The sequence below is a fragment of the Brevundimonas sp. genome, assembly GCF_046299535.1.
In the GTDB taxonomy this organism is placed as follows: domain Bacteria; phylum Pseudomonadota; class Alphaproteobacteria; order Caulobacterales; family Caulobacteraceae; genus Brevundimonas.
Map to the genome: position 1 here is coordinate 108,385 of NZ_JBKBIB010000008.1, position 54,494 is coordinate 162,878.

General features: G+C 68.1%; 58 protein-coding genes and 1 tRNA gene (2 of these 59 only partly in view). 40 read left to right on the forward strand and 19 right to left on the reverse strand.

Features of this window, described 5'->3' with window-relative positions; translation table 11 throughout:
• From ACK4FB_RS08240 to ACK4FB_RS08250, 3 genes are all read left to right on the forward strand, one after another.
• Positions 1-462: the 3' end of a hypothetical protein gene (locus ACK4FB_RS08240; protein WP_409750394.1), read on the forward strand. The gene continues 726 nt to the left of window position 1, outside the view; the window shows 462 of its 1,188 coding nt (coding positions 727-1,188); its start codon lies beyond the left edge, outside the window; it ends in the stop codon at positions 460-462.
• The gene (locus ACK4FB_RS08245; protein WP_409750397.1) at positions 449-628 is read left to right on the forward strand and encodes a hypothetical protein; all 180 of its coding nucleotides are present in this window, start codon (positions 449-451) and stop codon (positions 626-628) included. Before ACK4FB_RS08240 ends, ACK4FB_RS08245 begins: the two co-directional genes overlap by 14 nt.
• 348 nt (positions 629-976) lie before the next feature.
• Entirely contained in the window at positions 977-1,318 is a 342-nt protein-coding gene (locus tag ACK4FB_RS08250) for an Hpt domain-containing protein (RefSeq protein ID WP_409750400.1), read from the forward strand.
• A gap of 263 nt (positions 1,319-1,581) precedes the next feature.
• On the opposite strand, the gene ACK4FB_RS08255 is transcribed toward ACK4FB_RS08250, so the two are convergent.
• Positions 1,582-2,424 (reverse strand): hypothetical protein, encoded by an 843-nt coding sequence (locus ACK4FB_RS08255; protein ID WP_409750403.1) that lies wholly within the window; start codon positions 2,422-2,424, stop codon positions 1,582-1,584.
• 208 nt (positions 2,425-2,632) lie between these two features.
• On the opposite strand from ACK4FB_RS08255, the gene ACK4FB_RS08260 reads away from it, so the two are divergent.
• On the forward strand, positions 2,633-3,331 hold the full coding sequence (locus tag ACK4FB_RS08260) for a carboxypeptidase-like regulatory domain-containing protein (RefSeq protein WP_409750406.1): 699 nt from the start codon (positions 2,633-2,635) through the stop codon (positions 3,329-3,331).
• A gap of 550 nt (positions 3,332-3,881) precedes the next feature.
• On the opposite strand, the gene ACK4FB_RS08265 is transcribed toward ACK4FB_RS08260, so the two are convergent.
• Positions 3,882-5,285 carry a short-chain fatty acyl-CoA regulator family protein gene (locus ACK4FB_RS08265; RefSeq protein ID WP_409750409.1) on the reverse strand — a complete coding sequence of 468 codons (1,404 nt, stop codon included), beginning with the start codon at positions 5,283-5,285 and terminating at the stop codon, positions 3,882-3,884.
• Positions 5,286-5,442: 157 nt separating this feature from the next.
• Between ACK4FB_RS08265 and aceA the strand changes: the two genes are divergently transcribed.
• The 5 genes from aceA (at position 5,443) to ACK4FB_RS08290 (ending at position 10,097) form a co-directional block, all read left to right on the forward strand.
• Positions 5,443-6,726: an isocitrate lyase gene (aceA, locus tag ACK4FB_RS08270; protein WP_409750412.1), complete on the forward strand. Its 1,284-nt coding sequence runs from the start codon at positions 5,443-5,445 to the stop codon at positions 6,724-6,726.
• Between the two features lie 11 nt (positions 6,727-6,737).
• Positions 6,738-6,947: a hypothetical protein gene (locus ACK4FB_RS08275; RefSeq protein ID WP_021696737.1), complete on the forward strand. Its 210-nt coding sequence runs from the start codon at positions 6,738-6,740 to the stop codon at positions 6,945-6,947.
• A gap of 163 nt (positions 6,948-7,110) precedes the next feature.
• A complete protein-coding gene (aceB, locus tag ACK4FB_RS08280; protein WP_409750415.1) occupies positions 7,111-8,694 on the forward strand; it encodes a malate synthase A in 1,584 nt (527 codons plus the stop codon).
• 661 nt (positions 8,695-9,355) lie between these two features.
• Positions 9,356-9,565: a hypothetical protein gene (locus ACK4FB_RS08285; RefSeq protein ID WP_409750418.1), complete on the forward strand. Its 210-nt coding sequence runs from the start codon at positions 9,356-9,358 to the stop codon at positions 9,563-9,565.
• 139 nt (positions 9,566-9,704) lie between these two features.
• Positions 9,705-10,097 (forward strand): host attachment family protein, encoded by a 393-nt coding sequence (locus tag ACK4FB_RS08290; RefSeq protein WP_409750420.1) that lies wholly within the window; start codon positions 9,705-9,707, stop codon positions 10,095-10,097.
• Between the two features lie 145 nt (positions 10,098-10,242).
• Here ACK4FB_RS08290 and ACK4FB_RS08295 read toward each other — a convergent pair whose 3' ends face one another.
• Entirely contained in the window at positions 10,243-12,528 is a 2,286-nt protein-coding gene (locus ACK4FB_RS08295; RefSeq protein WP_409750423.1) for a response regulator, read from the reverse strand.
• Between the two features lie 118 nt (positions 12,529-12,646).
• On the opposite strand from ACK4FB_RS08295, the gene ACK4FB_RS08300 reads away from it, so the two are divergent.
• The 7 genes from ACK4FB_RS08300 to ACK4FB_RS08330 all read left to right on the forward strand — a co-directional run bounded on the left by ACK4FB_RS08300 (position 12,647) and on the right by ACK4FB_RS08330 (position 19,544).
• Complete coding sequence (locus ACK4FB_RS08300) at positions 12,647-14,026, forward strand: sensor histidine kinase (RefSeq protein ID WP_409750426.1); 1,380 nt, start codon at positions 12,647-12,649, stop codon at positions 14,024-14,026.
• A gap of 132 nt (positions 14,027-14,158) precedes the next feature.
• A complete protein-coding gene (gene pstC / locus ACK4FB_RS08305) occupies positions 14,159-15,589 on the forward strand; it encodes a phosphate ABC transporter permease subunit PstC (RefSeq protein ID WP_409750429.1) in 1,431 nt (476 codons plus the stop codon).
• Entirely contained in the window at positions 15,582-16,880 is a 1,299-nt protein-coding gene (gene pstA / locus ACK4FB_RS08310; RefSeq protein WP_409750432.1) for a phosphate ABC transporter permease PstA, read from the forward strand. The genes pstC and pstA overlap by 8 nt, the downstream gene beginning before the upstream one ends.
• Before the next feature lie 5 nt (positions 16,881-16,885).
• Positions 16,886-17,749 (forward strand): phosphate ABC transporter ATP-binding protein PstB, encoded by an 864-nt coding sequence (pstB, locus tag ACK4FB_RS08315; protein WP_409750435.1) that lies wholly within the window; start codon positions 16,886-16,888, stop codon positions 17,747-17,749.
• Between the two features lie 17 nt (positions 17,750-17,766).
• Entirely contained in the window at positions 17,767-18,492 is a 726-nt protein-coding gene (phoU, locus tag ACK4FB_RS08320) for a phosphate signaling complex protein PhoU (protein WP_409750594.1), read from the forward strand.
• Positions 18,489-19,181, forward strand: coding sequence for a phosphate regulon transcriptional regulator PhoB (phoB, locus tag ACK4FB_RS08325; RefSeq protein WP_409750438.1), 693 nt, complete (start codon positions 18,489-18,491; stop codon positions 19,179-19,181). The genes phoU and phoB overlap by 4 nt, the downstream gene beginning before the upstream one ends.
• Positions 19,182-19,184: 3 nt before the next feature.
• The gene (locus ACK4FB_RS08330) at positions 19,185-19,544 is read left to right on the forward strand and encodes a bleomycin resistance protein (RefSeq protein ID WP_409750441.1); all 360 of its coding nucleotides are present in this window, start codon (positions 19,185-19,187) and stop codon (positions 19,542-19,544) included.
• 4 nt (positions 19,545-19,548) lie between these two features.
• On the opposite strand, the gene ACK4FB_RS08335 is transcribed toward ACK4FB_RS08330, so the two are convergent.
• The 7 genes from ACK4FB_RS08335 to thiE all read right to left on the reverse strand — a co-directional run bounded on the left by ACK4FB_RS08335 (position 19,549) and on the right by thiE (position 27,199).
• Positions 19,549-20,295 carry a MauE/DoxX family redox-associated membrane protein gene (locus tag ACK4FB_RS08335; protein WP_409750444.1) on the reverse strand — a complete coding sequence of 249 codons (747 nt, stop codon included), beginning with the start codon at positions 20,293-20,295 and terminating at the stop codon, positions 19,549-19,551.
• A gap of 55 nt (positions 20,296-20,350) precedes the next feature.
• Positions 20,351-21,247: a hypothetical protein gene (locus ACK4FB_RS08340; protein WP_409750447.1), complete on the reverse strand. Its 897-nt coding sequence runs from the start codon at positions 21,245-21,247 to the stop codon at positions 20,351-20,353.
• 30 nt (positions 21,248-21,277) lie between these two features.
• Complete coding sequence (locus tag ACK4FB_RS08345) at positions 21,278-22,078, reverse strand: hypothetical protein (protein ID WP_409750450.1); 801 nt, start codon at positions 22,076-22,078, stop codon at positions 21,278-21,280.
• Positions 22,079-22,237: 159 nt separating this feature from the next.
• Positions 22,238-23,272, reverse strand: coding sequence for a cytochrome d ubiquinol oxidase subunit II (gene cydB / locus ACK4FB_RS08350; RefSeq protein ID WP_409750453.1), 1,035 nt, complete (start codon positions 23,270-23,272; stop codon positions 22,238-22,240).
• On the reverse strand, positions 23,269-24,702 hold the full coding sequence (locus ACK4FB_RS08355; RefSeq protein WP_409750456.1) for a cytochrome ubiquinol oxidase subunit I: 1,434 nt from the start codon (positions 24,700-24,702) through the stop codon (positions 23,269-23,271). Before ACK4FB_RS08355 ends, cydB begins: the two co-directional genes overlap by 4 nt.
• A 97-nt stretch (positions 24,703-24,799) precedes the next feature.
• A complete protein-coding gene (locus tag ACK4FB_RS08360) occupies positions 24,800-26,485 on the reverse strand; it encodes an ATP-binding protein (RefSeq protein WP_409750459.1) in 1,686 nt (561 codons plus the stop codon).
• Positions 26,486-26,566: 81 nt separating this feature from the next.
• The gene (gene thiE / locus ACK4FB_RS08365) at positions 26,567-27,199 is read right to left on the reverse strand and encodes a thiamine phosphate synthase (protein WP_409750462.1); all 633 of its coding nucleotides are present in this window, start codon (positions 27,197-27,199) and stop codon (positions 26,567-26,569) included.
• Between the two features lie 122 nt (positions 27,200-27,321).
• Between thiE and ACK4FB_RS08370 the strand changes: the two genes are divergently transcribed.
• The 3 genes from ACK4FB_RS08370 (at position 27,322) to ACK4FB_RS08380 (ending at position 28,761) form a co-directional block, all read left to right on the forward strand.
• Positions 27,322-27,507 carry a bacterioferritin-associated ferredoxin gene (locus ACK4FB_RS08370; protein ID WP_409750465.1) on the forward strand — a complete coding sequence of 62 codons (186 nt, stop codon included), beginning with the start codon at positions 27,322-27,324 and terminating at the stop codon, positions 27,505-27,507.
• A gap of 140 nt (positions 27,508-27,647) precedes the next feature.
• Positions 27,648-28,148 (forward strand): bacterioferritin, encoded by a 501-nt coding sequence (gene bfr, locus ACK4FB_RS08375; RefSeq protein ID WP_409750468.1) that lies wholly within the window; start codon positions 27,648-27,650, stop codon positions 28,146-28,148.
• Between the two features lie 85 nt (positions 28,149-28,233).
• A complete protein-coding gene (locus ACK4FB_RS08380) occupies positions 28,234-28,761 on the forward strand; it encodes a TspO protein (protein ID WP_409750471.1) in 528 nt (175 codons plus the stop codon).
• Here ACK4FB_RS08380 and ACK4FB_RS08385 read toward each other — a convergent pair.
• From ACK4FB_RS08385 to ACK4FB_RS08400, 4 genes are all read right to left on the reverse strand, one after another.
• Positions 28,748-29,197 (reverse strand): YkgJ family cysteine cluster protein, encoded by a 450-nt coding sequence (locus tag ACK4FB_RS08385; protein WP_409750474.1) that lies wholly within the window; start codon positions 29,195-29,197, stop codon positions 28,748-28,750. The genes ACK4FB_RS08380 and ACK4FB_RS08385 overlap by 14 nt on opposite strands.
• Positions 29,198-29,409: 212 nt before the next feature.
• Positions 29,410-30,420, reverse strand: a complete 1,011-nt coding sequence (locus ACK4FB_RS08390) for an alpha/beta hydrolase (protein ID WP_409750477.1) — start codon at positions 30,418-30,420, stop codon at positions 29,410-29,412.
• 44 nt (positions 30,421-30,464) lie between these two features.
• Complete coding sequence (locus ACK4FB_RS08395; RefSeq protein WP_409750480.1) at positions 30,465-31,646, reverse strand: acetyl-CoA C-acyltransferase; 1,182 nt, start codon at positions 31,644-31,646, stop codon at positions 30,465-30,467.
• Positions 31,647-31,859: 213 nt separating this feature from the next.
• Positions 31,860-32,699: an acyl-CoA thioesterase gene (locus ACK4FB_RS08400; RefSeq protein ID WP_409750483.1), complete on the reverse strand. Its 840-nt coding sequence runs from the start codon at positions 32,697-32,699 to the stop codon at positions 31,860-31,862.
• Positions 32,700-32,884: 185 nt separating this feature from the next.
• On the opposite strand from ACK4FB_RS08400, the gene ACK4FB_RS08405 reads away from it, so the two are divergent.
• Positions 32,885-33,376: a winged helix-turn-helix transcriptional regulator gene (locus ACK4FB_RS08405; RefSeq protein WP_409750486.1), complete on the forward strand. Its 492-nt coding sequence runs from the start codon at positions 32,885-32,887 to the stop codon at positions 33,374-33,376.
• Between the two features lie 10 nt (positions 33,377-33,386).
• Here the strand turns inward: ACK4FB_RS08405 and ACK4FB_RS08410 are convergent, their stop codons facing one another.
• Both ACK4FB_RS08410 and ACK4FB_RS08415 read right to left on the reverse strand, forming a co-directional pair.
• Positions 33,387-34,727, reverse strand: a complete 1,341-nt coding sequence (locus ACK4FB_RS08410; protein WP_409750489.1) for an HlyD family type I secretion periplasmic adaptor subunit — start codon at positions 34,725-34,727, stop codon at positions 33,387-33,389.
• Positions 34,724-36,463 carry a type I secretion system permease/ATPase gene (locus tag ACK4FB_RS08415; protein WP_409750492.1) on the reverse strand — a complete coding sequence of 580 codons (1,740 nt, stop codon included), beginning with the start codon at positions 36,461-36,463 and terminating at the stop codon, positions 34,724-34,726. The genes ACK4FB_RS08410 and ACK4FB_RS08415 overlap by 4 nt, the downstream gene beginning before the upstream one ends.
• A gap of 451 nt (positions 36,464-36,914) precedes the next feature.
• Here ACK4FB_RS08415 and ACK4FB_RS08420 point away from each other — a divergent pair, with 451 nt between their 5' ends.
• The 10 genes from ACK4FB_RS08420 (at position 36,915) to ACK4FB_RS08465 (ending at position 43,209) form a co-directional block, all read left to right on the forward strand.
• On the forward strand, positions 36,915-37,202 hold the full coding sequence (locus ACK4FB_RS08420) for a RebB family R body protein (protein WP_409750494.1): 288 nt from the start codon (positions 36,915-36,917) through the stop codon (positions 37,200-37,202).
• 75 nt (positions 37,203-37,277) lie between these two features.
• Positions 37,278-37,547: a RebB family R body protein gene (locus tag ACK4FB_RS08425; protein ID WP_409750497.1), complete on the forward strand. Its 270-nt coding sequence runs from the start codon at positions 37,278-37,280 to the stop codon at positions 37,545-37,547.
• A gap of 47 nt (positions 37,548-37,594) precedes the next feature.
• Positions 37,595-37,864, forward strand: coding sequence for a RebB family R body protein (locus tag ACK4FB_RS08430; protein ID WP_409750500.1), 270 nt, complete (start codon positions 37,595-37,597; stop codon positions 37,862-37,864).
• 57 nt (positions 37,865-37,921) lie between these two features.
• Entirely contained in the window at positions 37,922-38,194 is a 273-nt protein-coding gene (locus ACK4FB_RS08435; protein ID WP_409750503.1) for a RebB family R body protein, read from the forward strand.
• Between the two features lie 53 nt (positions 38,195-38,247).
• A complete protein-coding gene (locus tag ACK4FB_RS08440; RefSeq protein WP_409750506.1) occupies positions 38,248-38,472 on the forward strand; it encodes a RebB family R body protein in 225 nt (74 codons plus the stop codon).
• Between the two features lie 5 nt (positions 38,473-38,477).
• Positions 38,478-39,161: a RebB family R body protein gene (locus tag ACK4FB_RS08445; RefSeq protein ID WP_409750509.1), complete on the forward strand. Its 684-nt coding sequence runs from the start codon at positions 38,478-38,480 to the stop codon at positions 39,159-39,161.
• Positions 39,162-39,199: 38 nt separating this feature from the next.
• Entirely contained in the window at positions 39,200-39,553 is a 354-nt protein-coding gene (locus tag ACK4FB_RS08450) for a hypothetical protein (RefSeq protein ID WP_409750512.1), read from the forward strand.
• Positions 39,554-39,563: 10 nt separating this feature from the next.
• Positions 39,564-40,655: a hypothetical protein gene (locus ACK4FB_RS08455; RefSeq protein ID WP_409750515.1), complete on the forward strand. Its 1,092-nt coding sequence runs from the start codon at positions 39,564-39,566 to the stop codon at positions 40,653-40,655.
• Positions 40,652-41,059: a hypothetical protein gene (locus ACK4FB_RS08460; protein ID WP_409750518.1), complete on the forward strand. Its 408-nt coding sequence runs from the start codon at positions 40,652-40,654 to the stop codon at positions 41,057-41,059. Before ACK4FB_RS08455 ends, ACK4FB_RS08460 begins: the two co-directional genes overlap by 4 nt.
• 56 nt (positions 41,060-41,115) lie before the next feature.
• The gene (locus ACK4FB_RS08465; RefSeq protein ID WP_409750521.1) at positions 41,116-43,209 is read left to right on the forward strand and encodes an alkaline phosphatase family protein; all 2,094 of its coding nucleotides are present in this window, start codon (positions 41,116-41,118) and stop codon (positions 43,207-43,209) included.
• A gap of 6 nt (positions 43,210-43,215) precedes the next feature.
• On the opposite strand, the gene ACK4FB_RS08470 is transcribed toward ACK4FB_RS08465, so the two are convergent.
• Positions 43,216-44,841: a helix-turn-helix domain-containing protein gene (locus ACK4FB_RS08470; protein WP_409750524.1), complete on the reverse strand. Its 1,626-nt coding sequence runs from the start codon at positions 44,839-44,841 to the stop codon at positions 43,216-43,218.
• A gap of 214 nt (positions 44,842-45,055) precedes the next feature.
• On the opposite strand from ACK4FB_RS08470, the gene ACK4FB_RS08475 reads away from it, so the two are divergent.
• The 5 genes from ACK4FB_RS08475 to ACK4FB_RS08495 all read left to right on the forward strand — a co-directional run bounded on the left by ACK4FB_RS08475 (position 45,056) and on the right by ACK4FB_RS08495 (position 48,890).
• Positions 45,056-46,690: an alpha-D-glucose phosphate-specific phosphoglucomutase gene (locus tag ACK4FB_RS08475; RefSeq protein WP_409750527.1), complete on the forward strand. Its 1,635-nt coding sequence runs from the start codon at positions 45,056-45,058 to the stop codon at positions 46,688-46,690.
• Positions 46,691-46,704: 14 nt separating this feature from the next.
• Complete coding sequence (locus ACK4FB_RS08480) at positions 46,705-47,409, forward strand: hypothetical protein (RefSeq protein WP_409750530.1); 705 nt, start codon at positions 46,705-46,707, stop codon at positions 47,407-47,409.
• A gap of 82 nt (positions 47,410-47,491) precedes the next feature.
• Complete coding sequence (locus ACK4FB_RS08485; RefSeq protein WP_409750533.1) at positions 47,492-48,259, forward strand: EAL domain-containing protein; 768 nt, start codon at positions 47,492-47,494, stop codon at positions 48,257-48,259.
• Positions 48,260-48,283: 24 nt separating this feature from the next.
• The gene (locus ACK4FB_RS08490) at positions 48,284-48,556 is read left to right on the forward strand and encodes a TetR/AcrR family transcriptional regulator (protein ID WP_409750536.1); all 273 of its coding nucleotides are present in this window, start codon (positions 48,284-48,286) and stop codon (positions 48,554-48,556) included.
• 64 nt (positions 48,557-48,620) lie between these two features.
• Positions 48,621-48,890 (forward strand): type I restriction endonuclease, encoded by a 270-nt coding sequence (locus ACK4FB_RS08495; protein ID WP_409750539.1) that lies wholly within the window; start codon positions 48,621-48,623, stop codon positions 48,888-48,890.
• A 111-nt stretch (positions 48,891-49,001) separates the two neighbouring features.
• On the opposite strand, the gene ACK4FB_RS08500 is transcribed toward ACK4FB_RS08495, so the two are convergent.
• Positions 49,002-49,091 (reverse strand) — tRNA-Ser (locus tag ACK4FB_RS08500).
• Positions 49,092-49,219: 128 nt separating this feature from the next.
• Here ACK4FB_RS08500 and msrA point away from each other — a divergent pair.
• The 4 genes from msrA to ACK4FB_RS08520 are packed head-to-tail and all read left to right on the forward strand — an operon-like array spanning position 49,220 to position 51,984.
• Positions 49,220-49,870 (forward strand): peptide-methionine (S)-S-oxide reductase MsrA, encoded by a 651-nt coding sequence (msrA, locus tag ACK4FB_RS08505; protein ID WP_409750542.1) that lies wholly within the window; start codon positions 49,220-49,222, stop codon positions 49,868-49,870.
• Positions 49,871-49,872: 2 nt separating this feature from the next.
• On the forward strand, positions 49,873-50,217 hold the full coding sequence (locus tag ACK4FB_RS08510; RefSeq protein WP_409750545.1) for an MmcQ/YjbR family DNA-binding protein: 345 nt from the start codon (positions 49,873-49,875) through the stop codon (positions 50,215-50,217).
• A complete protein-coding gene (locus ACK4FB_RS08515) occupies positions 50,214-51,503 on the forward strand; it encodes an SDR family oxidoreductase (RefSeq protein WP_409750548.1) in 1,290 nt (429 codons plus the stop codon). The genes ACK4FB_RS08510 and ACK4FB_RS08515 overlap by 4 nt, the downstream gene beginning before the upstream one ends.
• A gap of 10 nt (positions 51,504-51,513) precedes the next feature.
• On the forward strand, positions 51,514-51,984 hold the full coding sequence (locus ACK4FB_RS08520; protein ID WP_409750551.1) for a DUF2269 family protein: 471 nt from the start codon (positions 51,514-51,516) through the stop codon (positions 51,982-51,984).
• A gap of 3 nt (positions 51,985-51,987) precedes the next feature.
• On the opposite strand, the gene ACK4FB_RS08525 is transcribed toward ACK4FB_RS08520, so the two are convergent.
• Positions 51,988-53,784: a DUF885 domain-containing protein gene (locus ACK4FB_RS08525; RefSeq protein WP_409750554.1), complete on the reverse strand. Its 1,797-nt coding sequence runs from the start codon at positions 53,782-53,784 to the stop codon at positions 51,988-51,990.
• A gap of 162 nt (positions 53,785-53,946) precedes the next feature.
• Between ACK4FB_RS08525 and ACK4FB_RS08530 the strand changes: the two genes are divergently transcribed.
• Positions 53,947-54,494, forward strand: partial view of a DUF2939 domain-containing protein gene (locus tag ACK4FB_RS08530; RefSeq protein ID WP_409750558.1) — the 5' portion only. Its footprint extends 7 nt past the window's final position; the window shows 548 of its 555 coding nt (coding positions 1-548); its start codon is at positions 53,947-53,949; the stop codon falls past the right edge of the window.

Genomic DNA, 54,494 nt, shown 5'->3' on the forward strand with positions numbered 1-54,494 from the left:
GTCATCTGGGCCGAAGGCAACCACGACCTTGCGTCGTCGGTGTTCATGCGGAAAATGCTGGCGCGCATCTATTCCGGCGAGCCGCGCCTTTCCGTCGTGCAGTCGAAAGTGCCATACTACGCCCTGCGCTTCGGCAAGGTGATGATCTGCGTTCACCACGGCCACGGGGCGAAGCTGACCGATCTCGCCGGGGTGTTCGCCTCCATGTTCAGACCCATGTGGGGCGAGGCCGAATACGCCTACGCGCACGCAGGACATCAGCATCATATCCATGAGAAGGAGCGCGGGGGGCTTCTGGCCACTCAGCACCCGTCCCTGGCCCCCTCCGACGACTACGCGCTAGGCAAGGGGCTGATTTCGAGGCGCGGCTGTCTGCTGGTCACCTACCACGATGCATATGGCGAGGTAGCGCGGACCACGACCCGCCCTGAAATGCTCGGTGTGTTCGATGCCGCCGCCTGACTTCATCCTCGGCTCCCCGGAACATCTGGAATGGATGGCGGTCCAAGCTGAAAAGCAGAAGCGATATTCCCGCCGCCGCGTCCGCTATGGCCGAAAGCACGGCCTGTACGGATATGACAAGCCGTTCCCCGGAGAGGTGGACTGGGAGGATGAGGAAGAGGGGTAACCGCCCGTCTCTGGGCGATAAACCCGCCTTAGCCCCACTACACCCCAGATAATGGCTATTACGCCCGCTGCCCTTTACGGGGTGGCGGGCGGTTTTTGCGTTTTACAAACCGCGCGCAACGCATTGATTTCAAACAGGCCGATTTCGGCGCGTTTTACAGTGGATGCGTTGTTTTTGCGGGAGAAACAGGTGCTTAAGAGTCAGCTGCTCTACCAACTGAGCTAATCACCCGAACCATCGTACGCCTCGCCGGACGCATCCGGCGAAGGGCGGACCTCCTACTAGCTCATGGGTGCTTTCGCAAGGCTTTTGCGTGGGTCATGATGCCGGACGGGAATGGAGGGCGTGATGGCGAGGCGGGATCTGAGCGGGGCGGTGGATTTCTCGGTGCTGGAGCGGACCACCGGCGGGGACGACGGCGTGTCGGAAGAGGTGCTGGCCCTGTTCGCGGAACAGGCGGCCTTGTGGGCGCCCATGCTGGAGGCCGGGACCGACGGCTGGCGCGACGCGGCCCACACCCTGCGCGGGGCGGCGGCGGGCATCGGGGCCGGCGACCTGGCCCGCGCCTGCGCCGAGGCGGAGGCCGGGGACGGCGCCGGGCTGGGGCGGGTGCGCGACGAACTGGACCGGGCGCTGGCCGACGTGGCGGCCTGGCGGCATGAGCTGATGCTGCGGTCGCTGAAGGGCTGAGGCGCGGCGGGGGCGCCCTTGTCATCCCGGCCGCAGCGCAGCGGAGAGCCGGGAAGGCATGTTTGAAGCCCGCTCATCCCGGCGAAGGCCGGGATCCAGATGGCAGGCTCGGCCTCCGCGAATTTTATCTGAGTCAGGATTTCCAACCATCCAGCCTTATGATCTGGGCCCCGGCCTTCGCCGGGGTGAGCGGATAGAGGGGGCGGACCGTACCGCCCCGTCCCGGATAGCGCCTGACGGCGCTTCCGGGATGACAAGGCGGGTCAGGGGGCGGGGCCGGCGTCATTGCCCTCGGCGCCCGAAAAACAGTGCAACCGGAGTGCAAGGGCCTCGTCGGCGATGGCGCGTTCGGCCTTGCCGGAGAGGGCTTCCAGCTCGGCGACGAGGCGGGTGAGGTCGTCGGCGGGGTTGCACTCCGGGTCCGAAAAACAGTGCAACGGGGGTGCAAGGTCGGGCTGGAGGGCGGCCTTTTCCGCCTGGCGGGCGATGGCGGCCAGACGGGTGGTGAGGCGCACCAGATCGCCGGTGGGGTCCGGTTCGGGCTCTGGGTCTGGCTGGGGCGGTTCGGGTTCGGGCGTGTGGGCCTCCGGAGCGGAAAAACAGTGCAAGGGCCGTGCAATGTCTTCCACCCCGGAGGCGCTATGGGCCGCCTCGCGGGCCTGCTGCGCGTCGCGGGCCTCGATCTCCGCATAGGGCACCAGCGGCTTGAGCTCACGGTACAGGCGCAGCCAGCCGCGGGCCTGGATCAGCTGGCCGGCGGCCACGGCGGCCTGAAGCATGGCCCAGCATTTGTCGACCATCTCCAGGGTGGTGAGGGGCTGGTCCCGGATCGCGCCTGTCGGCGCGTCCGGGATGACAAGGGGCTCGTCCTGTGACGCCGATGCCGGGTCCGGGGCGAGAGAGGGGGCGGGCTGGTCGGCGCGGCGCCAGCCTTCGATTTTCGCGCGATGGCGGAAGGTGCGCAGGCTGAGGCCGTGGCGCTCGCACACCTCGGGCGCGCTCCCGCCGGCCAGATAGTCGGCCCTTGCGGCGGCCCAGCAGGCGCGGGCCTTGGCGGCGTCAAAGGCGGGCGGGCTGTCGGGGAGGTATCTGAATTTGATGTCCATGCCGGACAGTGTGAGGCGCCCCCGGACACGGCGGTGCAAAAGGCGGGATTTTCTGGTCGGGGCCTTGTTTTGAGAGGCATTGGCTTGAGAAAATGCGGGATTAACGGGGGCGGTGGATGCAGCCCCGGGGTTTGCGGGGCGCCCGGGCGTTGCCCTTCGCCCGCGCCGGGTTAGGGTGACGGCTTCGGGATGGCGAGGAGCGGCGGGCATGGGGCGTTCGGCGGTGAAGGGCCTGGCGGCGCTGGCGGCCTGTCTTGGCCTGACAGCCTGCATCACCCAAAGCGACGTGGTTCTGGCGCCGGACACGCGGGGCGTGGTGATCCATGCCGGAACCGGTCAGCCGGTGGAGGGGGCGCAGGTGCGTCATGCCCGCCCCGACGACGGGCCGACGGTGGTCACGGGGGCGGACGGCGGCTTCACCCTGGAGGGCCGCACCGAAAGGCGTCTGATCCTCACCCATCCGCTGGGCGGCGGGGTGTTTCGCGATGCGCGACAGGTGCGGGTGTCCGCGCCGGGTCTGGCGGACGGCTACGCCACCGCCGGCTTCGTCAACAGCTGGTCGGGGCCGGGCCCGACCCTGTACGTGGCGCCGGTGCTGATGTTTTCGGCCGAGGCCGGTGAAACGCCGCTGCACGCCCTGATGCGCGACTGCATCCAGCGGCCCGACCAGCATCACGCGGTGCATGTGGCGGCCTATATGGGACGCCTTGATCGCCACAGCCCGCCGGACTGGATGGACGCCGACACCGTGGACGGGCTGATCGAGCATCTGGATCGCGTGCTGCCGTTTTCTGGCTTTGACGCCTGCGCGCAGGGGGAAGCGGCCAGGGCCCTGTTCTCGGCCCAGATGGCGCCCCTGAGGGCGATGGAAACGCAGCGGACCATCGTGATGCCGCGCCCGGAGTGACCGGGAGGGTTTCTGGCGCATGCGGCGGGGCGGAGGTTCGCTTCCCGGAGTTGAGGATGTGACTGCTCATGACCCGTTGCGGACGTCCCGAGCCAATGTGAAGAAGACGCATGGAAAGACGCAAACTAACGGACGAGGAACGTCATTTCCGAAAGGTCGGGAGTGGCATTCCATTCAGTCGTTGGTGGCCCGCCCTAGCGATATTCATTGCTGTTTCCATCGTCGCTTCCTCTACCGAGATTTTCTCGCAGTGTGTGGGCTCGGCGCTGGAGGGTACTGGTCGTCGAACCGCATACATCAGGATGGCATTGGCATACCCATGCAGCCCCTTCCTGCTGCGCGGCGATATATTGGATTGGTCCCGTTTCGCTATTCTTTGGGCGCCATGGCCGTTTGCCATTTTGAATTGGCGGTGGGCGAAGCGTCAGCGACAGTTTTGGAATGCTATTAGATTGCGGGAGGCAGAACGCCGGAAGGCAAAAAGGACAGCCAGCAAGCTCGCAGGCAAATGACTGCCCACCACCCTTAAGCGAAATTCCTATGGCGCCCCCTACTCCGCCGCGAACGGATAGGGGCTGACCGACTTGGCCCAGTCGTCGACGGTGAGGGGGCGGCCTTGCGGGGGTTCGGCGCGCTGGGGGCAGGGGTGGCGGTCGCACAGGCGGCAGGCGGGGCCGATGCCGGTGACTTCCGGGGCGTCGAGGTTCAGGCCGCGGGCATGGATCAGGCGGTGGGCGTGTTTCAGCTCGCAGCCGAGGCCGACGGCCAGGTCGTGATCGTGGGTGCCTTGTCTGGGCACCGTGCGGGCGAGGGTGAACCAGCGCTGGCCGTCGGGGGTCTCCACGATCTGGGTCAGGACGCGGCCCGGCGAGCCGAAGGCGTCGTGCAGGCGCCAGCGGGGGCAGCCGCCGCCGAACCGGGCGAAGGGGAAGGCGGCCGAGGCGTAGCGCTTGGACACATTGCCCGCCCGGTCCACACGGATGAAGAAGAAGGGCACGCCGCGCGCGGTGGGCCGCGACAGGGTGGTCAGCCGGTGGGCCGCCTGTTCGAACGAGACGCCGAAGCGGGCGCACAGGCGGTCCATGTCATAGCCGCTCTGTTCGGCCAGGGCCTGAAAGGCGGCGTAGGGCATGAGGATGGCGGCGGCCAGGGTGTTGGCCAGCGACACCTTGAGCAGGCGCGCCGAGGCGGCGCCCGGCGGGGCGGCCTGATCCACCAGGGCCTGAAGCTCGCCGCCGTGCTCCATCAGACCCAGCTGATAGGCCAGGGCGAAGGCGCGGGAGGCGGGGGACAGCACCTCGGAGATCAGCAGGCGCTTGCGGTGCGGGTCGAAGCGGCGGGTCCATTCCACCATCACCTCGGCGGGCATGACGCGCACACCCATGTCGTGGCGGGCCTTGAGGCGCTCGCGGAGCAGGGCTTCGGGCCCGGCGGTGTGGAGGGTGGCGGGGTCGGGCGCCAGATCGTGGCTCAGCGCCTCGCCCATCAGGTCCAGTTCGGGGAAGTGGTTGCGGCGGGCCTGAATGTGATCGCGCACCCAGTCGGCGGGGCCGGCGGTCTCGGCGGCCGGAGCGGCGGGGCGGCCCTGCGACATGGCGCGGTACAGGCGCACCACCGCGTCGGCGGCGCCGGGCAGGTCCTCGGCCAGCTGCAGGATCTCGTGGCGCGGGATGGGGATGCCCTGGAACAACGGGTCGGCGAAGACCTCGGCCAGGGCCGCCTCGCCGCCGGGCCCGGTCTGGCCGCCGAAGGCCCGCAGGTCCACGTCATAGGTCTCGGCCAGCCGCAGCAGCAGTTGGGCCGAGACGGGGCGCTGGTTGCGCTCGATGTGGTTCAGGTAGCTGGGTGAGACCCCCAGATCGGCCGCCATGGCGGTCTGGGACAGGGCGAGCTCGCGCCGCAGCCGCTTGAGGCGTCCGCCCAGAAACAGTTTTCGGTCGGCGTCGTCGCTCATTCGGTCATGATGTCATGAAGTGACTGACAAAAGCTAGTCACGATGTGACCAATAAGCGCGAAAGGTGGACGTGCAGCGGGTGCAATCCGGGCGCTCGCATGTTTTCTGGCCATCGACGCGGCGACGAGGCCGCAGAATCGGTTGTCGGAGACACATCATGACCACTTTCGCGGAACTGGTTCCGGGCGCCCCCGAAGGGCGGTTCGACGGGATCGAGCGTCCCTATGGCCCCGAAGAGGTGGAGCGCCTGCGCGGCTCGTTCCCCATCCAGCACACCCTGGCCGAGCGCGGCGCCAACCGCCTGTGGGAGTTGCTGCACACCGAGCCCTTCATCAATGCGCTGGGGGCCGTGACCGGCAATCAGGCCATGCAGATGGTCCGCGCGGGGCTGAAGGCCATCTATCTGTCCGGCTGGCAGGTGGCGGCGGACGCCAACACCGCCTCGGCCATGTATCCGGACCAGTCGCTGTACCCGGCCAATGCGGCGCCGGAGCTGTGCCGCCGCATCAACCGCACCCTGCAGCGCGCCGACCAGATCGAGCACGGCGAGGGCGGGGCCAGGCGCGACTGGTTCGCTCCCATCGTGGCCGACGCCGAGGCCGGCTTCGGCGGGCCGCTGAACAGCTTCGAGATCATGAAGGCCTTCATCGAGGCGGGGGCCGCGGGCGTCCACTTCGAGGACCAGCTGGCCTCGGAGAAGAAGTGCGGCCATCTGGGCGGCAAGGTGCTGATCCCCACCCAGGCCCATGAGCGCAACCTGATCGCCGCGCGGCTGGCCGCCGACGTGATGGGGGTTCCGACCCTGACCGTGGCGCGCACGGACGCGGAGAGCGCCCAGCTGATCACCTCGGACGTGGACGAGCGGGACCATCCCTTCATCGACCGCGAGGATCGCACGCCCGAAGGCTTCTTCCGCCTCAAGGCGGGCACGGGACTGGACCACTGCATCGCGCGGGGGCTGGCCTATGCGAAATACGCCGACCTCTTGTGGTGGGAGACCTCGCACCCGGATCTGGACGACGCGAAGCGCTTCGCCGAGGCGATCCAGAAGAAGCACCCCGGCAAGCTGATGGCCTACAACTGCTCGCCGTCGTTCAACTGGGAAGCCAAGCTGGACAAGCCGACCATCGCCAAGTTCCAGCGCGAGCTGGGCGCCATGGGCTACAAGTTCCAGTTCGTGACCCTGGCCGGGTTCCACAGCCTGAACAACGGCATGTTCGAGCTGGCGTCCGGCTACCGCGACCGGGGCATGGCGGCCTATTCCGAGCTGCAGCAGCGTGAGTTCGCCAATGAGGCCGCGGGCTACACCGCCACCCGGCACCAGCGCGAGGTGGGCACCGGCTATTTCGACCAGGTGGCCATGACCATCTCGTCGGGGAACTCGTCCACCACCGCCCTGAAGGATTCCACCGAGACCGCCCAGTTCGTGGCGGCGGAATAAGGAGCACTGCCATGACCGAGATCAGAAGCGCCGACGCCATCATCGACTTCTGCCTGGCCCCTCTGGGGCTGGACGGGGGCGGGGCGGCCGAGCGGGAGGTGCGGCACCGCATGGCCCATGTCATCAAGACCTATCAGGCGCGCATCCCCCAGCCGGTGGCCGTAGACTTCAACGCCATGCCGCCGCTGGTGATCAACGAAGCCGCCCACGGGTATGAGTAGATGACGTCAGTCTCCCTCCCCGTCCCGGGGAGGGGGCTGAGCCGAAGGCGAAGCGGGCGGGGGCGGCCAGGCGATGCAGCGAGTCTGTTTCTCCGGGCCCCCCCACCCGGCCGCCGCTTCGCGACGACCGCCCTCCCCGGACGGGGAGGGAGAAGGAGATTCAATGCCCCTCGACACCCTGACCGACCCCGCCATCCGCGTCACCGGCCCCGTGGAGGGCCGTGCGGGCGAGATCCTGACGCCGGAGGCGCTGGCCTTCGTGGCCGATCTGCACAGGCGCTTCGACGCCCGGCGGCTGGCGCTGCTGGCCGAGCGGGACGTGCGGCAGAATCGGTTCGACGCGGGGGAGACGCCGGACTTCCGCGCCGACACCGCCCACATCCGGGACGGCGACTGGCGCGTCGGGACGATCCCGGCGGAGCTGCTGGACCGGCGGGTGGAGATCACCGGCCCGGTGGACCGCAAGATGGTCATCAACGCCCTGAACTCCGGGGCGAAGGTGTTCATGGCCGATTTCGAGGACGCCACCAGCCCCACCTGGACCAACCAGGTGGAGGGGCAGGTCAATCTGAAGGACCTGTGGGCGGGAAGCCTGTCGTTCGACGATCCGAAGAGCGGCAAGGCCTATCGCCTGAAGGACAAGCGCGCCGTCCTGAAGGTGCGGCCGCGCGGCTGGCACCTGCCCGAGCGGCACATGACCGTGGACGGCAAGTCCGTGTCGGGCGCCCTGTTCGACTTCGGCCTGTACGCCTTCCACAACGCGCACGCGGCGACGAAGGCCGGGTCGGGCCTGTGGTTCTATCTGCCCAAGCTGGAGACCATGGAGGAGGCGGCCCTGTGGGACGCCGTGTTCCGCCGCGCCCAGGACGCGCTGGGCCTGCCGGCGGGCAGCTTCAAGGCCACCGTGCTGATCGAGACCATCACCGCCGCCTTCGAGATGGACGAAATCCTGCACGCGCTGAAGGACCACATCGTCGGTCTGAACTGCGGCCGCTGGGACTACATCTTCTCGACCATCAAGCGGCTGGGCGGCAATCCGGACTTCCTGACCCCGGACCGGTCGGCCATGGTCATGGGCGACGCCTTCCTGAACGCCTATTCCCTGAAGCTGATCGATGCGTGCCACCGGCGCGGGGCGTTCGCCATGGGCGGCATGGCGGCCCAGATTCCGGTCAAGAACGACGAGGCCGCCAACGCCGCCGCCTTCGCCAAGGTCAAGGCGGACAAGGAGCGCGAGGCGTCCAACGGCCACGACGGCACCTGGGTGGCGCACCCGGATCTGGTGCCCGTGGCCATGGCGGTGTTCGACCGCCTGATGCCCGGCCCGAACCAGCTGGACCGGCCCCTGTCGGGTCAGGACATCGGCCGCGACCGGCTGCTGGAGATCCATCAGGGTCCCCGCACCGAGGCGGGCCTGCGCGAGAACATCCGCGTCGGCATCCTCTATACGGAAGCCTGGCTGGGCGGGCGCGGGGCCGTGCCCCTGTTCAACCTGATGGAGGACGCCGCCACCGCCGAGATCAGCCGCACCCAGGTGTGGCAGTGGCGCACGCTGTCAGCCCACCTGGACGACGGCCGGGTGGTGGACGAGGCCCTGGTGCGGGCCCTGATCGAGGACGAGATCCGGCGCATGCCGGGGGACCTGCCGCATCTGGAGGAGGCGGTGCGCCTGTTCACCGACCTGTGCCTGGCCGAGAGCTGCGAGGAGTTCCTGACCCTGCCGGCCTACGTCGCCCTGAAGGACTAGGTTGGTCTCAAAAGGCGCGCAGGGCGCCCTGCTGAACTGCAGACGTTTCGGGTGGCTGTTAGGGGTGGAAAGCGGACCCTAAGCCCTAATCCGCATCGGATGATGGGGGTTACGCTGGATGAAGGCGTCAACCTCTCGCAACCCTTCTGGAAAGCGTTCGGCGTCGGGAAAGCTGCGGTAGCTCCAAAAGCGGAACCCTGCATCCCAAAGCCGGCGCACCTTATCCCACTGAGCCTCATCAGACTTCTTGGGTGCCTTGAAGCTTCTCCCCATCAAGGCCAATGGGCCTCTGCAATGAGGACACGACTGCATGGTATCGCCTTGGCGTTTCCATGACTTCCGACAGTCAAAACACGCGTGGGCGATCAGGTATTCAGGCCCCCGATGATATGGAGGCACGTGCTGTCCGGTGACCTTTCGGTTGCCGACCGATCGACGCAGTTCCATGCGCTCTGACTTGCTCGGTGGATCGCTCATCAGGCCATCTTGAGGCAGGCAGAAAACGTCCGCAACGGGTCGTGAGCCGCCGTTCCCATCTTGCCGACCAGCCCACCTTGAACGGGGCGCGTCGGGCGAGCGCCTCTGAAACGCGGTCCCGTGATGCAGTCGGTCGGAACCCCCCGGCCTGCGCATGGTTTCCTCCCCAGTAGAGGAGACAGCCATGAGCAAGCATCCAGCCCCCCAGGACCAACCGGTCAAAGGTCCCGACGATCTCAAGCGTAACCCCGGCATCGGACAGGGCGGCGGCGTGTACCGCCGCGAGGGTCTGGAACCCATTGAAGGCGAAAGCACGGTGGTCGGCGACACCGCCAACAACGTCCAGCCGGACGGGTCGGTCGATCCCGACGATCGCGGCCGCGCGAACCGCTAGCCCTTTAACCCGGCGACCCGGCAGGACGGCAGCGGCGGCAACCGCGGGCAAGCCTACACTGCTGGAGGCCTGCCGCCTGCGCCCAACTGAACAACGTCGCGCCGCGCCCCGAGCCACGGCCCGCATACAGGATTCAAGTATGACCAAGCTACGCTACCCCGACGGGACGTTTGTCGTCGTCGCCAGCGGCGAGGAGGCCAAAACATTTCATGTAAAGGGCGGGTCTCTTACGCACGCGGCCAACTGGGGCCCTACCAACCTGGCCGACGAGGGACCGTCGGGAAAAAGTCCGCCCGATGCATCGGCCAGCGATCTCAACGAGGCGACGTTTTCGAAGCAGATCGCCGAACGGCTTTACAAAGCCGCAAACGCCGGGCGCTTTGACCAGCTCATCCTGATCGCCGACCCCCGCACCCTGGGTGAGGTCCGGCCGCTTCTTCACCAGGTCGTGACGGACAAGCTTGTTCTCGAACAGGCCAAGACGCTGATCAACTCGCCTGTGGAGGACATCGAGCGCTCGCTGCAAGACTAGGGTCGATGGCCGGCGCAGATCCTCTCACAGGCTGGAACCGCCCGCGCCTCGACGGATGGCGAACACGGCAGGCCCCCGGGCAGCCAGTCAGTGGGAAGCACACGTCAGCCTGTGGCAAATCGGGCGCCGGCTGGCGATCAGGCGCCTAGGCCGCCGCCTCGTCCATTCGGACCGTCGCGCGGCCGAGGGTCGTGACCAGTTCGATCAGCGCCTCGGCGCCGAAGGGCTTGGACAGGTGCCGGTCGGCGCCGGCCTCGCGCGCTGCGTCCACGTGTTCGGGCAGGGCGTTGGCGGTCAGCATGATGACCGGGGTGCGCGGCGCGCCCATGGCCGCTTCGTGCAGACGGATTTCGCGCGTGGCGGTCAGGCCGTCCATGACCGGCATCTGCATGTCCATCAGCACCACGTCGAAGTCCGCGTCGCGGAAGGCGGACAGGGCCTGGGCGCCGTCCTCGACCATGACGAGCTCCACGTCGATCTGCGACAGGATCAGTTCCACCACCTTGCGATTTGTGGGGTGATCGTCAGCCACCAGCACGCGAAGGGGACGATCCTCGGACGTGTCCTTGTTCCGGTCGATCGCGGTCTGCTGAACCGTCGCGGCCACCTCGCGCAGGTGCAGGGTGAGGATGAAGGTTGAACCGCCGCCCGGCTCGCTCTCGCAATCCAGATGCCCGTCCATGATGCCGGCCAGCTCGCGGCAGATGGCCAGTCCCAGGCCGGTGCCGCCGAATTTGCGGGTGATGGCGCCGTCCGCCTGCTCGAACCGGCTGAACAGGCGCGCCCGTGCGGCGGAATCGAAGCCGATGCCGGTGTCCTCGATCATGAACCGGAAGACCGGCGCGCCGTCGGCGCCCTGACCGCGCGACACCGACAGGCTGACGAAGCCCTGGCTGGTGAATTTGACGGCGTTGGAAACCAGATTGGTCAGGATCTGCTTGAGGCGCACCACGTCGCCGTCCACCCAGACCCGGGTGTCCTCCGGCGCCTCCACGAAGAAGCGCAGGCCCTTGTCCTCGGCCTGGGCGGAATAGAGCTGGGCCGCTTCGTGGACCGCCTTGTGCAGATCGAAGGGCTCGGTGCGCAGCTCCAGCCGTCCGGATTCCACACGCGCAAGGTCCAGGATGTCGGACAGCAGGTGCTGCAGGGTCACGCCGGATGAGCGGATCAGCGCCAGCATTTCCTGCTGCCGCTCATTCATGGGCGTGCCGGACAGGGCCTGGGCGACGCCGATGACGCCGTTCAGCGGGGTCCTGATCTCGTGACTCATGTTGGCCAGGAAGGCGGACTTGGCGCGATTGGCGGCCTCGGCGGCGTCGCGGGCGGCGGCCAGAGTCTCGGCGTCCCTTTTCAGGTCGGTGATGTCGTTGACCAGGGTGACCACGCCGCCGTCGGCGGTGCGACGATCCTGCACCTTCAGCCAGCGGTCGTCGGAGGTCTTCTGCTCCATGGCGCAGGACAGATGGCTTCGCGCCGTCATGCGCTCGTTCAGCCAGTCCGCCTCGCGCCCCTCGGCCTCGGGATAGTGCCCCTTGTCGATGCCGATCTGGACGATCTCGCGGAAGGTGGCGCCCTGTTTGAGAATGTCGGCGATCTCGGGATTGATCTCGGCGTAGCGGGCGTTCCAGATCACCAGCCGGTCATGGGAGTCATAGAAGGCCAGGCCGTCGGGCATGGCGTCGATGGCCTCGCGCAACTGGGTCAGCATGCTGGCCCGCGACCAGAAGTTCAGGGCCTCGACCACGGCGGCGGCGGTCACAAGGAAGGCTGCGAAAATGACCGCGCTGATCGCCATGCGGGATCCCGCATCCGCCTCGACGGGGGGAAGGGCCATGTCGGGGATGATCGCGGCGGCGGCCATGCCGCTGAAGTGAAGGCTGCAGATGCCCAGCACCGCCAGCAGGGCGGCTCCCGCCGTGCGCCGCCAGCCCGGGCCCATAACCAGCATGGCGACCGACCACAGCACGCACGAGACAATGACGCCGCCGCTCACCAGACCGGCGTCCCAGACGACGATCCCCTGCAGCTTCACGGCCGCCATGCCGGTGTAGTGCATGGCGGCGACCGTGCTCCCGATCAGGACGCCTGCGAGGATGCGTCCGGCCGGGGAGCGCACATGGGCGGCCACCAGCAGACCCGCCGCCAGGCCGCAGGCGGCGATGATCAGCGACCCCATGGTGCTGAACAGGTCATAGTCGAACCGGGTGACGGGCTGGAACGCCAGCATGGCGATGAAGTGGGTGGTCCACACGGTTACGCCGCCCACCAGTCCGGCGACCAGCAGCATCAGATCCCGTTCGCTGTGCTTGCGGTTTTGCGACTGGTTGAACAGGCGCATGCAGGTGGTCGTGCCCAGCACGCACACCAGAACGGCCGCAATCAGCAGCCGCCAGTCGTGTTCAGTCGCCAGACAGGTGAGCGTTTCGCGCACGGTTCCCCCGGAGTTCGTCCTTTTACTACGGTGAAGGTGTGAAAAAGGGCTGAAACCGGCGTTCGAAGACGCCACACTGTCGCTCATGGCGTACAGGCTTCGCCTGGCTGGACCCCTCATGACCGAAACAAAGCCCTCCGCCTTTTCGCTCGACATGGACACCCTGAGACACTGGGGGCCGGGATTGCTGGCGCTGGCCGTGATGGGCCTGACCGCCGCCGCGCATCCGCAGGCCGCGCCGGCGCTGACCGTGGGCGCGGCCCTGACCCTGCTGGCCCTGGTGGTCCTGCGGCGGCGTCCCGCCATGGTCGCGGATGTGGAGGAGCCCGAGGCGCGGCCTGACCTGCGCGACGTCACCCTGGCCACCGAGGCGATGGAGGCCCTGCCCGATCCGCTGCTGGTGATCGCGGGTGACGACGCCGACGACGTGGGAGACCGCACCATCGTGCGGGCGAACGCCGCCGCCGCCGAGCTGCTGCGCCTGCCGTCAGGGGTTCTGGACCACCCCCTGCACGCGGCGATCCGGGACCCGAACCTGCTGGAGGCCGTGGACGAGGCGCTGTTCGGCCGTCGCACCCAGATGATCGACTACCAGCCGGGGGGGACCCAGGATCGACACTGGAGCGGGTGGGTGGCGCCCTTGCCCGATCAGGGCGCGGGCGAGGGACGTCTGGCGATCCTGCGCCTGCGCGACGAAACGGACTCCAAGCGCGCTGAACTGATGCGCGTGGACTTCCTGGCCAACGCCAGTCACGAGTTGCGCACGCCCCTGGCGTCCCTGTCCGGCTTCATCGAGACCTTGCGGGGGCACGCGCGCGAGGACGCGGTGGCGCGGGAGAAATTTCTCAGCATCATGGCGGTTCAGGCCGAGCGCATGACGCGGCTGGTGGCGGATCTGCTGTCGCTCAGCCGGATCGAGCTCAATGAGCATATTCCGCCGTCCGGAAAGGTGGATCTGGCCGGGGCGGTGTCAGACGTCGTGGACGCCACCGGCCCCCTGGCCGCGCGGCGCGGGATCCGGCTGAACGTGACCCGCGAGGGCGAAGGCTCCACCAATGTGACCGGCGAACGGGACCAGCTGATCCAGGTGATCCAGAACCTGACGGACAACGCCATCAAATACTCGCCGGACGGCAGCGAGGTGGACATCGCCCTCACGGTGAATGTGAGCGCTGACGAGGCGGCCGCAGGGCGCATGGCCGAGGCCGCCGGCCTGCCGCTGCTGACGCCGGACCGGGATCCGGAGGCCCGCTATGTGCTGATCACGGTGCGCGATCACGGACCGGGGCTGGCCCGCGAGACCATGCCGCGCCTGACCGAGCGGTTCTACCGGGTCGAGGGACAGAAGAGCGGAGAGCGGATGGGGACGGGGCTGGGCCTGGCCATCGTCAAGCACATCGTCAATCGTCACCGGGGCGGCATGACGGTGGAGAGCGTGGTCGGTCAGGGGGCGACCTTCGGCGTCTATCTGCCCCTGCGGCGAGCCTCTTCCCGCTGAAATCCATCAGCGGACGGACGATGTTACAAAACTGTCTCTGAACCGTCGTAATGCGGCGGCGGGCCGTCGGCATACGGGCCCGGCGAGGCGGCCTCTCTTTCGATTCGCCCTCTTCGTGCGTCTGGACGGTGAATGTTTCTTCTCTCTCTCCTGGTGCTGGCCGCGTTTTCCACGGCGGTGTTCGTCTTCGCGAGGCGGGCGGCCCGTCGCCGTGCGTCCGCCGTGCGGGCCCATAGCGGCGCCGGCTACCACGGCGCCCTGGCGCTGATCTGGGCGGCTGCTCCGGCCCTGCTGATCCTGATCCTGGCCTCGGTCTTCGACGCCCGCATCGAGCGCACGGTGCTGGCCGCCTCCGCCCCCGAGGCGGTGCAGCTGCTGGACGCGCCGCGCCGGAACGCCTTCATCGAGGATGCGCGCATCGTCGGCGCCGGCGGCATGCCGAGGCAGGTCTGGACGGGGGATCTGGCCGCCGCGCTGCAGGAAGAGGCCGGCCGTGCGGGGCGGGTGGACGCCGCCCTGGCCTGGGGCGGCATGATCGCCGCCGTCCTGGCCGCCCTGATCGGCGCGGCCCTGGCCTGGCGACGGCTGGCGCCGCAGACGCGGGCCCGCAACCAGGTCGAGGCCTTCGTGGACGTCGCCCTGTTCATCTGCTCCGCGGTGGCGATCCTCACCACCATCGGCATCGTGGCCTCCCTGCTCTTCGAGAGTCTGCGCTTCTTCCAGATGGTGCCCATCACCGAGTTCCTGTTCGGGACCCAGTGGTCGCCCCAGATCGCCATTCGCGCCGACCAGGTCGGCTCCACAGGGGCGTTCGGCGCGGTGCCCCTATTCGCGGGCACCTTCCTGATCATGCTCATCGCCATGATCGTGGCCGGACCGATCGGCCTGTTCTCGGCCATCTATCTGGCGGAATACGCCGGGCCGAAGCGCCGGGCGGTGATCAAGCCGGTGCTCGAGATTCTCGCCGGCGTGCCCACGGTGGTCTACGGCTTTTTCGCCGCCCTGACGGTGGGTCCGTCCTTCCGCGCGTTCTTCAACTGGATCGGCGCCCAGCTGGTGGGCGGGCCGCTTGACGGCCTGGGCCAGCACCTGCTGCTGGTGCAGAACCAGATGGCCCTGGTGGCCGGCGCGGTCATGGGCATCATGCTGATCCCGTTCGTCTCGTCCCTGTCGGACGACATCATCAATGCGGTGCCCCAGTCCCTGCGCGACGGCTCCTACGCCATGGGCGCGACGAAGTCGGAGACCATCAAGCGGGTGGTGCTGCCCGCCGCCCTGCCGGGGATCGCGGGGGCCTTCCTGCTGGCCGTGTCCCGCGCCATCGGCGAGACCATGATCGTGACCATGGCCGCGGGCCTGGCCGCGCGCACCACCCTGAACCCGCTCGAGACCGTCACCACGGTCACGGTCCAGATCGTCACCCTTCTGACCGGGGACCAGGAGTTCGACAGCGCCAAGACCCTGGCCGCGTTCGGTCTGGGCCTGACCCTGTTCGTCGTGACCCTGATCCTCAACTTTGCGGCCCAGCGCATCGTCCAGACCTACCGGGAACAATATGACTGACGCGACCCTGCCCCGCGCCGGCGCCTCCGGTCGCAGCACCGCCCAGCTGAGGAAAAGCCTCAAGCGCCGGCATGCGCGCGAGCGGCGGTTCAAGCTCTACGGCGTGCTGGCCATCGCCATCGCGATCGGTTTCCTCGCCCTCCTGCTTGGCCGCATCATCGAGCAGGGCCACACGGCCTTCTGGACCCATACCGTCCAGACCGAGGTCTATCTGGACCCCGCGCGCATCGACCCGCTCTATCCCGAGGGGACCAATTTCGATCAGCTGGTGGCCGAGCAGCAACTGGTGCGGGTCGGCGTGCAGGACGACGAGGCCATGACCGCCTCGCGCGACATGCGTCAGCTGATGTCGGCGGGCGTCGCCTTCGAGATGCAGCGGCTGGTGCGCGAAAATCCGGAGGTGATCGGCGATCGCATCACGGTGACCCTGCCCATCGGGGCGGACGCGGACCTCTACTACAAGGGCCAGCTGGACGGGGAGGGCGAGGAGCAGTTCCGTCGCCTCAACGACCGCCAGATCTTCTGGCTGGACCAGATGCGCGAGCAGGGCCGCATCAAGGCCCAGTTCAACACCAGCCTGTTCACCCGTTCCGATTCCACCCAGCCGGAACTGGCGGGGGTGCTCGGCGCGGTGGTGGGCTCGGCCCTGATGCTGCTGGTGACCGCGTCCCTGGCCCTGCCCATCGGGGTGGGCGCGGCGATCTATCTGGAGGAGTTCGCGCCGAAGGGCCGCATCACCGACATCATCGAGGTGAACATCAACAATCTGGCGGCGGTGCCCTCCATCGTCTACGGCCTGCTGGGCCTGGCCGTGTTCATCAACTGGATGCATCTGCCCAGATCCTCTCCCCTGGTGGGGGGTCTGGTGCTGGCCCTGATGGCCCTGCCCACGGTGATCATCGCCACGCGCAGCGCCCTCAAGGCCGTGCCCCCCTCGATCCGCGAAGCCGCCCTGGCCATGGGGGCGTCCCGGACCCAGGCGGTGTTCCACCACGTGCTGCCCCTGGCCATGCCGGGCGTCATGACCGGCGCCATCATCTCCATGGCCCACGCCCTGGGCGAGACCGCCCCGCTGCTGCTGATCGGCATGGTCAGCTTCGTGCCCGGCGTGCCCGAGGCCATCACCTCGCCCTCCAGCGCCCTGCCGGTGCTGGTCTTCATCTGGGAGAATGCGTCCGAGCGCGCGTTCCATGAGCGCACCGCTGCGGCCATCATGGTTCTCCTGGTCTTCATGATCATCATGAACGCCGCCGCCATCTATCTGCGGCGCCGTTTCGAACGTCGGTGGTAGTCCCCATGCGTTTCAATCTTTTCCGACAGCTGGACGGCGCCGAAAGCGGCGGTAACGCGGCGGATTCGCCGCTGCTGGCGCCGCCCCACGCCGCGCACCCGGATCCCACCGGCGCCATCAAGATCAAATGCCGCGACGTTTCGGTCTTCTACGGGGACAAACAGGCGCTCTATGACGTGAACGTGGATATTCCCGACAAGGCCGTGACGGCCTTCATCGGCCCGTCCGGCTGCGGCAAGTCCAGCTTCCTGCGTTGCCTGAACCGGATGAACGACACGATCGCCATCGCGCGCGTGAAGGGCTCCATCCGCATGGATGGCGAGGACATCTACGACAAGGGCCTGGACCCGGTGCTGCTGCGCGCCCGGGTCGGCATGGTGTTCCAGAAGCCGAATCCGTTTCCCAAGTCGATCTTCGAGAACGTGGCCTACGGCCCGCGGATCCACGGGCTGACCGAGAACAAGACCGAGCTGGCCGACCGGGTCGAGCAATCGCTGAAGCGCGCCGGTCTCTGGGCCGAGGTGGCGGACCGCCTCGATGCGGCGGCCACCGGCCTGTCGGGCGGCCAGCAGCAGCGTCTGGTCATCGCCCGCGCCATCGCGGTGCAGCCCGAGGTGATCCTGATGGACGAGCCCTGCTCGGCGCTGGACCCCATCGCCACCGCCAAGGTCGAGGAGCTCATCGACGAACTGCGCGAGCAATTCTGCATCGTCATCGTCACCCACTCCATGGCCCAGGCCGCGCGGGTCAGCCAGCGCACCGCCTTCTTCCACATGGGCGAACTGGTGGAATTCGGGGACACCGAAACCATCTTCCAGAACCCGAGCGACAAGCGCACCCTTGATTACATCACCGGCCGCTTCGGCTGAGGACCATCACCATGGCCATGAATGAACACACCGTCCGCGCCTATGGCGAAGAGCTGAACGCCCTGACCGCCGAGGTCGCCCGCATGGGGGGCCTGGCCGAGGCCCAGATCGTCGACGCCGTGGCCTCCGTGGTGCGCCGCGACGTGGCCCTGGCCCGCCAGGTGATCGAGCGGGACGCGAAACTGGACGCCATGCACATGGAGATCGACAAGAAGTCGATCCGCCTGATCGCCCTGCGCCAGCCCGTGGCCACCGACCTGCGCAAGACCCTGGCGGCCATGAAGCTGGCCATGGATCTGGAGCGCACCGGCGACCTGGCCAAGAACATCGCCAAGCGCGGCCTGAGCCTGGCCGAGACCGAGCCCATGGCGCCCCTGACCCGGTCCATCGAGCGCATGGGCCGGCTGGTCAACCAGCGCCTGAAGCAGGTGCTGGACGCCTACATTTCCGGCGACGTGGAGCGGGCCGTGGCGGTGTGGAGCACCGACGACGAGGTGGACGAGCACTACAACGCGCTGTTCCGCGAACTGCTGACCTACATGATGGGCGACGCGCGCACGATCACCGCCTGCACCCACCTGCTGTTCATGGCCAAGAACCTGGAGCGCATCGGCGACCACGCCACCAATATCGCCGAGACCATCCACTATCAGATCACCGGCGACGAGCTGACGGGCGAGCGCCCGCGCGCAACCGCCGTGCCCAGCCCCAGTGAAATCGGTACGCCGGAGCAGAACGCATGACGCCCCACATTCTGGTTTTCGAGGATGAGGACGCCCTGGCGACCCTGCTCCAGTACAATCTGGAGAAGGAAGGCTACAGGGTCAGCGTCGCCTCGGACGGCGAGGAAGGTCTGATGCAGGCCGAGGAGGAAACGCCGGATCTGGTCCTGCTGGACTGGATGCTGCCCAAGGTGTCGGGCATCGAGGTCTGCCGCCGCCTGCGCGGCCGGGCCGAAACCCGCAACGTGCCGATCATCATGCTGACCGCGCGGGGCGAGGAATCGGACCGGGTGCGCGGTCTGGACACGGGCGCCGACGACTATCTGACCAAGCCGGTCTCCATGGTGGAGCTGAACGCCCGCATCCGCGCCGTGCTGCGCCGCATCCGGCCCGGCCTTGCCGACGACCGGGTTAGCCACGGCGACATCATCATCGACCGGGTGGCCCACCGGGTGAAGCGCGACGGCAAGGAGGTCCATCTGGGCCCCACCGAGTTCCGCCTGCTGGACTATCTGATGCAGCATCCGGGCCGGGTGTTCAGCCGCGAGCAACTGCTGGACGCGGTGTGGGGCTCGGACGTCTATGTGGAGGTCCGCACCGTGGACGTCCACGTGGGTCGCCTGCGCAAGGCCCTGGCGGTTTCGGAAGGTCTCCGCGACCCCGTGCGCACGGTCCGCTCTGCGGGCTATGCGCTGGATCTGGAAGGGTAGGCCGTGACCGATCACGCGACGCCGAACCTGCCGTCCCGTGATTTCGCCGCCACCTCGACTTTCTACGGTGCGTTGGGCTTTCAAGAGGATTGGCGCGACGGCGGCTGGATGATCCTGTCGCGCGGCGACCTGACGCTGGAGTTTTTTCCGTATCCCGAACTGGATCCGCTGCAGAGCGCCTTCGGCTGCTGTCTGCGGCTGGATGACCTCGATGCCTTCTACGCCCTGTGCAAGGCTGCGGGTTTGCCGGAGTCCGCCACAGGCCAGCCCCGCCTGCATCCGCCACGGCTCGAGCCCTGGGGCGGCCGGGTGGGCTTCATGGTCGATCCTGACGGCACATTACTGCGGCTGATCCAGAACTGACGCCCTACATCCGCGCCAGCATCCACACCGCCATCCCGATCATCATCAGGTTCTCGGTCAGGGACACGAAGCCCAGCGGCACGTTGGAGTCCCCGCCCACGCAGGCGCATTTCAGTTCGCGCTTGTCGATATAGACGGCCTTGAACACCGACACCGCCCCGATGCCGCCGATGAGCAGGGCCAAGGGCGCGGCCAGCCAGATCAGGGCGCCGGAGATCATCATCACCCCGGCGAACAGCTCGGCGAAGGGATAGACCTTGCCATAGGGGACCCAGCGCCGGGCCAGCAGGTCATAGTTCAGGAACATGGTGGCGAAGCCCGAAACGTCCCGCAGCTTCATCAGGGCCAGCAGACACATCGCGAAGGCGATGAACCACTCCACGGCGTGAAGGGTCAGCACCGTCCCCATCATCGCCCATGTGGCCGCGAGCGCCATCAGGGCCGCCACGCCGAAGATGGCGATCACCGGCGCATAGGTGGTGGCCTCCGGGTCCTTGATTTTCATGCCGAAATGCCGCCGCAGGTCGTCGTAGCCGCCGATGCGGACACCATCGATGAAAGTCTGGGGGGTGGTTTTCACCCCATGCTCGGCCTTGAAGGCGTCGGTCTGTTCCCGGCTGGTCAACCAGCGGTCGTCCACCGCGTAGCCCCGCGATTTCAGCAGGTGCTTCGACTTCAGCCCCCACGGACAGACATGCTGGTCCATCACCATGCGATGCAGGACGGCGGTTTTCTTCGGGTGATCGGTCATGGGAGCTCCTCTTGCCGGAAACCGGACCCGCCCCATGCAGGTTCAAAATTCTCTGCTAGAATTGGCCTCGTCGAACCTTCCCGGTCTTCCAGTCGCGCGTGAGAAACTCATCGCCTTCCAGCCAGCAGACACTCAGGGGTTGGCCGCCGATGGGCGCCTGATCCACAACGGCCAAGGTTGAAGTGTCCAGCCGCAGCACGTCGCCGCTGAAAGGTCGGGCCACGATGCAGTCCGTTCCTCGAATATCGTAATCGCCGATGAACTCGGCGCCCATCGGCGGGCGAGGAGCTTGAAGAATGTCGGATTTGCGCACCTGCCAGCGCCTTGGCTCGATGATGCATAGGGTGTCGTAGTCGCTCGCGGCGATAGCTCCGTCTGAAAGCCGACGCAGTTTGGGATTTCCACCGCGGTCTCCCAATGAAACACGCTGCACGATGTGGCCCTGAAGCTCATTCACGATCAGCAGTTCAGAAGATCGCTGAACGGAAATCAGTACTTGCCCGGACGCTAGGACCAAGGAGTCTACGAGGCCTTGGTACAGTAAGTCGTAGCTGCTCTCGTTGAACCAGCCCAGAGGAGCTACATGAACGCCTCCCTCTTCCGGCTTGATCACCGTCAGCGCAGGTGGGCCGCGATTGGTGAAAAATGTTCTTGGAACGTCAGCCCACGCGTCCATGTCGCCCGACAGAATCCAGTTGGCGTCGCTGCTCTGGCAGGCAGCAAGCTCGATCAAGGGCTCGCTGAAGGTACGCACGGAAATCCGACGGTCTTGGCCCTCAATCTCGGTCATTCGGAACCGGCCATGACGTCCCCGCTCAAGCGAAAGTCCGTCAGCGTCGGCGACCGATAAGTAGCTCTCCCGGTCCGTTGCGACATCAAAGGCCCAGAGACGGCCTCCATCGACCCACCCGAGGTTGCTGATTACACGCCCGGAAGCGTCGTCAAAAAACATGGAAGACGGCACCGTCTGTTTCAGTTGCGGTCATCTCGGGTCCACCGACTGGGCGATGCGTTCGGCGATGGCGCGGTCCTCGCCGGTGACGCTGTGCAGCCAGACGTGGATCTGGCGGCCGTCGGATTCGCGGACGAACAGGTGTTCCACCGCGCGGTTGGCGCCGCCCTCGGGGACGAGGATGGAGATGCGCCCCCCCGCCTCCGTCTGGCGGCCGTCATAGATGGGAAACAAAGAGCAGCAGCCCACATAGATGCTGACGAACGGCGTGTCGCCGCGTGACACCTGATACATGTCGAAGTCCGGGCCGGACGGGCGCTCCACCAGATCGAACGGCTCGGGCACGCCGACCCGGAAGGCCAGATCCGCCTGGGATCCGAGAATTTCCAGCACGGGCGGCGGGGCGTCCGGGTCCTGAGCGCGCTCCGGTTCAGGCTCGACTTCGGACGCGGGGACGGGCGGGGAGGTCGGCTCCGGCTCCGGTGGGACGGGTTCCGGCGCTGGCGTGGCTTCATCGTCCCCGGCGCGCATCTGCTCCAGCCGCTCGGACAGGGTGTCGAGGATGGGCGGCTCTGACGGCGGCGGGCCGTCGGACTGCGGCGCGGGGGCCGGCGACGCGGCGCCGGGCGACCGGTTCAGGCGTGCGGTGAAATCCTCTGCCGGCGGTGCGTCTGGCGCCGGTTCGGCCTGGGCCGTCGGCCCGGGAGCGGGGAGGGACGTCTGGCCCGGCAGGCGGTTGAGGCGCGCGGTGAAATCGTCGGCCTCCTGCGCCGTCACGGGGGCGGCCAGGGCCGTCAGGGCGGCGGCGATCAGCGTCTTGCGGAGCATCATGGCGCGACTGTCGCGCCTCATCCCATGAACGGCAAGGCCCGAAGCGTGTAGGCGACCGCCGCCACCAGAACGAGCCCGGCGATCGACAGGAGGGCGAACCACATCAGCCGCTTCCACAGAGGGGGCAGCGGATCCTCGGGGCCGGGCGGGGGGACGGGCCTAATGATAGCCGGTCTCCGGGGTCATCTTGCCGCGGAACACCCAGTAAACCCAGGCGGTGTAGCCCAGGATGGTGGGCAGGATGAAAGCCGTGCCCCACAGCATCAGGCCCAGGGCGTTGTCCGGTGCCGCCCCCTGCCGGAAGTCCACCGCATAGGGCACCACATAGGGCGCGAAGCTGATGGCCAGCCCCAGATAGCCCGACAGGAACACCGTCAGCGCCCCCACGAAGGGCCAGTTGTGCGATCCCTTTCGCGAGCCCAGGAAGATCATCGCCAGTCCCGCCACGCCGAGCAGCGGGATGAGGGCGCGCGGCGCAAACACCGCCCAGTCGATCCCTCCCGCAAGGCCGTCAGGCCAGCCCCACCGCTCGCCGATCAGCGGGTGGGCGACGAGGGTGGCCAGGCTGACTGCGGCCAGCAGGCCCGCGGTGGCCACAGCGCTGATTCCGGTCCATTTGCGGGCGTCGCCGTGCAGGTCGTCGGTGGTCTTCAGCATCAGCCAGGTCGCGCCCAGCAGGGCGTAGCCGGCCACCAGTCCGCAAGCCACCAGCAGGGTGTAGGGCGTGAACCAGTCGAACGGTCCGCCCGCGAAGCGATCGTCCACCACCTGAACGCCCTGGATGAACCCGCCCAGGATCAGGCCCTGGGCGAAGGCCGCGAGAATCGAGCCGAAGGCGAACATCTGGGTCCAGAAGCGGCGCCCGCGATTGCGCGCCCGGAAGCGGAACTCGAACGCCACGCCCCGCAGGATGAGCCCCGCCAGCATCATCAGCACAGGCAGATACAGCGCCGGCATCAGGATGGAATAGGCCAGCGGGAAGGCGGCCAGCAGGCCGCCCCCGCCCAGCACCAGCCAGGTCTCGTTGCCGTCCCAGACGGGAGCGACGGTGTTCATCATCACATCCCGGTCCTGCGGCGAGCGCGCGAAGGGGAACAGGATGCCCAGGCCGAGGTCGAACCCGTCCAGCACCACATAGAGCAGCACCGCCACGGCGATCAGTCCGGCCCAGATCAGGGCGAGGTCGAGGGTCATGAGGGATCTCCCGGAACGTCGCCGTCCACATCCTCAGGCGCCTTGGCCAGAGGCGAACCGGGGGCGCGGCGCTCCTCAGCGGCGCGGGCGGTGATCACGGCCTTCGGGCCTTCGGCCATCAGGCGCAGGATGAACAGGGCGCCCGCCGTGAAGACGATGGAATAGACGGTGATGTAGACCAGCAGCGAGGTGAGCACCTCTCCGCTGGTGACGGGGGAGACGGCGTCGGCGGTGCGCAGCACGCCGTAGACCACCCATGGCTGGCGCCCGATTTCGGTGACCATCCAGCCGGCCAGCACGGCGATGAAGCCGGCCGGCCCCATGGCCACGGCGAAGCGCAGGAACCACCGGCTGTCGAACAGCTTCTTGCGCCACAGCAGGAACGCGCCCCACGCGCCCAGGCCGATCATCAGCAGACCCAGCCCCACCATGATGCGGAAAGCCCAGAACACCATGAACACCGGCGGCTGGTCTTCGGGCGCCAGCTGGTCCAGGCCCTGGATCACCTCGTCGCGGGGCAGGTTCTGCACCATGTTGCCGACGCCGGGGATGGAGACCTCGAAGTGATTGGACTGGGTCGAACGGTCGGGAATGGCGAACAGGTGCAGGGGCTGGTCGGCGCGGGTCTCCCAGTAGCCCTCGATGGCCGCCAGTTTCGACGGTTGATAGTGGTGAGCCACCTCGCCGGACCAGTGGCCCGCCAGAAGTTGCAGCGGTGCGGTGACGGCGATCATGCCCACGGACATGGCCAGGGCCACCCGGCTGGCGGTCCAGCCCGTGGGCGCCTCGCCCGTCTTGCGGGTCTTCAGCACCTGGAAGGCCGAGGCCGCCCCGACCACGAGCGCCGTGGTCAGGAAGGCGGCCAGCAGCATGTGAACAAGCCGCGACGGGAAGCTGGGGTTGAACACCACCTCCCAGAAATTGGTCGCCTGGAACACGCCGTTGGCGAGGATTTCGTAACCCTGCGGCGTCTGCATCCAGCTGTTGGCCGACAGGATCCAGAAGGCGGACACGCTGGTGCCGATGGCCACCAGCACCGTGGCCAGGAAGTGCAGTTTCGGCCCCACCTTCTTCCAGCCGAACAGCATGACGCCCAGGAACGAGGCCTCCAGGAAGAAGGCCGTCAGCACCTCATAGGCCAGCAGCGGCCCGATCACCCCGCCCGTCAGGCGGATGAACTCGGACCAGTTGGTGCCGAACTGGTAGCTCAGCACCACCCCGGACACGACGCCCATGCCGAAGCTGAGGGCGAAGATCTTCACCCAGAACAGGTACAGGGTCTGGAACACGTCCCGCTTGGTCCACAGCCACAGCCCTTCCAGCACGGCGAGAAACGCCGCCAGGCCGATGGTGAAGGCGGGGAACAGGATGTGGAACGCCACGGTGAAGGCGAACTGCATCCGTGACAGCAAGAGTGCGTCGAAATCCACGATCAGTTCCTTGAACAGCCCTGGGTGGTGTCGAACCGTGCGCTTGTGGACCCGTGATGTCCAGCGCCGGACCGCCGCGCGTCAGGCTGCCGCAGCGTCAGGCCGCCGGCAGTTCGATCCAGAAGGTGGCCCCTTCGCCCGGCGCGCTGATCACGCCGATCTCGCCGCCCTGCAGCTCGGTCAGACGTTTGGCCAGGGTCAGGCCGATGCCGTGACCCTCAATGGTGGAGCGTTCCAGACCCAGCCGGTTAAAGGGCTCGAACAACTGGGCCTGCTTGTCGGGGGACAGGCCCGGGCCGTTGTCGATGACCTCGACGCGGATATGGCGGCCCACGCGGCGGGTGCGCAGGATGACCACCCCGCCCGAGGCGCCGTACTTGACCGCATTGGTCGCAAGATTGCCCACGATCTGGCTGAGGCGGATGGAGTCCGCAAGGGCCACCAGATCGTCGTTGTCCCGCTCGGTGGTCAGGGTCAGGCCCTGGGCGTCCTTCTGCAGGGCGACGGTGCGGCGCACGTCCTCGACCACGCCGGCGACGTCGACCGGGCGCAGATCCATCTGGACGGCCCCCGACTCCGCCCGCGCAACGTCCAGCAGGTCGTGGGTGAGCGTCTCGATCTGGCGCGCGGTCTTGACCAGCATGGCGGCCATCTCCGCCTGGGTCGGTGTGACCGGACCCAGCTGGCCCGAGGACCACAGATCGCCGATGCCGATGATCCCGCCGATGGGGCTCTTGATCTCGTGGGCCACATTGGCCAGCAGGCGCGACTTGCCTGCGCTGGCCTTTTCCGCGCGCTGCTTGTCGGCGGCGGCGCGGGCGGCGAACAGGTCGCGTTCCTCAAGCATGGCCGCCACCAGCAGCATGGGAAGTCCTGTGGCCGCCGTGAACAGCTGAGCCATCATCACCCGGTCCGCCAGGGTGGCGCCGGCGACGAGGTTCATGGGGCCTGCGCCGTTCAGCGTGGCCCCGATGGAGATGAGCGCCGTAATCAGAACGGCCGCGGTGACGCCCACGATCCTGAGACGAACCGCGATCATCAGGAGCAGGGGCACGACGACGAAGGACATGGGGGCGACGGCCTGGGTGAACAGCACCGTCACCAGGGCCGCCAGCGCCCCCAGCAGCAGCACCGCCTCGGCCACCTGCCGGGGCCGGGCCAGTCGCGCGAAGTGGCGCTTGGTCACCGCCAGACCGAAGGGGCCGATGACGGCGATGCCCAGGGCGTGGCCGAACCACCAGGTCTGGAAAGTGCTCAGAAAATCCTGGCCGGTCATGAGGTGCAGCATGCCCGAGGCGAACAGGGCGGCGGGCAAGGGCGGAATGACGGCGGCCAGAATGAGGAACCGGGCCGAGCCCGGCACGGTGGCGATGTTCAGATCCGGCAGGAAGCGCCGGACCAGCAGGACGGCCAGCACGACCTCGATCATGTTGGCGAGCGTGAACATGAAGGCCAGTTCCGGCGGATTGCCCGCCAGCAGGTTGCCGCCGGCGAAGCCCGTGGCGATCAGGGCCACATAGGCGACTTCGTAGCCCTTGCCCTTGCCGGCGCGCAGCCAGGCCGTCATGGCCACGCCTCCGGCGGCCCACAGCGCGGCGACGAGGCCCGCCGACCGGCTGGTGTACACCGCAAGCACCACGAGGATGGCGATAAGGACAGCCAGGAAAACCGGCGCGTGGGGCTGGCTCATCAGATCATGGCCGCGTCGCCACGAACCGGCGCGCGCTTCCGCTGCGGCGACGGCGGGGTGGTCCAGGTCGGCGAGCGCGCGGCTCAGGATCATGACGAAAGGCTTCTGTAGGCTGGGATGCTGAATGTCCAGTCAACCACGCCTTTGCTAAATATCCCTTGCGATGGCCCGGGTTCAGCCCGTCAGGGCGTTGAACCGCCGCACCGCCTCGGCCGGGCCCTGCGGATGACGCCATACCCCGGCGCTGACGGCCAGGAAGTCCGCGCCCGCGTCGATCAGCGTCTGCGCATTGTCCACGGTGATGCCGCCGATGGCCACGCAGGGAACGGCCATGGTTTCCTGCCAGATGGTCAGGATGTCCGGCTCGGGCCGGGCGGTTGTTTGCTTGGTGTCGGTGGGGAAGAAGGCCCCGAACGCCACATAGTCGGCCCCCGCCTCGGCCGCCTCCATGGCCGCGTGACGGCTGTCCCTGCACGTGGCCCCGATCATGGCGTTCGGCCCCAGAATGCGCCTCGCGGCGTCCACCGCCGGATCCTCGTCGCCCACGTGAACCCCGTCGCAGCCCAGTTCGGCGGCCAGATCCGGCCGGTCGTTCAGGATCACCGCCACGCCGTGGGCATGGGCGACGGGCATGAGCCGCCGCACCGCCGCGCGCACCTGATGGTCGTCTGCGGGCTTCAGCCGGATCTGCAGCGCCGCCACGTCTCCGGCGCCCAGCGCCGCCTCCAGCTCAGCAGCGAAGGTCTCCAGATCGGGCAGGGCCGGCGGGGTGATCAGATACAGGCGGCAAGGGGCTTCTGAGGTCATGGCCGGGGGGTGCGCCGTCTTGCCCCACCGGTCAAGCGCGGGATGCGCATGCGAACGATTTGCATAGGGCGAAAGTCCTGCTATGGAGAGTCGTTCTCAACGTATCGGGTCGGGCGACCACCGTGTACATCTGCAACTGCAACGGCATTCGCGAACGGGATGTGGCCCGCGCCATCGAGGCGGGCGCCAAACGGCCGCGCGACGTGTTCGCCCACAACGGCTGTCAGGCCCAGTGCGCCAAGTGCGTGTGCGAGATGCGCGAGATGATCCAGGAATCCCGCCAGGCCTTCGCCCTCGCCGCCGAATAACTGCGCGGCGAGATTTACTCGCAATTACAATAAGCTGATAAGTATTCGCAGGTGAACAATCGCCTGCGAAGCGTGTTATGCCATGCACCAAGGGCGCGGCCGTCGTGTGAGCCGGTCCCGGAACGAAAAGGCTTGAGACCATGAAGGGCGATCCCGCGATCATCCGGACGCTGAACGGCGTCCTCACCAACGAACTGACCGCGGTGAACCAGTATTTCCTGCATGCGCGCATGTTCGAAAGCTGGGGTCTCAGCCATCTGGGCAAGGTCATCTACGACGAGTCCATCGGCGAGATGAAACACGCCGACAAGCTGATCAAACGCATCCTGTTCCTGGACGGCCTGCCCAACCTGCAGGACCTGCACAAGCTCAAGATCGGCGAGACCGCGTCCGAATGCATGGGCGCCGACCTGCAACTGGAGCTGGACGGCCGCCGCGACCAGATCGAGGCCATCAAGCAGTGCGAGGCCGCCGCCGACTTCATCAGCCGCCAGATCCTGACCGAGATTCTGTCTGACACCGAGGAGCACATCGACTTCCTCGAGAACCAGCTGAACCTGATCAAGCTGCTGGGCGAGCAGAACTGGCTGCAGAGCGCCATGAAGGACATCGAGCCCGACGGCGCGGCCACCGGCAACTGATCCCTGCCTGCGCGACCGCCGCCGGAACCCCATCCCGCCTGATCTGTTCCGCTCCCTGAAAGACAGCAACCCCAGGGAGTCTCCAATGCCGGAACCGAAGCGCGGCGCCAACGATGAATTCCTCAACAGCGAGGGACGCAGCATCGGACATGTGGCCGGCGGGCTGGCCCTGGTCGGCGGCTTCGCGGCGCTGGCCACGCTTCTGGCGATGCGCGGTCCCGGGCTCCATCGGCATCAGGCGACCGATCCCGCCAAGCGGGCCGTGCGTACGGCCCGCGCGCCGATGGGAGCGATCCTGTCCACCCTGTTCTCGGCCACCGGGGTCTCGGTCCTGAGGGTGTGGAACGCGCCTCGCAGCCACGACCGCAATCGTGCGCTCGGCAGCTGGGGGCTGGCCCAGACGGTGAACCTCGCCCTGCTCGCCCTTCGCCCCCGCAGTCCCGCCGCCCAGATCGGCGCCGCGGCCCTGACGGCGGCGACCACGGCGGCCTATGTGCACCAGGCGGGCAAGTTGCGGCCCCGGCCTCGCGCCCTTGGCCCCGCCGACGGGCTGGGCGTGGGCAAGATGGTCACACGCCGCATCAAGGACAGCGACGCCCTCACCCTGCACTAGGGGAGCCGCGCCTGACTGCTGTTTCTCCGCCGTCCGCCCGCAAGCGCAGGCCCCGGTCAGCCACGAACACCACCACCTCGATGGTGCGCGCCCAGTCGCGCAAGGTCGCCTGATAGGGCTCGCGCCGCCACGCCTGGGGCGCCGCCCCGTCCGCCTCCACGACCAGGCGCTGGCCGCCGTCCTCCGAATGCATCACGAAACCGGCGCGGTCGGGCCGCCACTCGTCGCCCAGATTCGGCGCCAGCAGCCAGGTGCAGTTGAAGGCGCCGCACGCGGAGGGCCGGTCGGCATAGATGGAACAGCCGCGCCCCTTGCGGAAATGACCGCACCATTTGCGCGGCGGCTTGGCGATGGCCTCCACGCCCATGATCTTGCAGCACAGGCCGCAGTCGCCGCAGGCGCGGGGCGGAGCAGGGGCGGCGGAGGGCGCGGTCATGGCGCGACGCTACAGGGCTGCGAGGCCCGCGTCAGGAGGCTTGCCAGACTCACGATTGCGATGCATTCTCAATATCGCATTCACGGAGTCCGGCCCATGATCGTGCTCGCCACCGGCGCCCAAAGCCTCGCCCGCCTGATGCAGGCGGATCGCCCGCGCCCGACGCCCCGGCCCGAAACACCGCCCAAGCCGCCGCGCACTGCGGGCCGGGCCTAACCCAGCCAGCCGCGCCGGGCGCCCCAGGCCAGGGCCAGTTCGGGCCACACGGCGGCGGGGCGCCCTGTGATCTGGCGGATGCCGAAGCCGTGGCCGCCTTCCTCGAACAGATGGGTCTCCACGGGCACGTCGGCCGCCCGCAGGGCCGTGGTCAGCATCATGGCGTTCTCTGGCGGCACCGCGCCGTCGTCCATGGCGTGGACGATGAAAGTGGGCGGGGTGTCGCGGCGAGGCATGGTCTCCAGCGACCAGTCGCGGATCTGGTCCTGCCTCGGGTTTTCACCCAGCAGGTGGCTGCGGGATCCGGCGTGCGCATGCGGGTCGGTCAGGGTCACCACCGGATACAGCAGGATGGACAGGTCGGGCCGCGCCGACACCGCATCCGCCGCGTCCACGCCCTCATAGACCGCATCCCCGTGGCGGGCCGCCAGCGTGCCGGCAAGATGGCCGCCGGCCGAGGCTCCCAGCGCCCCGATGCGGTCCGGGTCGATCCCGTACGACGCCGCATTGGCGCGGATCAGGCGCATGGCGCGCTGGGCGTCCTGCAGAGGCGCGTTCGGCCCCGCCGCCCAGTTGTCGCCGGGCAGCCGGTACCGCAGCACGAAACAGGTCACCCCCGCCGCCGCGAACACCCTCGCGCAGTCGTAGCCTTCCTTGTCCACCACCGCCCAGCGATAGCCGCCGCCGGGGATCAGCAGCAGGGCCGCGCCGTTGGGCCGCTCGGGCCGGAACACGGTCAGGATCGGGTCGGTGGTGTAGACGGCGAAGCGGTCGTGCCAGGCGGGGTCTTCGGACCGCTCGTTCACCTCGGCGACGACAGTGACGTTCTCGCCCCCCGGCGCGCCGCCCGGCCACAGCCGCACCGTCTCGGTCGGGTCGGCGGGCGCCAGGCGGGGAAGAACGGCGGCGGCGCGCACCGCCTCGCTCCAGGGCGCCTGGGCCAGAACCGGCGAGGCGGTCAGCCCCATCCCGGCGGCGGTCAGCAGGCTGCGACGATGAAGGGTCATGCCGCCAGCATATCTGCTATGATACCGGTGGCCAGACCCGGATGTCAGGCCACCTCGACCGCCATGGCCACGGCCTCGCCGCCGCCGATGCACAGGGAGGCCATGCCCTTGCCGCCGCCGCGCGCCTGCAGCGCCGACAGCAGGGTGGACAAGACCCGGGCCCCCGACGCCCCGATGGGGTGGCCCAGGGCGCAGGCGCCGCCGTTCACGTTCAGCCGGGCGTGGTCGATGTCCAGCTCACGCATGGCGATCATGGCCACGACGGCGAAGGCCTCGTTGACCTCCCACAGGTCCACGTCCGAGGCGTTCCAGCCGGCCCGCTCCAGCGCCTTGTTCATGGCCGGGACCGGGGCGGTGGTGAACAGGCCCGGCTCGTGGGCGTGGGCGGCGTGGGCCGCGACCCGGGCCACGATGGGCAGGTTGAGCGCCTTCGCTACGCTCTCGCGGGTCATCACCAGCGCCGCCGCGCCGTCCGAGATGGAGCTGGCGTTGGCGGCGGTGATGGTGCCGTCCTTCGCAAAGGCGGGCTTGAGGGTCGGGATCTTGTCGGGCCGCGCCTTGCCGGGCTGTTCGTCCACCGCGACGGTCTCGGGCCCCTTGCGGCTGGTGACCTCCACCGGGGTGATCTCGGCCTCGAAGGCGCCCGAGGCGATGGCGGCGTTGGCCCGGCTCAGACTCTCGATGGCGTAGGCGTCCTGGTCCTCGCGGGTGAACTGGTACTGCCGCGCCGCATCCTCGGCGAAGGACCCCATCAGCCGGCCGGGCTCGTAGGCGTCCTCCAGCCCGTCCAGATACATGGTGTCGGAGATGACATCGTGGCCGATGCGCGCCCCGCCCCGGTGCTTGGCCATGACGTAGGGGGCGCCGGTCATGGACTCCATGCCGCCAGCCACGATGATGTCGGCGCTGCCGGCCTTCAGGGCGTCGTGGGCCATCATGGCCGCCTGCAGGCCCGAGCCGCACATCTTGTTGACCGTGGTGGCCTCCACATGGCGGCCCAGCCCGGCGCCGATGGCGGCCTGACGCGCCGGCGCCTGGCCCAGACCGGCGGGCAGGACGCAGCCCATCACGATCTGCTCGATCCGCGCGGCCTCGACCCCTGCGCGCTCAACCGCCGCCTTGACCGCTGTCGCGCCCAGCTCTGTGGCCTTCACGCCCGTGAAGACGCCCTGGAAGCCGCCCATGGGGGTGCGAGCGAACGAACAGATGACGACGGGATCGGACATGGCGGGTTCCTGGGCGGTTGTGGTGTGTTGCGGCTCATATATCTCTGCGCACGGCGGACGGCGACTCCTTCTCCCTCCCCGTCCCGGGGAGGGCGCTGAGCCGCAGGCGAAGCGGGTGGGGGCGGCGAAGGCGAAACGAGCGCGGACATTTCGCCGAGCCCTCCCCACCCGGCCGCTGCGCGGCCTCCCTCCCCGGGACGGGGAGGGAGAGGGTCACAGCAGCTTGCGCCGCTGCCGAGACAGGGCCAGCGGCGTGCCGTCGGCGCCCCAGCATGAAGCCTCGTCCACGGTCCAGCCCAGACCCAGATCCAGCATGCGGAACTCGAAGAAGGCCCAGCCGTCCGGCGCCGTCCCGGGCGTCGGCGTGGCGAGGATGTCGTAGCGCAGGTCCACCGTGGTCATCATCGGCGGCGCCTTCGTCGCGGTCCACGCGGGCGGATACAACGCGTCCAGCAGGTAGCACAGGCGCAGCTCGTCCAGCGGCGCGCCGTCATTGGTGCGCATCCATACCCGCTCCACCACCGCACGGCCCTCGTTGCCGCCGAGAATGTTCGGGCCGCCGTCGAAGCGGAACTCCACGTGCTGGCTGAAGCGGGGCCGCATGGGCCCCTTCAGCGTCGCAGCCGGATCGAGGCTGTCCAGCGGCGGCGGGGGCGCGTGCATGGGCGTCAGGGCGACGGCGTCTTCGGCGTCCCGACCCCAGGTGGCCGTGGCGTGATGGGTCAGGCGCTCGCCCTGTCCGGCCTCCAGCGCCGAATAGGCCACGGTGCGTCCGCCGCGCAGCAGGCGGGGCCGGAACGTCAGGGCCTGACCGAACTTCGCCGCCGCCAGATACTGGACGCTGAGGCTACGCAGCGGCCCGGTGATGCCCAGTCCCTGCCGCATGGCCCCGGCGCAAAGGGCGGCCAGCAAACCGCCGAACGGGAATCCCGCCTCTGGCGGCGCCCCGACGGGGCCGTTGGAGAACTCGCCTGACAGTTCGGCGGTCAGCGCCTCGCCTTCGGGCGTCAGGGTCAGGGCGCGAAGGAGAGCGTGATCAGGGGAATCGGTCATGGGCAGCGACATATCAGAAAGACGGGCGGAGACCGGCGGAAGGGCCTCCGCCCGCAAGTCGAGGGACGCAGGAACGCCGGGGCGAAGTCATTCGCCGCGATGTCCGTTGCCAAACGAGACTGACTCAATGGGTGTTGAATCGCAACCCACTTGTCAAAAGCCTGCCGCAACGTCACCTTGTGACCATGGGACGCACAGCCGACTACTCCCGCCAGAGCTGCTCCATCGCCGCCACCCTCGAGGTGATCGGCGATCCGTGGACGCTGCTGGTGATCCGCGACGCCTTTCAGGGCGTCACCCGCTTCGAGCAGTGGCAGGAGCGTCTGGGCGTGGCCCGCAATGTGCTGGCCGCGCGCCTCAAGACCCTTGTGGCCCACGGGGTGCTCGAGCCGCACCTGTATTCCGAGCGCCCGCCCCGCAACGAGTACATCCTGACCGCGCGCGGCAAGGACCTGTATTCGGTTCTGGTGACCCTGCACGCCTGGGGCGCCAGGCACCTGTATGGCGACAGCGATTCCGGCGTGGACATGGTGCACAAGACCTGCGGCCATTCGCTGGAGCCGCGCATCGCCTGCGGCTGCTGCGGCGAGGTGGTGCGCCCGCGCGACCTGGCGCTGGTGCTCAGCGCGGACCGCCCCACCGTCGGCGACGTGCTGGCCCCCAAGGATGCGGCCTAGAACGTCCCTGCTACTGCTGGCTGCCGGAACGCCACAGGTTCCGGGTCAGGGGCTCCACCAGATAGGACAGCGCAGTTCTGCGCCTTAACAGGATCACCACCTCCACGGGCATGCCCGGCCGGATGCCACGGGCGGCCGAACCGAGGGCTTCAAGCTCTTGCGGCGGCACCACCACCTCGACCCGGAAATAACTATGGCCGTTCTGCTCATTGGTGAAGCTGTCAGCCGAGACGCTGGTGACCTCGCCGCGCACGATGGGCGGAATTTCCTCGCGCAGGCCCGGGAAACGAACCTCGGTCTGCAGCCCCACGCGCACATTGTCGATGTCGGCGGGGTCGACCTGGGCCACCAGCACCTGTGAGGCGTCGTCCGGCACGATCTCCATGAGAACCTGGCCCGGCTGAACCACTCCGCCGGGGGTGAAGACGCTCAGTCCCACCACCTGTCCGCCGGCCGGGCTTCGCACCTGGGTTCGGGCGATCTGGGCCTGCAACTCGGAGAGGCGGGGTTGAAGCTCGTTCAGCTGCACCTCCACCTGACGCAACTGATCGGCCACGTCCTCATCCAGACGGGTGTTCACGCCGAGCATCTGCAGGCGTGTTTCGCCAATCTGCTCGCGGGCCGCGGCGATCTGGGCGATCAGGGCGCCTTCCTCGCCCTCAAGCGAGGCTGCGGTGCGCTCCAGCGCCCGGACACGGTTTACGGGGGCATAGCCCTGCGCCGCCAGAGAGCGCATCCCCGTCAATTCCTCCTGGATCAGGCGCTGCTGCTCGCGGTTGGATTCCAGTTGCCGCTGATACCCGCCCATGCGGTCCTCAAGCTGGCTGATGCGCTGACGCAGCACCCCGCTTTCGGTCGAGCGCCCCGCCCCCCGCGCCGCGAACTGCCGGCGCTGCAAGGTCAGGGCTTCCTCAGCCAGTGTCCGGTCCTCGCCAGAGAGGGCCGCATAAGCCTCGGGCGTCGGCACCGCCGACAGGCGATCGCGTTCGGCGATCATGCGCGCCCTCTGGGCCAGCAGGGCGTACACCTGTCCCGCCACGCCGCGCTCCACCGCGCGCAGATTACCGGCGCTGATCTCCACCAGAACCTGACCCCGTTCCACACGGTCCGCCTCGGCCACGTGCAGAACGCTGACCACCCCGCCGTCCGGGTGCTGGACGGCCTGGCGGTTGCCGGAAACCATCACCTGGCCCGAGGCATAGGCGCCGGCGTCCAGGGGCGCGAACGCGGCCCACCCCAGAAACAGCCCGAAGAACAGCACGATGATCGCCCCGCCCAGCCACAGCTCGAAACGGGGGGAGGGGCTCAGCTCCGGCGTCTTTTCCGGTAAGGGCGAACTGGTCGATGTCATCGGGCCGTGGCTTCCTGCGTCGTCCCCCGAGGTCCGGCCCTGAGTTGCGCCAGCACCTCTTCGCGAGGCCCCTGAATCTGCACGGCGCCGTCCCGAAGCACCAGCAGGCGATCGACCCGAGACAGCACGCCCGCTCTGTGGGCGACGATGACCACCGCCGCGCCACGCTTCGCTGCGGCGAGCAGGGCGGTCATCAGGGCGGCTTCCCCGTCCTGATCCAGATTCGAGTTGGGCTCGTCCAGCACCAGAAGCACGGGGTCGCCATAGAGCGCCCGGGCCAGGGCCACCCGCTGGGCCTGACCGGCGGACAGCCCTGCGCCAAACGCGCCCAGTTCGGTGTCATAGCCGCGCGGCAGCCGCAGGATCATGTCGTGGGCCCCGGCGGCCCGGGCGGCCGTGACCGCAGCGGCGTCGATCTCGTGGGACGGCGCGCCGGCGGCCGCGGCGAAGCGGGAAATGTTGTCTCGCACGGTTCCGGCGAACAGGCTGGGCGTCTGCGGCAGATAGCCGATGTGACGGGCCAGGGCGTCGCTGTCCCAGGCGGCGTATTCCGCACCGTCCAGACGCACGGCGCCGGCTGACGGCGCAAGGGCGCCGGCCATGATCCGCGCCAGGGTGGTCTTGCCCGATCCGCTGGGACCGATGACCCCCAGGGTCTGGCCGGGCTCCAGCGTCGCCGTCACGCCCTTCAGTTGCGGCGGCGCCGTCTCGTCCAGACGCACGACGGCGCCCTCGACGCTCAACCGTCCAAGCGGGGCGGGCAGGGCGGTCCGCGCGCGATCCGCCCCCGCCGTGCGCTCAAACAGATCGATCAGCCGTCGCCAGCCGGTGTGGGCCTTCACCAGGCCGGGCCAGGCGCCGACCAGTTGTTCGATAGGCGCGACGGCCCGGCTGAGAAGAACGGACGAGGCGATGATGGCGCCGGGGGTCATCTGGCCCCGGATCACCAGAAAGCCGGCCAGGCCCAGGGCCGCGGACTGCAGCGTCAGACGCACGAACTTGATGGCGCCCGAGTAGCGCCCCCCCGTCAGATTGGCGTCGGCCTGCTGCTGGACGGCGCGGCGACGCTCGTCGGTCTGGCGGGCGATGCTGTTGGCGCGCATGCCCAGCGCCCGCACGACCTCGGCCTGGGCGGCGATGCCTTCCTGGGCCGCATAGGCGCTGTTGGAGGCGTCCAGCGCCTGACCGATCCTGGGCCGGGTGTCCCGTTCGTTCAGCCACGCCAGAATGAACAGCACCGCGCCGCCGAACAGGGTCAGGAGGCCGATGGACCAGTGGAGCATGAAACAGCACAGCAGGAAGATGGGCGTCCACGGCGCGTCCAGAACCGCGAGGGTTCCCTGACCGCTCAAAGCGGTGCGCACATGGTCGAACTCCCGCAGGACGTGCACGTTCGGCGCCTGTCCGCGAAGATCCACCGTCCGCGCCAGAATGCGGCTGGTCAGAGCCTGATCAAGCTTCAGCCCCGCCCTCAGCAGGATGCGGATTCTCAGCCAGTCCAGCGCCGCCAGCGCGGCCAGGGCGAACAGGGCCACGACGCTGATCAGCACCAGGGTGGCCAGCCCGCCGGTCGGCACCACCCGATCGTAGACCTGCAGCATGTAAAGGGTCGGCGTCAGATACAGCAGGTTCACCAGGGCGCTGAACACCGCGGCCCCGATCAGGTGGGTCCGGCAGGCGAGCACGGCCTGTTTCAGCGGCTCGGCGCCGGGCGATGCGGGAAGCAGGTTGAACACGTCGGCTAGCCGCTCCCGGGCCTTCATTACGGGATCGCCGGGCCTGTCCCCGCAGGACCAGGACAGCCTGCGCGCCCACGACCGCCGACCCTATGGCAATCGTTGGAAGGCGACAATCCAGGGATGCGGTCGCGAGAGCGGATTTGACCGCTTTGGCCAGATTTCCCGACTCCGGCGTTTTCAGACGAACACCAGAAAAGATTGACAATCCAAGGTTGTGTCGGGCGTCCGGCGCGTTCTGGTCGGCGCGCGGTTGCGTCCGGCTGGCGGTCTTGCGGCCGTTCCCGGCCGGATACAGGCGAAACTGAAGCGGATTTCGCCGGATTTTTGAGCCGTCACGCCAATCGTTCGCGATGATCCTGGCCTTACGGTCCTGCTGTCGCGGCTGCCGAAGATCAGCCGTTCCGGCCCGCAGAGACCCGGCGGGGCGATCCAGCAGAGAGGACCAGCGATGGCATTTCCGACCGCCGTAAACGACCAGATCACCGACTCCGTCACCCAGGCCAATGTGAAGGTCCTTGGCGACGCGCCCGCGATCGCCATGGGGAACCTGTATCAGGCCACCGCCCAGGCGCTTTCCAACGCCGCGCACAACGCCACCAACGCCCAGCAGCAAAGCTATGTGACGGCCCAGGCGGCCACCACCATGGGTGTCGCCACCCTGTATGCGCTGGATACCGCCTCGGCCGGCATCGCGACGATGGATGTCCTGAAGTCCAGGGTCAAAGGCCTGGGCTGACGCGGCCCTGAACGATCCGCCGCGCCGTCAGCTCACGGCGCTGTTCCCTAGCCAGTCATCATCGAGGACCGCGACATGGCATTCCCGACCGCCGTCAACAATCAGATCACCGACTCCGTCACCCAGGCCAATGTGAAGGTTCTGGGAGACGCCCCGGCCATCGCCATGGGCAATTTCTACCAGGCCACCGCCCAGGCCCTGGCCAACGCGGCGCACAACGCCACCAACGCCCAGCAGCAGAGCTTTGTCACCGGCCAGGCCGCCACCACCATGGGGGTGGCGACGCTCTACGCCCTCGACACGGCGGCCACCGGCGTCTCAACCGCGGACATCCTGAGCAGTTGATGTCCCAAGGGCGAAATCGCCCGTTCTAACGCCCAGGAGCAGCCGCCATGGCCTACCCGACGTCCGTCAACGACCAGATCACCGACTCCGTGACCCAGCCGAATGTGCAGGTGCTGGGGACCGCGCCGGCGATCGCCATGGGCAATCTGTATCAGGCCACCGCCCAGGCGCTGGCGAACGCGGCGCACAACGCCACGAACGCCCAGCAGCAGATGTTCGTGATGTCCCAGGCGGCCACCAACATGGGCGTGGCGCTGCTCTACTCGCTGGATACGGCTTCGTCCGGTCTGGCCACGAAGAAAATCCTGGGCGGCTGATATCGCCCGGGCCCTGCCGCCCCGTACCTGACCAACCTTTAGACCAGGAGCAAGACAATGGCCTTTCCAACCGCCCTGAACAGCCAGATCACCGACTCCATCACCCAGGCCAACACCAAGGTGCTGGGGGACGCGCCGGCCATGGCCATGGGCAATCTGTTCATCACCACCAGCCAGGCGCTGGGCAACGCCGCCCACAACGCCACCAACAACCAGCAACAGTCCTATGTGACCATGCAGGCGGCCACGTCCCAGGGCGTCTGCACCCTGTTGTCCGTGGACACCGGTTCCGCCGGCGTCGCGACCTCGGACATCTTCCGATCCTACTGACGCGCTCGCCGGCGCGACGCGCGTCGGCGGCCTTCAGACGCAGGAGCAGATGAGTGGCGGACACAGGCGTCGCCAGCGTCATCGGATCCGTCGGCTCAGGCTCGGCGCTCTCGGTGGGTCTCGCCCCGTCGACCGCCATGGCGATGACCTATGTGGCCATGGCCGACAGCATCGGCCTGGCCATGGAGAATGCGGCCGCAAACCAGCAGCGCGGCCAAGTCATCGCCAACGCCGCCCTCGTGCAGGTGCTGGCTATGATCATAACCAAGGGAGCTTGAGACCCATGACCGACAGCACGCCCGACGGCACAGTCAACAGCCGGATCGTGGACTCCGTCTCCAGCGTCGTGACGTTGACGACCGGCCAGGCGCCGTCCCAGGCCTTCGGCATGCTCGACGCCGTGATGGTGGAAAGCCTCGGGATGGCCATGCACAACGCGGTCATGCGTCAGCAGGGCGCCAGCATGGTGGGCACGGCGGCGGTGACGGCCGCCTGCGCCAGGATGCTGCAGCGGCCGACCGGGCCTCTCCCTCTGGATCCGCTTGATCCACCGCCCCATATAGACCCCTTGCCCGGCCCCCGGCGCCCCCCGCCATCGGTTGATGAAGCGTTCCACGAGGGCGAGACGGCGATCAACGAACTGCGCAGGCAGGCGGCTACCTCCTCGGCCAGTGCGGCCCAGGCCCGCGAGGATCTGGCCAAACTGGCCACCGATGCGACCGCGCCCCTGCCGCCGCCGCCGGATCCCTTCGCCGCCGAACTGGAGGCGGGCGAAGACGCGATCAAGGCGCTGAAGGCGGGTGTAGCCGCCGGCGGTCCCACGGCGGCCCAGGCGCAGGCGGACCTGGCCAGGATCGCCGCCGACGCCGCGACGACCCCGCCGGCGCCGCCGGGACCCTCTCCTTCTCCGGCTCCGGTCAAACGCGCCGCAAGCGGCCGGGCGGCCCGCAAGGCGCCCCGGTCATGACCATCCGTTCCCGTCCGCCCCATTCGTAAGGAGTCGCCATGCCCACGGACCCCGCCCACGTGAATCCGCAGATCGTCGACGTCATCAATCAGGTGCAACTGGCGACGATGGGACCCCAGGTCGTGCTGACCAGCGGCGCCGGAAAAGCCTATCAGTCCGTCGCCCAGTCCAGCGCCATCGCGGTGCAGGATGCGGCCGACGCGCTGCGCAACGTCTCGACCATCGCCACTACCGCCGCGGGGGTGGCCATGGCCCAGTACCTCGCCACGGGCCTGCCCAAATACAAGGACGTGATCCAGGAAGCCCAGACCATGGTCACCGGCGCCACGGAGGACTTCAAGGCCATCGGCGAGGCGGCCTCCTCGGTCCTCAAGAACTTCCCGTCAGGTTGAGGGCGCCGTCATGAGCATCAGCGTCGCCAATCGTCCCGTGCAGGATGAGGGAGGCCTGTCAGAGCGCTGCCGACTGGCGCTCCGCTTCATTGACGGCGGCCTCGAGTGGTTCAACCGGGTTTCGCTCGATCCCGCCGCCGCCTACGCCTTTCCTGACGAAAGCGAGATGCTGGCCGAGATCCAGATGGGTCTGCATGCCCACCGGTTCACGCTGCTGCGCGAGCTCAGGGTCATGGTCGGGCCGGCCAAGCTGATGACCCTGAGCGAGGCTGAACTGCGTATTCTAGCGAGGGCCGAACTGAAGGAGAAGGACGCCAAATCCTCCTTCCATACGCGCCAGTTGCTGCAGGCCCAGGGCATCCTGTCCCAGTCTGATTTCGACAAGGGCGCGGCCTATCTGACCGAACTTGGGGTCGCCTCTGATCCCATGTTTCAGTTCATGGGCTATGAGGATCGCAAGGCGATCTATGACGTCTTCAACGACTTCGTGCGCCAGGACGACGAGGATCTGGCGATCGAGAAAGAGGCGGCGACCTTCGGCATCGAACAGGGGCGCACCCCGCGCGAGTTCGCCGACTATTTCCGCGTCTATGTGGGTCTGACGAACAGGGGCGGTCTGGCCAAGGCGTCCGACCGTCGGCGCCAGGCGGAGGCCGCGGTTCACGCCCTCGCGCCGAATTTGTTCGACCAGCTGAACTGCCCGGAAGTGGACGGGCTGGTGCCGCCCGGGGCGGTGGCTGACGCGATTGAAAGCTGGCTGGCCTGGGGCAATTCCGTCGGTTTCGCCCGCCTGTCCTCGGGGGTGCGCGAGGTGGTGCTCAACACCCCCTACGCCGGGCAGACCGGTCACGCGGCGCGCGGGTTCGTCAATCAGTATGTGGCCAGCGCCCAGCGCCTGCTTTCGGCCCAGCGGGTGCACAGGGGGCTCATGGCCCAGGACGGCGCCACCTGCACCTTCCACATCGAGCATCACGGCCATGAGGCCGAGGTCCAACTTGATCCGCAGGGGATCATCAGTCTCAGCGCGTTCACGCCCCGGCCAGAGCCGTCGCCGCGCGCCAGGGGACGAAGCGCCAGCAAGCAGGAGGAGGACGCATCATGAGTTTTCGCAAACCCCGCAGGTCGCGCCGTCGGCACGCCGACGCCCACGCTGGTCAGCGCATGGAGGATCGCGCGATGCGCGACGCGGTCCGGGCGGAGGAGCATGCTTCACGGGTGGTCCATGACGCCGAGGCGTCCATAGCCGACGCCGACCGCAGCGCTTCGTCCGGCGGACGGCCGCACCCTCACAATCAGGGCAAGGCCGCAGCCGCCATGGAGGCGGCCGAACGCATGGTCCAGCAGGCGGAGCGCGCGGTGGAGCATGCCGTGGCCGAGAGCGCCCGGCGCCAGGAGCACGCCGTGCGCCGGGCCGAAGAGGTCATGGAGCGCGTGGTGAACGAGGCCCAGCGGCAGGCCACCCGCGCGGTCAAGGTCGCCGAATACGCAGTCTCGCGGAACCAGTGATCGTGCAGCGCCGACCGGCGTGAGGGCGCAGGGCAGGGAAGGGTCCGCAGATGGTGATGAAGACGCAACTCCCCGGTGAGGGGGTCAAGCATGTGGTCGTTCTGATGCTGGAGAACCGGGGGTTCGACCATCTGATGGGCTGGCTATATAATGACGAGATCCAGCCTCGGCAGATCCTGGGACGGGAGGACGACGATCGCCCCTTTCTGGGTCTGTCCAGCATGGACCCGCACGCGCTGGCCGCGCTCGAAAATCCCACGCCCTCACGCGGCGCCCTGCCGATCAACAAGGGGGCCCGTTCGCCGAAGACCCCCGCCTACAACACCGGCGAGAGCTTCGAGCACATCATGAACCAGATGTGGACCAAAGGCCTGGGGTCTGAGGCCTGGTTCAACCGCGAGGCCCGGCAGGCGCTGATCCAGAAGATGATCCAGGAAGGCCAGCCGATGATGCGCGGCTATGTCCTGGACTACAATCTGGACGTCCAGCATCACATGAAGATCAGCCTGGGCAAGGATGATCTCAGCGAGGTGCTGGACACCTACACGCCCGAGCAGGTTCCGGTGCTGAGCGGGCTGGCGCGCTATTACGCCGTATCTGACGAGTGGTTCTGCTCTGTGCCCAGCCAGACCAACACCAACCGGGCCTTCTCCCTGTCGGGCACGTCGCGGGGCATGGTCAACAACAGCTTCTACGACCCCGATACCTGGAACCCCGGCGTGAATCTGATGCGCCTGTGGGAGGGCAAGAGCCACTCTGACGAACTGCCCGTGTCGACCCGATGTCTGTTCGAGGTGCTGGAGCAGCACAACTACGACTGGAAGGTCTACTGGCAGGACACCTGGCCGCCAAAGGCCCTGACCATGGGCAAGGAATGGCAGTACACGCGCACCATGTTCCCCCTGCTGCAGAACAAGAAATTCGACAGGAATTTCGTCCAGTTCGACGCTTCAAAGCCGGGCAACGACTTCTTTGAGGATTGCCGTAACGGCCGGCTTCCGGCGTTCAGCTGGATCGAGCCCAAATGGGGCGGCGGGGTCGCCTGGAACTCGAAGATGCGCGGCGTCGGCAACGACTACCACCCGGTGTCGGACCTCACCGTAGGCGAGGACTTCGTCATGAACGTCTACGCCGCCCTGTCCTCCCACGAGAACTGGAAGGACACCCTGCTGATCATCACCTTCGACGAAAACGGCGGCACCTATGACCATATGGTCCCGCCCGCGGCGCGGCCGTCCCGGAACGACGCCTGCCCCGTGCCCGAGCCGCCCATCGTCCGGGGCGACATGGACGAGGAGACCCGCACCCAGTTCGGCTTCGGCTTTGACCAGTTCGGCGTGCGGGTGCCCACCTTGCTGATCTCGCCGCGGGCGCCGCGGGGGACCGTTTTCCGCTCCACGGGGGACACGCCGTTCGACCATACCTCGATGATCGCCACGGTTCTGAAGATGGCGCAGATCCCCCCGGAGGACTGGATGATGGGCGACCGCGTGGCCAACGCGCCCACATTTGAACACCTGCTGAATCCGGGGGTCGTGGATCCCGTGCCGGACCCGACGGACGCGCTGAAGATCGAGGAACGCCGCAGTCGTGGCGACGTCCTGAACTACAACACCCCCTACGTCTTCAAGTATGTCGGCGACATCTGGCATGCCCAGCCGGGCGCGGTGTACCTGTCGAAATCCGCCTACGGACGACTGTACGCCTATTCCTATCCGACCTTCACCGCGGACCCCGAGGAGGCGATCAATTTCTCGCTGGCGCCGGTGGGCGGCGGTGACGCCGTCACCCCGATTCTCAACATGTCGACGGTGCGGATCAAGACCAGCGAGCGGTCGCCACTGGGCAACAGCTTGCTGACGGTGCGCGCGGAGCTGGCCGGAGTCTTCTATGATCATTCGGCGAGCGATCCGGGCGCCCAGTGGCAGATGCGCCTGCTGTCCAGTCGCGATCGTCGCGATGAAATCCGGGTCGGCGACCGGGTCTGTTTCATCAGCCAGTTGCAGCCCGCCGCCTGGCAGAAGCTGTCGGAACAGACCCAGCCCGATCCCATGCAACGTCTGTTGCCCTGGCCCAAGGACCCGACCTACGCCACCACGCGCGCCGGCGAATGGGGCCTGTGGGAGATCATGCCGAAGTTGGAGGTTTGAACCGGGTCATTCAGCCGCCTGCCGCATGGCGTGATCGCGACGGAATTCGCGCGGGCTCTGGCCGACAAGCCGTTTGAACGACTTCTCGAAATGGCTGAGGTCCGCAAAGCCCACGCTCAGCGCCACATCGGTGATCTGGCGTCGGTTGTCGCTGGCGAGGATCTCCCTGGCCTTGTGGACCCGGATCCGGGCCAGCACGCTCTTGAAGGGCATGTTGAGAACGGTGCGAAACAGGAAGCTGATGTGAGAGGTGCTGACGTGGGCGTGCCGCGCCAGCCGCGCCAGGGATATGGGCTCTGCGTAGTGATCGCCCAGATAGATCAGGGCGCGCGCCAGCCCCTCGTGCATCCGCTCAAGTTCGGCGGCGTCCCGGTGGACGGCGCACCGCAGCCACAACTCGCTTTCCCCCGGCGTCGCTCCGATCGGGGCGGACGGGGCCGGCTGGACGGGGCGGGGAGGCGCGTCGGGGATGATCCACGGCGCATGTCTCAGGATGTCATCCCGTTCGATCCTGCGGTCCCCGGACATCACCGCCAGCCGCGCGATCACCCGCTCCAGTTCGCAGACGTTTTCGGGCCAGTGGTGGGCGCGGCAGGCGGCCGCCAGCGCCTCGCTCTGTTTGGCCTCCGCGCGAAAGCCATGGCGCTCCAGCGCGGCGCCGATCAGGGCCCCGATGTCCTCGGGACGTTCGCGCAGGGGTGGGGCGGCGACCGGCAGCATGTCGAGCTCGACAGCCAGAACCCGCGAGAACGCGCCCCTGGCGGCAAGGTCGTGCAGATTTAGCGTGGCGGAAGCCACGATGCGGGTGTCGGGCGCGGGGTTCGCCTCTGACCATTGCCCCAGACGCGACCGCATGTGGAGCGGGAGACGTTGCTGCAAAGGCGCGGGGAGCTGGTCCACGGCATTGAGGAACAGGGTGCCGCCTTCGGCCTGATCGAACCACCGTTCCACCTCTGCCGGCGCCTGGCCGCAGTCAATCTGGACAAAGGGCCCTTCGCGGCGTTTGCTTCCGCAGTGGATAGCGACCGCGAGCGGCAGTTTCTCGGTCCCGAATTCCCCGCCGAGAAGCACCGGCAGATCGCTGGCGGCGGCGTGCTCCATCAGGCTGTCCAGATGCCGCATGGCCCGGCTCATGCCGACCAGGCGCAACGGATGTCCCAGATGCTGCTCGCTCCAGTCCCGCACCAGATGACGATGAATGAGAAAGCTGGAGTGGCGGGCCAGGACCGCCAGCCAGGACGGCGCGTTGCGCCGGCGCTCGCGGTCTGTCCTCCAGACCAGCCGCAGTTCGCCCAGCGGTCGGGCGCCGAAGGCAAGCGGCAGTTCAACCCCCTCGTCCCGTGGTCGAACCAACGTTTCGGGCTCGGGGCTCTCGAACCATTCGGCGTCGTGCACGGCGTCGTCCACGGAGGGCAGGCGGGGCGGGCCCGGTCCGGCAGGCGGGCTCCACCCGGTCGCCAGGACGCGTCCCGGGCGACGCACGGTCAGCCGGCGCTTCCCGGCGAGGTCCGCCTCGGCGTGCGACAGGTCCAGCCGCCGCACCAGGTCGGACAGCAGGCGTTCCAGCGCGTCCGCCAATGTGGCGCATGGTGCGAGACGGTGGAAAATCTCATCCATCGTCTCGATCGACATCCGCAGTCCCCTCAACCTATAAGTGCTTATCGCTACCTTAAGTTGACGACCTAACAGAGTTCGATGGTGAGGGAAACGCGGATTTCACCTGCCCCCCGTCCGCAGGTCGTGACGGCGCGCCTGAACTGGTATGGATCGGAAAACCCGACCGTATCGCCTTCGCCGTAACCGGCGTGAGGCGGATGACGGCGCGAAAACGTTGACAGGACCCTCAATGACCACCGAACACCGCGCCACCCTTGGCTTCGATGATCAGGCGCCGGGGACGTCGGGCCTGCGTCGCCCGACCCGCCGGTTCATGGAGCCGCATTATCTGGAGACCTTCATCCAGGCCCTGTTCGAGGTTGCGGCGCCGCCGAAGGGCGCGACCCTGGTGGTCGGCGGCGACGGGCGGTTCTTCTCGGACCGGGCGACGGCGACGGTGGTCCGCATGGCGGCGGCCCACGGCTTCGGCCGGGTGCTGGTGGGGCAGGACGGGCTGCTGTCCACTCCTGCGGCCTCCCATCTGGTGCGGCGGCACGAGGCGTTCGGCGCAGTCATCCTGTCGGCCAGCCACAATCCGGGCGGACCGGACGGCGATTTCGGCGTGAAGTTCAACGGCGCCTCGGGCGGTCCCGCCCCGGCGTCTTTGACCGACGCGGTCCATGCCCGGGCCTCGGCCCTGCGGCGCTACAGCCTGTCGGACCAGCCTGCGCCCCCGCTCGACAAGCCGGGACGCTTCGATCTGGACGGCATGGCGGTGGAGGTCATCGACCCGGTGACGGCCTATGCGGACCTGATGGAGACCCTGGTCGACTTCGACCAGATACGCACCCTGATCGCACGCCCCGGATTCTCCATGCTGTTCGACGCCATGCATGCGGTGACCGGACCCTACGCCCGCGAGATTTTCGAAACCCGGCTGGGCGCCCGCGGCGTGGTGATGAACGGCGCGCCCTCGCCCGACTTCGGCGGCGGGCATCCTGATCCCCATCCCGACCACGCGCCCGAACTGGCTGCGGCCCTGTTCGGCGATCAGCCGCCGTCCTTCGGCGCCGCATCGGACGGGGACGGAGATCGAAACATGATCCTGGGTCCCGGCATGATCGTTTCGCCCGGCGACAGCCTGGCGATCCTGACGGCCAACGCCGCGCGCATCGGCGCCTATCGCTCCCGGCCGTTGAAAGGCGTGGCCCGCTCGGCCCCCACCAGCCGCGCCGTGGACCGGGTCGCCGAACGGCTGGGTCTGCCCATCTACGAGACCCCCACCGGGTGGAAGTATTTCACCAACCTGCTGGACGACGGCCGCATCACCTTCTGCGGGGAGGAGAGCTTCGGCACAGGCGCCGACCATGTGCGCGAGAAGGACGGCCTGTGGGCGGTGCTGATGTGGCTGAACCTGCTGGCGGTCGAGAATCGGCCGCTGCCCGACATCGTTCGGGATCACTGGCGCCTCTACGGCCGCGACTATTACCAGCGGCTGGATTTCGAGGATCTGGACGCGGATGGGGCGGCGAACTTCATGCGCGAACTGCGCGCCGAGCTTGATGGGATGACGGGCCGCGTGGTCGGCGCCTTCACGGTGCGCGAGGCCGGGGAGTTCCGCTATGTGGACCCCGTCGACGGGGCGGTGGCCGAGCAGCAGGGCGTGCGGCTGTGGCTGACCCCGGACGCGCGCATCACCTATCGCCTGTCGGGCACCGGAGCGCGGGGCGCGACCCTGCGGGTCTATGTGGAGCGTTATGAGCCGCCCGCGGGGTTGATCGACGCCCCGGTCGGCGAAGCCCTGACGGATCTGTCGGCGGCGGCGGTGGAAGCGGCGCGCATCACCGAACGGCTGGACCGCACCACACCGTCGACGGTCACCTGATGGCCGAAGCACCCATGAAGCGCTTCGAAGAGCTCGACTACCGTCCCACCGCCAAGGGTCCCGCCATCCTGCGTCGGCGGTGGGTCCCGGCGGTGGACCGGCATGTGGTGGAAATCCTGCTGGGCGACGAGCACCTGATGTCCGACCTGTTCATCGAGGGCGAGTCCGAACTGGCGCGGCGGGCTCTGGCCCTGGCGCCGGATCGGCCCCTGTCGGTGCTGGTGGGCGGGCTGGGTCTCGGTTACACGGCCCGCGCCGCGCTGGAGGATCAGCGGGTGGCGCGCCTGACGGTGCTGGACGCCCTGCAGCCGGTGATCGAATGGCATGAGGAGGGCCTGGTGCCGCTGACGCCGCCCCTGCGGGACGATCCACGCTGCGTCCTGCGTCTGGCGGACTTCTTCACCTGGTTCTCGCCGGGCAGTCCCCGGCACAGCGACGAAACCTATGATCTGGTGCTGCTGGACATCGACCACTCGCCGACGCGCCTGCTGGCCCCGGACCATGCCGCCTTCTACACCGCGAAGGGCCTGGCCAATCTGGCGCTGGGCATGCGCCCGGACGGGGTTTTCGCCATGTGGTCGGACGATCCCGCCGAGGACCAGTTCATCCACGCCCTGAGGGGCGTCTTCGCGGACGTGCACGCCGAGGATGTGCGCTTCGAAAATCCTCTGACGGGCGAAGCGTCGCAATGCACGCTGTACCTGGGGCGCAGGCGCTGACCTCAGGTTGCGCACACTGAAGGGGGATATTCAGGATTTTAACGCCTTGGGCCCATGATGCCCGGCGTAAAGGAGTCCCTGAATGGCGTGTGCAGGTTGTAGAGACGGCGTCGGGTTTGATCTTCCGATCACCATGGCGTTCCAGCCCATCGTGGATGTGCGCAAGGGGACGGCCTTCGCCTATGAGGCCCTGATCCGCGGTCAGGACGGCCTCGGCGCAGGCGGGGTGCTGGCGCAGGTGTCGCCGGACAATCGCTACGCCTTCGACCAGCTTTGCCGCACGACCGCCATCGAATGGGCTTCCAGACTCGATCTGGCGGCCGACGGCGCGAGCCTGTCCATCAATTTTCTGCCCAACGCCGTCTATGAGCCGCGCGCCTGCATCCGGACGACGCTGGCCGCAGCGATGCAGACCGGCTTTCCGGTCACCCGGATCATCTTCGAGTTCACCGAGAACGAGGCGATGGACACCGACCATATCCTCAACATCCTGCGCGCCTACCGCGCCATGGGGTTCAGGACCGCCATCGACGACTTCGGCGCCGGCTTCGCCGGGCTGGGCCTGCTGAGCAAATTCCAGCCGGACATCGTCAAGCTGGACATGGCCCTCATTCGCGGGATCGACAGCGACCCCGTGAAGCGCGCGATCGTGCGAAACACGCTGAACATGCTGCGCGATCTCGGCGTCGAGCCTGTCTGCGAAGGGATCGAAACCCTTGATGAGCACGATGTCCTGCGCGAACTGGGCGTGTCCCTGATGCAGGGCTATCTGTTCGCAAAACCCATGATCGAGGGGCTGCCGCCCGTCTCATGGCCTGGGCAAGTCGACGCCATCGCCGCCAGCGCCTGATCGACCGAGGCGCCGGCTGATGAGTTGACGACGCCGCCTCCTGCGCTCCACGGGCAGCGCATCATTGATGCGGCGATCGGGATGGCGGCGGTCCAGGGTCTGCGCAAACTGACACTGCGTGATCTGGCCCAGACCGTCGGCAGGAGCACCATCGTCATCGTCAACCTGTTCGGCTCAAAACCCGGCTTGCTGCTGGCGATGGGCGAGGCGGCGCTGGAACGGGACACCGACTTTCACGTGCAGTTCTGTCAGAGCGTCGTCGGACTGGAGCCCGGCCGGGACATCTGGTCACCCTGATCCTGCTTTATCTGAGGCTGCGCGCCGGAGCCGATGCGGAGTTTGTCCGCGTGTGGGAGGACTGGTGCTGGACGCGGAGCCGGATCCGGCTCGTCGTGAACTGATCGGACGCTGGGAGGCGATGCGCGAGCAGGCGTGGCGTGATCATCTGGCGGCGAACGGCCTGCCCCTCGCGGTGCTGGAGCTGAAGAACGCCGCGGCCGAGAACGCCACCACGACCGACGCCTTCAACCAGTTCCAGACCTATCTGACGCAGGCGCCTGGGCTGTTCCGCACCAACGCCGTGCTGGTGGCCTCCGGCGGTCTGGGCGCGGATCGGCTCGCTGACCGCTGACTTCGAGCGGTTCGGTGCTCAAATGGGCGGAGGGAGAGCTCGAGAAAATCTTTTGAATCAGGGCAGAGAAGAACGACAAGTGATGTGTGTGGATGCATGCGGACGCGGCCGTGGCGGACAGAGAGGGATTCGAACCCTCGGTACGCTTTCACGTACACACGCTTTCCAAGCGTGCGCGATCGACCACTCCGCCACCTGTCCGTTCCACGCCGTGCGTGCGCCGCCGGACGGTCGATCCAGCGGAGGCGAGGCTGATAGAACAGGCGGAGCGTCTGGGCAAGCGTCCTCGGGCTTCCCATATGCGGCTGGACCCATTTAAGAGGCGATCCATGCTGTTTTCCAAATCCGCCGACCTGCCCACCGCCGAGACCGCCCTGCCGGGGCGGGATCAGCCGCTGACCACCGACGAGGTCCACTTCGTCTCGGGCCGCCCCCTCAAGGGGCCCCACCCCGAGGGGTTCCACAGCGCCGTGTTCGGCATGGGCTGTTTCTGGGGCGTGGAGCGGGTGTTCTGGCAGTTGCCGGGCGTCTGGGTGACCTCCGTGGGCTATGCGGGCGGGATCACGCCCAATCCGACCTATGAAGAGGTCTGCACCGGCCGCACGGGGCACACCGAGGCGGTGGAGGTGGTCTTCAACCCCGAAGAGATCACCTATGATGACCTGCTCAAGACGTTCTGGGAGAACCACGACCCGACCCAGGGCATGCGTCAGGGCGGCGACACGGGCACCCAGTACCGCTCGGCCATCTACTACGCCGACGAGGCCCAGAAGGCGGCGGCCGAGGCCTCGAAGAGCGCCTATGAGGCGGCGCTGAAGCGGGTGGGCATGGGCCCCATCACCACCGAGATCGGCCCGCGGCCCACGTACTATTTCGCCGAGGGCTATCACCAGGGCTATCTGGCCAAGAACCCCGCCGGCTACTGCGGCATCGGCGGCACGGGCGTGGCCTGTCCCGTCGGCATCGGCGTGGACGCCTGATCATGGACCGGGCGGGGGTGAAACGGTTCTGCCTGTCCCTGCCCGCCGCTACGCTGGATCACCCGTTCGGCGAGGATCACGACGCCTACCGGGTGGGCGGCAAGATGTTCGCAATCCTGGGCGGGGACGGCGGACTGTCCTTCAAGGCGTCCGACATCGCCTTTGAGGTGCTGACCGAAACCGGCCGCGCCATCCCCGCGCCCTATCTGGCCCGCGCCCGCTGGGTGCATTTGACGACCCCCGCCGACTGGCCCGAGGACGAGCTGGCCGATCACCTGATCAAAGCCCACGCCCTGATCGCCGCGAAGCTGACGAACAAGGCGCGCAAGGACCTCGGCCTCGCATGAGGGTGCTGGTTCTCGGCGCCACGGGGCTGATCGGGGCGCACATCGCCGCCCGGCTGCAAGAGCAGGGGCATCAGGTGATCGCGGGGGGACGGGATCGACGCCTTCTGGAGCGGCGCTTTTCCGATCGCTGGGTTCATGCGGATCTGGCCCAGGCCGATGAGGCGCACTGGACCGCCCTGCTGCGGGACGTGAATGCGGTGGTGAATTGCGCCGGCGCGCTGCAGGACAGCCTGCGCGATGACCTCGCCGCGGTTCACGACGCCGGCGTTCGCGCGCTCTTGAAGGGATGCGCCGCGGCCGGGGTGAAACGCTATGTGCACATCTCCGCCGCCGGGCTGGCCGAAGACCGCACCACCGCCTTCAACCGCACCAAGCTGGCCGGCGAAGCGGCGGTCCGGGCCAGCGGACTGAACTGGATCATTCTTCGTCCGGGGCTGGTGCTGGCGCCGACAGCCTATGGCGGCAGCGCCCTGCTAAGGGCCCTGGCGGCCTTTCCTCTCGCGATCCCCGCCGCATGGCCGGACCGGGTCGTTCAGGTCATCGGCATGAACGATCTGGGCCGGGCGGTGGAGGCGGCGCTCCGGCCGGACGCACCCCGCAGCCTCATTGTGGATGTGTTGCACGAAGAGCGCCTGCCTCTGGGCGACCTGCTCAGGCGACTGCGCCGCTGGCTGGGGCATGCGCCCGCCCCGGTGCTGACCCTACCGGGCGCGCTGGCTAGACTGTCGGGCCAGATCGCCGATGCACTGGGCTGGCTGGGCTGGCGCAGTCCCATGCGGACGGCGTCGCTGGAACAGCTTCGCATGGGGGTGACGGGGGATGGGACAGCAGCCGAGCGCCATCTCGGCGTCGTGCCCGGCTCGCTGGACGCGATCCTGAACGCGGGTCCGGCCGGTGTTCAGGAGCGATGGTTCGCAAACCTCTATCTCATGAAGCCCGCCCTCATCGGGATGCTCGCCGCGTTCTGGTTCGTCTCCGGCGTCATCGGCCTTGTAGCGCGCGACAGTGCGGGAGCCGTTCTGATCGCGGCGGGCCTTTCCCACGACTTCAGCCGGGCGGCTGTGGTCGGTGGCTCACTTGTGGACCTTGCGCTGGGCGCGGCGGTGCTCTTCCGTCCGTGGACCCGTCTGGCCTTGTTGGGAATGATCGCCGTGACCGCCGTCTATCTGGCGGGGGCGACCCTGTTTCGACCCGACCTCTGGCTTGACCCGCTCGGGTCTCTGTTGAAGACGCTCCCGGCGGCGGTGCTGGCGCTCGTCGCACTGGCCATTCTGGACGAACGATAGGACCGAACGGGTGGAGTTCTACTTCCTGCTCAAGATCGCCCATGTGATCGGCGCGGCCGTGCTGCTCGGCACGGGGGCCGGCATCGCCTTCTTCATGCTGATGGCCCACCGCACGCGCGATGCGTCCCTGATCGCCCACACCGCCGGCATCGTGGTCATCGCCGACTGGCTGTTCACCGCCTCCGCCGTTGTGATCCAGCCGGTCACCGGCGCCGCCCTGGCGCATCTGACCGGTCAGCCACTGTTCAGCGGCTGGCTGGGCCTCAGCCTTGTGCTCTACATGGTGACGGGGGCGTTCTGGCTGCCTGTGGTGTGGATACAGGCGCGCATGCGCGACCTCGCCGTACAGGCCGCGCGGTCAGGCGAACCGCTGCCGGCCGCCTATGACCGGCTGTTCCGCATCTGGTTCGTGTGTGGCTTCCCCGCCTTTGGCGCGGTGCTGGCCATCATCGTCCTGATGGTGGTCAAGCCGACGCTTTGAGGCTCACTCCGCCGCCTGCTCCGCGATCCAGGCGTCCATGCGCTGGTCCAGCAGGTCCAGCGGCAGGGGGCCGTCCACAAGCAGGGCGTCGTGGAAGGCGCGGACGTCGAAGTCCTCGCCGAGGGCGGCCTCGGCGCGGGCGCGGATATCGCGCAGGCGGATCTCGCCGATCTTGTAGGCCAGGGCCTGGCCGGGCCAGCCGATGTAGCGCTGCAGCTCGGTCTCGATGTTGTGCGTGGCCAGGGCCGAATTTTCGGCGAAACAGGCGCGCGCCTGCTCGATCTCCCAGCCCAGCCAGTGAATGCCGGTGTCCGCCACCAGACGGCAGGCCCGCCACATCTCGTAGGACAGGCGCCCGAACCGCTCATAAGGGGTGCGGTAGAATCCCATCTCCTCGCCCAGATACTCGGCGTACAGGCCCCAGCCCTCTGTGAAGGCGGTCACATTGGCCCCGCGCCGGAAATAGGGTCCGGCTTCGGCCTCCTGCTGCAGGGCGATCTGCAGGTGGTGGCCCGGCACCGCCTCATGCAGGGTCAGGGCGGGCAGTTCGTACAGCGGCCGCTGGTCCAGCCGCCCGGTGTTGACGATGTAGCCGCCGGGCAAGCCGGCCTCCATGGAGCCGGCGAAATAGCGGCCGGTGGTGTAGTTGGCCTCGATCTCCTCGGGCACCGGCCGCACGTCATAGGGCAGGCGCGGCAGGGTTCCGAACAGGGCGGGCAGGCCGCCGTCGGCCCGCTTGGCCATCTCGGACGCCTCCTTGAGCAGGTCCTCGCGGCTGGTGGCGTAGAATTGGGGGTCGGTGCGCAGGAAGGTCAGGAAGGCGGCGAAATCGCCCTCCCAGCCTGACGCGGCCATCTCCTCGTCCATGCGGGCGCGGATGCGCGCGACTTCGGACTGACCCAGGGCGTGGATCTCGTCCGGCGTCATGTCGGTGGTGGTGTAGCTGCGCGCCAGGAACGCATAGTAGTCGCGTCCGCCCGCCCGGTGCGCCAGGCCCAAGGTCTCCGGGGCGGCGGGCAGGTAGTCCTCGCGCAGGAACGCGGCCCAGGCGGTCCGGCGCGGCGCGATCTCGCTGGCTATGATCTCCCGGGCCCGGGCGCGCCATCCCTCCTGCACCTCGCCCGGAATGGAGGCGGGCAGGTTGGCCAGGGGCCGCAGCAGGGGGTCGGTTTCAGCTGTGAAGGCGGCGTCGGTCTCGGCCAGCATCAGGGCGTTCTCGACCACCGAGCGGGTCTGGACCAGCCCAGTCTCCAGTCCCCGCCGCGCGTCGGCCTGCGCCTCGTCATAGAAGGCGCCCAGACCCTCCATGCGCGACAGCCAGGCCTCGCCCTCGGCGCGGTTCGTGATGCGGGTGGCGCCGGACAGATAGCCGATCCACTGCCCGGGGCCGCCCTCCGAATCGAAGGCCAGCCGGCCGCCGTCGAAGTCCACGCGCTCCACGCCCATGTCGATGATCCACGAGATAAAGGCGTGGTTCAGCCGGTCGTCCTCGTTCAGCGTCGCCGGATCGATGGCGCCCAGCCGGGCGGCGAACCCGCGCAAGGTCTCGACCCGAGCGACTTCCGCCTCGCGCGAGGTGTCCGGCAGTTGCGCCAGAGCCTCCGTGTCCCCCTCCCGTCCGGCGCCGATGGGGTCATTGGCCCGGTCAAAGGCTTCATAATCCGCGAGGATGGCCGCCAGCGCCGGGTTCTGCGCCTGGGCCTCGGCGGGCGCCGGCTGAGCCTGCGCGGGCTGCGACAGGGGCGCGGCGACGGCGAGGGCCAGAACGGCGGCGCCCGTCAGGGCGATGGATCGGGTCATGGAACGAAGCCCCTTCAAATCAACAGCGGCGTGCATGGGGCCCGGCGGGAACGGTCACGTCAATGCCTCGTTGATTTGCGGACCGCGGTTCGGTCAAGTCCGCTTGACCCGGCGGGCGACGCAGGCTCGATTACGGTGGGGGATGCAAGGGGAGGGCGGCTTTTGAGCCGACGATTGCTGACGCGGCTGATCATCATTCTGATCGGCGCGTTTCTGGTGGCTTATCTGGCTTCGCCGGTTTTTGCGGTGCGCTCGCTGATCAATGCCGCGCGCACGGGCGATGAGGCGCGGCTGGAACGGCTCGTGGACTTCCCCGCCGTGCGTGACGACCTGAAGGCGCAACTGAACGCCCAGCTTGTGCGCCGCCTGCGCGAGGACCCGGACATGCGGGACAATCCCCTTTCGGGACTGGGGCTGGTGCTCGCGCCGTCGCTGATTTCCGGCGTGGTGGATGCTTTCGTCACGCCGCAGGCCATCGCCGCCATGGTCCAGACCGCCGAGGCCCCCGACATCATCGGCGACCGGGGCGAGGTGGCGCTGGAGCCGCCCGAGGGGCGCGATAAGGACATCCGCATCGGCTACGGCTATCGCGGCCTGAACCGCTTCGCCGGCACCCTCACCGACCGCGACCGCCCCCATCAGCGCATCGACCTGATCATGGAACGCCGGGGCGTGTTCAGCTGGAAACTGGCCCAGGTGCGGCTGCCGAG

What these genes read in the sequence shown, in the direction of transcription:
- ACK4FB_RS08245 (WP_409750397.1), top strand. Translation starts at nt 449, where the DNA reads ATGCCGCCGCCTGACTTCATCCTCGGCTCCCCGGAACATCTGGAATGG.
- ACK4FB_RS08250 (WP_409750400.1), top strand. Translation starts at nt 977, where the DNA reads ATGGCGAGGCGGGATCTGAGCGGGGCGGTGGATTTCTCGGTGCTGGAG.
- ACK4FB_RS08255 (WP_409750403.1), bottom strand. Translation starts at nt 2,424, where the DNA reads ATGGACATCAAATTCAGATACCTCCCCGACAGCCCGCCCGCCTTTGAC.
- ACK4FB_RS08260 (WP_409750406.1), top strand. Translation starts at nt 2,633, where the DNA reads ATGGGGCGTTCGGCGGTGAAGGGCCTGGCGGCGCTGGCGGCCTGTCTT.
- ACK4FB_RS08265 (WP_409750409.1), bottom strand. Translation starts at nt 5,285, where the DNA reads ATGAGCGACGACGCCGACCGAAAACTGTTTCTGGGCGGACGCCTCAAG.
- aceA (WP_409750412.1), top strand. Translation starts at nt 5,443, where the DNA reads ATGACCACTTTCGCGGAACTGGTTCCGGGCGCCCCCGAAGGGCGGTTC.
- ACK4FB_RS08275 (WP_021696737.1), top strand. Translation starts at nt 6,738, where the DNA reads ATGACCGAGATCAGAAGCGCCGACGCCATCATCGACTTCTGCCTGGCC.
- aceB (WP_409750415.1), top strand. Translation starts at nt 7,111, where the DNA reads ATGCCCCTCGACACCCTGACCGACCCCGCCATCCGCGTCACCGGCCCC.
- ACK4FB_RS08285 (WP_409750418.1), top strand. Translation starts at nt 9,356, where the DNA reads ATGAGCAAGCATCCAGCCCCCCAGGACCAACCGGTCAAAGGTCCCGAC.
- ACK4FB_RS08290 (WP_409750420.1), top strand. Translation starts at nt 9,705, where the DNA reads ATGACCAAGCTACGCTACCCCGACGGGACGTTTGTCGTCGTCGCCAGC.
- ACK4FB_RS08300 (WP_409750426.1), top strand. Translation starts at nt 12,647, where the DNA reads ATGACCGAAACAAAGCCCTCCGCCTTTTCGCTCGACATGGACACCCTG.
- pstC (WP_409750429.1), top strand. Translation starts at nt 14,159, where the DNA reads ATGTTTCTTCTCTCTCTCCTGGTGCTGGCCGCGTTTTCCACGGCGGTG.
- pstA (WP_409750432.1), top strand. Translation starts at nt 15,582, where the DNA reads ATGACTGACGCGACCCTGCCCCGCGCCGGCGCCTCCGGTCGCAGCACC.
- pstB (WP_409750435.1), top strand. Translation starts at nt 16,886, where the DNA reads ATGCGTTTCAATCTTTTCCGACAGCTGGACGGCGCCGAAAGCGGCGGT.
- phoU (WP_409750594.1), top strand. Translation starts at nt 17,767, where the DNA reads ATGAATGAACACACCGTCCGCGCCTATGGCGAAGAGCTGAACGCCCTG.
- phoB (WP_409750438.1), top strand. Translation starts at nt 18,489, where the DNA reads ATGACGCCCCACATTCTGGTTTTCGAGGATGAGGACGCCCTGGCGACC.
- ACK4FB_RS08335 (WP_409750444.1), bottom strand. Translation starts at nt 20,295, where the DNA reads ATGACCGATCACCCGAAGAAAACCGCCGTCCTGCATCGCATGGTGATG.
- ACK4FB_RS08340 (WP_409750447.1), bottom strand. Translation starts at nt 21,247, where the DNA reads ATGTTTTTTGACGACGCTTCCGGGCGTGTAATCAGCAACCTCGGGTGG.
- ACK4FB_RS08345 (WP_409750450.1), bottom strand. Translation starts at nt 22,078, where the DNA reads ATGATGCTCCGCAAGACGCTGATCGCCGCCGCCCTGACGGCCCTGGCC.
- cydB (WP_409750453.1), bottom strand. Translation starts at nt 23,272, where the DNA reads ATGACCCTCGACCTCGCCCTGATCTGGGCCGGACTGATCGCCGTGGCG.
- ACK4FB_RS08360 (WP_409750459.1), bottom strand. Translation starts at nt 26,485, where the DNA reads ATGATCCTGAGCCGCGCGCTCGCCGACCTGGACCACCCCGCCGTCGCC.
- thiE (WP_409750462.1), bottom strand. Translation starts at nt 27,199, where the DNA reads ATGACCTCAGAAGCCCCTTGCCGCCTGTATCTGATCACCCCGCCGGCC.
- bfr (WP_409750468.1), top strand. Translation starts at nt 27,648, where the DNA reads ATGAAGGGCGATCCCGCGATCATCCGGACGCTGAACGGCGTCCTCACC.
- ACK4FB_RS08380 (WP_409750471.1), top strand. Translation starts at nt 28,234, where the DNA reads ATGCCGGAACCGAAGCGCGGCGCCAACGATGAATTCCTCAACAGCGAG.
- ACK4FB_RS08385 (WP_409750474.1), bottom strand. Translation starts at nt 29,197, where the DNA reads ATGACCGCGCCCTCCGCCGCCCCTGCTCCGCCCCGCGCCTGCGGCGAC.
- ACK4FB_RS08390 (WP_409750477.1), bottom strand. Translation starts at nt 30,420, where the DNA reads ATGACCCTTCATCGTCGCAGCCTGCTGACCGCCGCCGGGATGGGGCTG.
- ACK4FB_RS08395 (WP_409750480.1), bottom strand. Translation starts at nt 31,646, where the DNA reads ATGTCCGATCCCGTCGTCATCTGTTCGTTCGCTCGCACCCCCATGGGC.
- ACK4FB_RS08400 (WP_409750483.1), bottom strand. Translation starts at nt 32,699, where the DNA reads ATGACCGATTCCCCTGATCACGCTCTCCTTCGCGCCCTGACCCTGACG.
- ACK4FB_RS08405 (WP_409750486.1), top strand. Translation starts at nt 32,885, where the DNA reads ATGGGACGCACAGCCGACTACTCCCGCCAGAGCTGCTCCATCGCCGCC.
- ACK4FB_RS08410 (WP_409750489.1), bottom strand. Translation starts at nt 34,727, where the DNA reads ATGACATCGACCAGTTCGCCCTTACCGGAAAAGACGCCGGAGCTGAGC.
- ACK4FB_RS08420 (WP_409750494.1), top strand. Translation starts at nt 36,915, where the DNA reads ATGGCATTTCCGACCGCCGTAAACGACCAGATCACCGACTCCGTCACC.
- ACK4FB_RS08425 (WP_409750497.1), top strand. Translation starts at nt 37,278, where the DNA reads ATGGCATTCCCGACCGCCGTCAACAATCAGATCACCGACTCCGTCACC.
- ACK4FB_RS08430 (WP_409750500.1), top strand. Translation starts at nt 37,595, where the DNA reads ATGGCCTACCCGACGTCCGTCAACGACCAGATCACCGACTCCGTGACC.
- ACK4FB_RS08435 (WP_409750503.1), top strand. Translation starts at nt 37,922, where the DNA reads ATGGCCTTTCCAACCGCCCTGAACAGCCAGATCACCGACTCCATCACC.
- ACK4FB_RS08445 (WP_409750509.1), top strand. Translation starts at nt 38,478, where the DNA reads ATGACCGACAGCACGCCCGACGGCACAGTCAACAGCCGGATCGTGGAC.
- ACK4FB_RS08450 (WP_409750512.1), top strand. Translation starts at nt 39,200, where the DNA reads ATGCCCACGGACCCCGCCCACGTGAATCCGCAGATCGTCGACGTCATC.
- ACK4FB_RS08455 (WP_409750515.1), top strand. Translation starts at nt 39,564, where the DNA reads ATGAGCATCAGCGTCGCCAATCGTCCCGTGCAGGATGAGGGAGGCCTG.
- ACK4FB_RS08460 (WP_409750518.1), top strand. Translation starts at nt 40,652, where the DNA reads ATGAGTTTTCGCAAACCCCGCAGGTCGCGCCGTCGGCACGCCGACGCC.
- ACK4FB_RS08465 (WP_409750521.1), top strand. Translation starts at nt 41,116, where the DNA reads ATGAAGACGCAACTCCCCGGTGAGGGGGTCAAGCATGTGGTCGTTCTG.
- ACK4FB_RS08470 (WP_409750524.1), bottom strand. Translation starts at nt 44,841, where the DNA reads ATGTCGATCGAGACGATGGATGAGATTTTCCACCGTCTCGCACCATGC.
- ACK4FB_RS08475 (WP_409750527.1), top strand. Translation starts at nt 45,056, where the DNA reads ATGACCACCGAACACCGCGCCACCCTTGGCTTCGATGATCAGGCGCCG.
- ACK4FB_RS08480 (WP_409750530.1), top strand. Translation starts at nt 46,705, where the DNA reads ATGAAGCGCTTCGAAGAGCTCGACTACCGTCCCACCGCCAAGGGTCCC.
- ACK4FB_RS08485 (WP_409750533.1), top strand. Translation starts at nt 47,492, where the DNA reads ATGGCGTGTGCAGGTTGTAGAGACGGCGTCGGGTTTGATCTTCCGATC.
- msrA (WP_409750542.1), top strand. Translation starts at nt 49,220, where the DNA reads ATGCTGTTTTCCAAATCCGCCGACCTGCCCACCGCCGAGACCGCCCTG.
- ACK4FB_RS08510 (WP_409750545.1), top strand. Translation starts at nt 49,873, where the DNA reads ATGGACCGGGCGGGGGTGAAACGGTTCTGCCTGTCCCTGCCCGCCGCT.
- ACK4FB_RS08515 (WP_409750548.1), top strand. Translation starts at nt 50,214, where the DNA reads ATGAGGGTGCTGGTTCTCGGCGCCACGGGGCTGATCGGGGCGCACATC.
- ACK4FB_RS08525 (WP_409750554.1), bottom strand. Translation starts at nt 53,784, where the DNA reads ATGACCCGATCCATCGCCCTGACGGGCGCCGCCGTTCTGGCCCTCGCC.